Annotated in this window: 54 protein-coding genes, 1 tRNA gene and 7 pseudogenes (1 of these 62 only partly in view); 41 read left to right on the top strand and 21 right to left on the bottom strand. The window is 67.4% G+C overall.

Translation table 11 applies throughout. The features are described 5' to 3' along the window. Positions 1 to 258: SsrA-binding protein (gene smpB / locus ASD25_RS02415; RefSeq protein ID WP_200943503.1), on the top strand; the 258-nt coding region annotated here is incomplete at its 5' end. A gap of 1 nt (position 259) precedes the next feature. Here smpB and ASD25_RS30110 read toward each other — a convergent pair. The 3 genes from ASD25_RS30110 to ASD25_RS02405 form a co-directional block, all read right to left on the bottom strand. Further along, complete coding sequence (locus ASD25_RS30110; protein ID WP_156389164.1) at positions 260 to 475, bottom strand: hypothetical protein; 216 nt, start codon at positions 473 to 475, stop codon at positions 260 to 262. Between the two features lie 128 nt (positions 476 to 603). Next, positions 604 to 1,242 (bottom strand): uracil-DNA glycosylase, encoded by a 639-nt coding sequence (locus tag ASD25_RS02410; RefSeq protein WP_056614750.1) that lies wholly within the window; start codon positions 1,240 to 1,242, stop codon positions 604 to 606. Next, positions 1,239 to 1,820: an NYN domain-containing protein gene (locus tag ASD25_RS02405; protein ID WP_056614747.1), complete on the bottom strand. Its 582-nt coding sequence runs from the start codon at positions 1,818 to 1,820 to the stop codon at positions 1,239 to 1,241. The genes ASD25_RS02410 and ASD25_RS02405 overlap by 4 nt, the downstream gene beginning before the upstream one ends. Between ASD25_RS02405 and folK the strand changes: the two genes are divergently transcribed. From folK to ASD25_RS02350, 13 genes and pseudogenes are all read left to right on the top strand, one after another. Further along, entirely contained in the window at positions 1,819 to 2,391 is a 573-nt protein-coding gene (gene folK / locus ASD25_RS02400) for a 2-amino-4-hydroxy-6-hydroxymethyldihydropteridine diphosphokinase (RefSeq protein WP_056614743.1), read from the top strand. The genes ASD25_RS02405 and folK overlap by 2 nt on opposite strands. Further along, positions 2,392 to 2,757, top strand: coding sequence for a hypothetical protein (locus tag ASD25_RS02395; RefSeq protein ID WP_056614740.1), 366 nt, complete (start codon positions 2,392 to 2,394; stop codon positions 2,755 to 2,757). It begins immediately after the preceding gene. 16 nt (positions 2,758 to 2,773) lie between these two features. Beyond that, positions 2,774 to 2,926 (top strand): annotated as a pseudogene (rpoZ, locus tag ASD25_RS33035) (DNA-directed RNA polymerase subunit omega); the annotation flags it as partial. A 16-nt stretch (positions 2,927 to 2,942) separates the two neighbouring features. Further along, a pseudogene (rpoZ, locus tag ASD25_RS02390) lies at positions 2,943 to 3,301 on the top strand (DNA-directed RNA polymerase subunit omega); the annotation flags it as partial. A 1-nt stretch (position 3,302) separates the two neighbouring features. Further along, a pseudogene (locus ASD25_RS31540) lies at positions 3,303 to 3,521 on the top strand (hypothetical protein); the annotation flags it as partial. Between the two features lie 101 nt (positions 3,522 to 3,622). Continuing rightward, positions 3,623 to 5,809 (top strand): bifunctional (p)ppGpp synthetase/guanosine-3',5'-bis(diphosphate) 3'-pyrophosphohydrolase, encoded by a 2,187-nt coding sequence (locus tag ASD25_RS02385; RefSeq protein WP_056614736.1) that lies wholly within the window; start codon positions 3,623 to 3,625, stop codon positions 5,807 to 5,809. Between the two features lie 39 nt (positions 5,810 to 5,848). Next, entirely contained in the window at positions 5,849 to 6,433 is a 585-nt protein-coding gene (gene pyrE, locus ASD25_RS02380; protein WP_056614733.1) for an orotate phosphoribosyltransferase, read from the top strand. A gap of 9 nt (positions 6,434 to 6,442) precedes the next feature. Then, positions 6,443 to 7,180: a pyridoxine 5'-phosphate synthase gene (locus ASD25_RS02375; RefSeq protein ID WP_056614730.1), complete on the top strand. Its 738-nt coding sequence runs from the start codon at positions 6,443 to 6,445 to the stop codon at positions 7,178 to 7,180. Further along, entirely contained in the window at positions 7,177 to 7,578 is a 402-nt protein-coding gene (gene acpS / locus ASD25_RS02370) for a holo-ACP synthase (protein ID WP_056614728.1), read from the top strand. The genes ASD25_RS02375 and acpS overlap by 4 nt, the downstream gene beginning before the upstream one ends. Positions 7,579 to 8,084: 506 nt before the next feature. After that, positions 8,085 to 8,816: pseudogene (gene lepB, locus ASD25_RS32785) on the top strand (signal peptidase I); the annotation flags it as partial. Then, positions 8,816 to 9,532 (top strand): ribonuclease III, encoded by a 717-nt coding sequence (rnc, locus tag ASD25_RS02360; RefSeq protein WP_056614725.1) that lies wholly within the window; start codon positions 8,816 to 8,818, stop codon positions 9,530 to 9,532. The pseudogene lepB and the gene rnc, both read left to right, overlap by 1 nt. A gap of 4 nt (positions 9,533 to 9,536) precedes the next feature. Continuing rightward, positions 9,537 to 10,388 (top strand): annotated as a pseudogene (era, locus tag ASD25_RS02355) (GTPase Era); the annotation flags it as partial. 6 nt (positions 10,389 to 10,394) lie between these two features. Beyond that, positions 10,395 to 11,624, top strand: a complete 1,230-nt coding sequence (locus tag ASD25_RS02350; RefSeq protein ID WP_056614721.1) for a serine hydrolase — start codon at positions 10,395 to 10,397, stop codon at positions 11,622 to 11,624. A 3-nt stretch (positions 11,625 to 11,627) separates the two neighbouring features. Here ASD25_RS02350 and ASD25_RS33030 read toward each other — a convergent pair whose 3' ends face one another. From ASD25_RS33030 to ASD25_RS02310, 9 genes and pseudogenes are all read right to left on the bottom strand, one after another. Beyond that, entirely contained in the window at positions 11,628 to 11,696 is a 69-nt protein-coding gene (locus ASD25_RS33030) for a hypothetical protein (RefSeq protein WP_369816538.1), read from the bottom strand. A 1-nt stretch (position 11,697) separates the two neighbouring features. Next, a pseudogene (locus ASD25_RS02345) lies at positions 11,698 to 12,024 on the bottom strand (nuclear transport factor 2 family protein); the annotation flags it as partial. Next, positions 12,021 to 12,704 (bottom strand): dihydrofolate reductase family protein, encoded by a 684-nt coding sequence (locus ASD25_RS02340; RefSeq protein WP_056614719.1) that lies wholly within the window; start codon positions 12,702 to 12,704, stop codon positions 12,021 to 12,023. The pseudogene ASD25_RS02345 and the gene ASD25_RS02340, both read right to left, overlap by 4 nt. Further along, the gene (locus tag ASD25_RS02335; protein WP_056614717.1) at positions 12,704 to 13,195 is read right to left on the bottom strand and encodes an SRPBCC domain-containing protein; all 492 of its coding nucleotides are present in this window, start codon (positions 13,193 to 13,195) and stop codon (positions 12,704 to 12,706) included. The genes ASD25_RS02340 and ASD25_RS02335 overlap by 1 nt, the downstream gene beginning before the upstream one ends. Continuing rightward, positions 13,192 to 13,590, bottom strand: a complete 399-nt coding sequence (locus ASD25_RS02330) for a DoxX family protein (protein ID WP_056614715.1) — start codon at positions 13,588 to 13,590, stop codon at positions 13,192 to 13,194. The genes ASD25_RS02335 and ASD25_RS02330 overlap by 4 nt, the downstream gene beginning before the upstream one ends. Continuing rightward, the gene (locus ASD25_RS02325; protein ID WP_056614712.1) at positions 13,587 to 14,030 is read right to left on the bottom strand and encodes a VOC family protein; all 444 of its coding nucleotides are present in this window, start codon (positions 14,028 to 14,030) and stop codon (positions 13,587 to 13,589) included. The genes ASD25_RS02330 and ASD25_RS02325 overlap by 4 nt, the downstream gene beginning before the upstream one ends. 50 nt (positions 14,031 to 14,080) lie before the next feature. Beyond that, positions 14,081 to 14,560: an SRPBCC domain-containing protein gene (locus ASD25_RS02320; RefSeq protein ID WP_056614709.1), complete on the bottom strand. Its 480-nt coding sequence runs from the start codon at positions 14,558 to 14,560 to the stop codon at positions 14,081 to 14,083. A 41-nt stretch (positions 14,561 to 14,601) separates the two neighbouring features. After that, positions 14,602 to 15,105: an SRPBCC family protein gene (locus ASD25_RS02315; protein ID WP_056614706.1), complete on the bottom strand. Its 504-nt coding sequence runs from the start codon at positions 15,103 to 15,105 to the stop codon at positions 14,602 to 14,604. Continuing rightward, positions 15,089 to 15,436 (bottom strand): helix-turn-helix transcriptional regulator, encoded by a 348-nt coding sequence (locus tag ASD25_RS02310; RefSeq protein WP_056614703.1) that lies wholly within the window; start codon positions 15,434 to 15,436, stop codon positions 15,089 to 15,091. The genes ASD25_RS02315 and ASD25_RS02310 overlap by 17 nt, the downstream gene beginning before the upstream one ends. A 131-nt stretch (positions 15,437 to 15,567) precedes the next feature. Here ASD25_RS02310 and ASD25_RS02305 point away from each other — a divergent pair, with 131 nt between their 5' ends. The 5 genes and pseudogenes from ASD25_RS02305 to parC form a co-directional block, all read left to right on the top strand. Beyond that, the gene (locus ASD25_RS02305) at positions 15,568 to 16,182 is read left to right on the top strand and encodes a flavodoxin family protein (protein WP_056614701.1); all 615 of its coding nucleotides are present in this window, start codon (positions 15,568 to 15,570) and stop codon (positions 16,180 to 16,182) included. A 52-nt stretch (positions 16,183 to 16,234) separates the two neighbouring features. After that, positions 16,235 to 17,152, top strand: a complete 918-nt coding sequence (locus ASD25_RS02300; protein ID WP_056614698.1) for a nuclear transport factor 2 family protein — start codon at positions 16,235 to 16,237, stop codon at positions 17,150 to 17,152. 51 nt (positions 17,153 to 17,203) lie between these two features. Continuing rightward, positions 17,204 to 17,935: a DNA repair protein RecO gene (recO, locus tag ASD25_RS02295; protein WP_056614695.1), complete on the top strand. Its 732-nt coding sequence runs from the start codon at positions 17,204 to 17,206 to the stop codon at positions 17,933 to 17,935. 150 nt (positions 17,936 to 18,085) lie between these two features. Next, a pseudogene (locus ASD25_RS02290) lies at positions 18,086 to 18,431 on the top strand (DNA gyrase subunit A); the annotation flags it as partial. A 1-nt stretch (position 18,432) separates the two neighbouring features. Beyond that, a partial coding sequence (gene parC, locus ASD25_RS02285; protein ID WP_056614936.1) for a DNA topoisomerase IV subunit A occupies positions 18,433 to 20,451 on the top strand: 2,019 nt, incomplete at its 5' end. Here parC and ASD25_RS02280 read toward each other — a convergent pair. Further along, entirely contained in the window at positions 20,426 to 20,839 is a 414-nt protein-coding gene (locus ASD25_RS02280; protein WP_056614690.1) for a hypothetical protein, read from the bottom strand. The two genes, parC and ASD25_RS02280, sit on opposite strands and share 26 nt — an antisense overlap. Positions 20,840 to 21,000: 161 nt before the next feature. Here ASD25_RS02280 and ASD25_RS02275 point away from each other — a divergent pair, with 161 nt between their 5' ends. The 3 genes from ASD25_RS02275 to ASD25_RS02265 are packed head-to-tail and all read left to right on the top strand — an operon-like array spanning position 21,001 to position 22,939. Further along, a complete protein-coding gene (locus tag ASD25_RS02275) occupies positions 21,001 to 21,579 on the top strand; it encodes a LemA family protein (protein WP_056614687.1) in 579 nt (192 codons plus the stop codon). 12 nt (positions 21,580 to 21,591) lie between these two features. Next, the gene (locus ASD25_RS02270; RefSeq protein WP_056614684.1) at positions 21,592 to 22,629 is read left to right on the top strand and encodes a M48 family metallopeptidase; all 1,038 of its coding nucleotides are present in this window, start codon (positions 21,592 to 21,594) and stop codon (positions 22,627 to 22,629) included. A gap of 16 nt (positions 22,630 to 22,645) precedes the next feature. Continuing rightward, the gene (locus tag ASD25_RS02265) at positions 22,646 to 22,939 is read left to right on the top strand and encodes a hypothetical protein (protein WP_056614679.1); all 294 of its coding nucleotides are present in this window, start codon (positions 22,646 to 22,648) and stop codon (positions 22,937 to 22,939) included. Here ASD25_RS02265 and ASD25_RS02260 read toward each other — a convergent pair. Together ASD25_RS02260 and ASD25_RS02255 are read right to left on the bottom strand one after the other, a co-directional pair. Beyond that, a complete protein-coding gene (locus tag ASD25_RS02260) occupies positions 22,926 to 23,669 on the bottom strand; it encodes an arginyltransferase (RefSeq protein WP_255356128.1) in 744 nt (247 codons plus the stop codon). The genes ASD25_RS02265 and ASD25_RS02260 overlap by 14 nt on opposite strands. A gap of 123 nt (positions 23,670 to 23,792) precedes the next feature. Continuing rightward, a complete protein-coding gene (locus tag ASD25_RS02255; RefSeq protein ID WP_056614676.1) occupies positions 23,793 to 24,695 on the bottom strand; it encodes a flagellar motor protein MotB in 903 nt (300 codons plus the stop codon). Between the two features lie 128 nt (positions 24,696 to 24,823). On the opposite strand from ASD25_RS02255, the gene ASD25_RS02250 reads away from it, so the two are divergent. Genes ASD25_RS02250 through ASD25_RS02240 form a run of 3 tightly spaced genes read left to right on the top strand, consistent with a single transcriptional unit; the run spans position 24,824 to position 26,675 of the window. Further along, positions 24,824 to 25,321, top strand: a complete 498-nt coding sequence (locus ASD25_RS02250; RefSeq protein ID WP_056614673.1) for a flavin reductase family protein — start codon at positions 24,824 to 24,826, stop codon at positions 25,319 to 25,321. After that, a complete protein-coding gene (locus ASD25_RS02245) occupies positions 25,318 to 26,175 on the top strand; it encodes an NAD(P)-dependent oxidoreductase (protein ID WP_056614670.1) in 858 nt (285 codons plus the stop codon). The genes ASD25_RS02250 and ASD25_RS02245 overlap by 4 nt, the downstream gene beginning before the upstream one ends. Continuing rightward, positions 26,133 to 26,675, top strand: a complete 543-nt coding sequence (locus ASD25_RS02240) for a hypothetical protein (RefSeq protein WP_056614668.1) — start codon at positions 26,133 to 26,135, stop codon at positions 26,673 to 26,675. The genes ASD25_RS02245 and ASD25_RS02240 overlap by 43 nt, the downstream gene beginning before the upstream one ends. A 73-nt stretch (positions 26,676 to 26,748) precedes the next feature. Here the strand turns inward: ASD25_RS02240 and ASD25_RS02235 are convergent, their stop codons facing one another. Next, entirely contained in the window at positions 26,749 to 27,579 is an 831-nt protein-coding gene (locus tag ASD25_RS02235) for a serine protease (protein ID WP_056614666.1), read from the bottom strand. A gap of 86 nt (positions 27,580 to 27,665) precedes the next feature. Between ASD25_RS02235 and ASD25_RS02230 the strand changes: the two genes are divergently transcribed. From ASD25_RS02230 to ASD25_RS32780, 3 genes are read left to right on the top strand one after another with little or no spacing between them, the layout of a single operon-like run. Continuing rightward, positions 27,666 to 29,843 (top strand): S9 family peptidase, encoded by a 2,178-nt coding sequence (locus tag ASD25_RS02230; protein WP_056614663.1) that lies wholly within the window; start codon positions 27,666 to 27,668, stop codon positions 29,841 to 29,843. 16 nt (positions 29,844 to 29,859) lie between these two features. Next, positions 29,860 to 30,417, top strand: coding sequence for a GNAT family N-acetyltransferase (locus ASD25_RS02225; RefSeq protein WP_056614660.1), 558 nt, complete (start codon positions 29,860 to 29,862; stop codon positions 30,415 to 30,417). A 25-nt stretch (positions 30,418 to 30,442) separates the two neighbouring features. After that, the gene (locus ASD25_RS32780; RefSeq protein WP_255356127.1) at positions 30,443 to 30,571 is read left to right on the top strand and encodes a hypothetical protein; all 129 of its coding nucleotides are present in this window, start codon (positions 30,443 to 30,445) and stop codon (positions 30,569 to 30,571) included. A 28-nt stretch (positions 30,572 to 30,599) separates the two neighbouring features. Here ASD25_RS32780 and ASD25_RS02220 read toward each other — a convergent pair whose 3' ends face one another. Continuing rightward, positions 30,600 to 31,028, bottom strand: a complete 429-nt coding sequence (locus tag ASD25_RS02220; RefSeq protein ID WP_162252051.1) for a response regulator — start codon at positions 31,026 to 31,028, stop codon at positions 30,600 to 30,602. Between the two features lie 254 nt (positions 31,029 to 31,282). On the opposite strand from ASD25_RS02220, the gene ASD25_RS02215 reads away from it, so the two are divergent. Together ASD25_RS02215 and ASD25_RS02210 are read left to right on the top strand one after the other, a co-directional pair. Further along, positions 31,283 to 31,942, top strand: a complete 660-nt coding sequence (locus ASD25_RS02215) for a VIT1/CCC1 transporter family protein (protein ID WP_056614657.1) — start codon at positions 31,283 to 31,285, stop codon at positions 31,940 to 31,942. 67 nt (positions 31,943 to 32,009) lie between these two features. Next, a complete protein-coding gene (locus ASD25_RS02210) occupies positions 32,010 to 32,612 on the top strand; it encodes a sensor histidine kinase (RefSeq protein WP_056614655.1) in 603 nt (200 codons plus the stop codon). 151 nt (positions 32,613 to 32,763) lie between these two features. On the opposite strand, the gene ASD25_RS02205 is transcribed toward ASD25_RS02210, so the two are convergent. Next, positions 32,764 to 32,837 (bottom strand) — tRNA-Gln (locus ASD25_RS02205). A 112-nt stretch (positions 32,838 to 32,949) separates the two neighbouring features. Continuing rightward, positions 32,950 to 33,942 (bottom strand): ketol-acid reductoisomerase, encoded by a 993-nt coding sequence (gene ilvC, locus ASD25_RS02200; RefSeq protein ID WP_369816537.1) that lies wholly within the window; start codon positions 33,940 to 33,942, stop codon positions 32,950 to 32,952. Positions 33,943 to 33,964: 22 nt separating this feature from the next. On the opposite strand from ilvC, the gene ASD25_RS02195 reads away from it, so the two are divergent. The 8 genes from ASD25_RS02195 to ASD25_RS02160 all read left to right on the top strand — a co-directional run bounded on the left by ASD25_RS02195 (position 33,965) and on the right by ASD25_RS02160 (position 37,873). Then, the gene (locus ASD25_RS02195; RefSeq protein WP_056614648.1) at positions 33,965 to 34,513 is read left to right on the top strand and encodes a DUF924 family protein; all 549 of its coding nucleotides are present in this window, start codon (positions 33,965 to 33,967) and stop codon (positions 34,511 to 34,513) included. 33 nt (positions 34,514 to 34,546) lie between these two features. After that, complete coding sequence (locus ASD25_RS02190; RefSeq protein ID WP_156389162.1) at positions 34,547 to 34,780, top strand: hypothetical protein; 234 nt, start codon at positions 34,547 to 34,549, stop codon at positions 34,778 to 34,780. An 81-nt stretch (positions 34,781 to 34,861) separates the two neighbouring features. Next, the gene (locus ASD25_RS02185) at positions 34,862 to 35,653 is read left to right on the top strand and encodes a thymidylate synthase (RefSeq protein WP_082572148.1); all 792 of its coding nucleotides are present in this window, start codon (positions 34,862 to 34,864) and stop codon (positions 35,651 to 35,653) included. Beyond that, positions 35,653 to 35,946 (top strand): hypothetical protein, encoded by a 294-nt coding sequence (locus ASD25_RS02180; protein WP_056614642.1) that lies wholly within the window; start codon positions 35,653 to 35,655, stop codon positions 35,944 to 35,946. The genes ASD25_RS02185 and ASD25_RS02180 overlap by 1 nt, the downstream gene beginning before the upstream one ends. Continuing rightward, positions 35,931 to 36,209 (top strand): hypothetical protein, encoded by a 279-nt coding sequence (locus ASD25_RS02175; RefSeq protein ID WP_156389161.1) that lies wholly within the window; start codon positions 35,931 to 35,933, stop codon positions 36,207 to 36,209. Before ASD25_RS02180 ends, ASD25_RS02175 begins: the two co-directional genes overlap by 16 nt. A 95-nt stretch (positions 36,210 to 36,304) precedes the next feature. Further along, positions 36,305 to 36,976 (top strand): aquaporin, encoded by a 672-nt coding sequence (locus ASD25_RS02170; RefSeq protein ID WP_200943499.1) that lies wholly within the window; start codon positions 36,305 to 36,307, stop codon positions 36,974 to 36,976. Between the two features lie 56 nt (positions 36,977 to 37,032). Next, positions 37,033 to 37,548 carry a dihydrofolate reductase gene (locus tag ASD25_RS02165; protein WP_056614639.1) on the top strand — a complete coding sequence of 172 codons (516 nt, stop codon included), beginning with the start codon at positions 37,033 to 37,035 and terminating at the stop codon, positions 37,546 to 37,548. A gap of 1 nt (position 37,549) precedes the next feature. Then, positions 37,550 to 37,873, top strand: a complete 324-nt coding sequence (locus tag ASD25_RS02160) for a YbjQ family protein (protein WP_056614636.1) — start codon at positions 37,550 to 37,552, stop codon at positions 37,871 to 37,873. A gap of 3 nt (positions 37,874 to 37,876) precedes the next feature. On the opposite strand, the gene ASD25_RS02155 is transcribed toward ASD25_RS02160, so the two are convergent. Together ASD25_RS02155 and ASD25_RS02150 are read right to left on the bottom strand one after the other, a co-directional pair. Then, positions 37,877 to 38,974, bottom strand: coding sequence for an NADH:flavin oxidoreductase (locus ASD25_RS02155; protein WP_056614632.1), 1,098 nt, complete (start codon positions 38,972 to 38,974; stop codon positions 37,877 to 37,879). Positions 38,975 to 39,036: 62 nt separating this feature from the next. Then, complete coding sequence (locus tag ASD25_RS02150; RefSeq protein WP_056614629.1) at positions 39,037 to 40,098, bottom strand: Mrp/NBP35 family ATP-binding protein; 1,062 nt, start codon at positions 40,096 to 40,098, stop codon at positions 39,037 to 39,039. Positions 40,099 to 40,170: 72 nt separating this feature from the next. Here ASD25_RS02150 and miaA point away from each other — a divergent pair, with 72 nt between their 5' ends. The 3 genes from miaA to ASD25_RS30085 form a co-directional block, all read left to right on the top strand. Further along, positions 40,171 to 41,040, top strand: coding sequence for a tRNA (adenosine(37)-N6)-dimethylallyltransferase MiaA (gene miaA / locus ASD25_RS02145; protein ID WP_056614626.1), 870 nt, complete (start codon positions 40,171 to 40,173; stop codon positions 41,038 to 41,040). 53 nt (positions 41,041 to 41,093) lie between these two features. Then, complete coding sequence (locus ASD25_RS02140; protein ID WP_056614623.1) at positions 41,094 to 42,464, top strand: M20/M25/M40 family metallo-hydrolase; 1,371 nt, start codon at positions 41,094 to 41,096, stop codon at positions 42,462 to 42,464. A 78-nt stretch (positions 42,465 to 42,542) separates the two neighbouring features. Next, on the top strand, positions 42,543 to 42,742 hold the 5' portion of the coding sequence (locus ASD25_RS30085; RefSeq protein ID WP_156389160.1) for a hypothetical protein. Its footprint extends 52 nt past the window's final position; 200 of the gene's 252 nt are visible here — the first part of the coding sequence; it begins with the start codon at positions 42,543 to 42,545; its stop codon lies off the right edge, out of view.

Here is a 42,742-nt window from a genome sequence, read left to right as displayed (position 1 = left end):
CAGGCCAACCGCTTCAACCACGAGCCGCGCCGGCACCGGAAGCTGCTGCTGCACCGCAAGCAGATCGACAAGCTGATCGGCGCCGTCCAGCGCGACGGCCAGACCATCATCCCGGTCAAGCTGTACCTGAACGAGGCGGGCAAGGCGAAGATCGAGATCGCCCTGGCCAAGGGCAAGAAGCTGCACGACAAGCGCGAGGCCACGGCCCAGCGCGACTGGCAGCGCGACAAGGCCCGGCTGATGAAGGACCGGGGCTAGCTCAGACGATGGGCGCGGGCGCGTCCATCACCGGCTGGGCGTCCAGCACCCCCGGCGTCGAGGCCGTCATATAGGCGTCGATCCCGCCGGGGCCGACCGACGGCTGACTATATTGCTGGATCATCAGCCCCATCGCCGCGAGCAGGGCCGCCATCAGCAGGGCCCACATCGCCGTCTTACGTTCCTGGGGCGTGAACGCCCCGTTCGACCTACGCATCACAGCCTCCAAAGCTGTTCGATCAACGCAAGCTACGCGGCACTGTTCCTGGAGATTGAGGCTACACCCGACAGTCGATGATTCGCGTTACCCGGACGCCACAGTCCCTGCAGCAGAGCAAGGTTCGATCAGGCTTCGATGAGCTCGCGCGCGCGCCGGAACACCGCCTCGAACATCGCCGGCGTCAGCCGCCCTGTGTTCGTGTTCAGCCGGGAGCAGTGGTAGCTGTTCAGGATCACATAGCCGCCCAAGTCCGCCTCAACGCCGTGCCCGGGCGGCGCCGCCGTTCCCTTCAGGCCCATCGCCTTAAGCACATTGCGGCGCGATACGTCGCCGAGCGTGACGATGACCTTGAGCCGGGGCAGGGCGGCCAGACGCGCGGTCAGGAAGGGGCGGCAGGTCGCCTCCTCCACGGGCAGGGGCTTGTTGCCGGGCGGAGCGCAGCGCACCGCATTGGTGACCATGCAGTCGACCAGCTGCAGCGTGTCGTCGGGCCGGGCCTCGTACACGCCGGTGGCGAAACCGGTCCTGATCAGCGTCTCATAAAGGATCCAGCCCGCGCCATCCCCGGTGAACGGCCGGCCTGTCCGGTTCGCTCCGGTGCGCCCCGGAGCCAGCCCGGCTACCAGCAGACGCGCATTCGGGTCGCCGAACGACGGCGCGGGTCCGTTGAACCAGTCGGGGTTCTGGCGCTGGTTCTCGCGCCGGTATTCGACCAGTCGCGGGCACAGGGGACAGTCGCGGGGCGGCTCGGGGTTCAGGCTCATTCGCGGTGATCCGTCTCGAACACCCGGCTGGTCGGCTGCGACGCCGCCGTGCGCGGCCGGCCGATCTCGGGCAGCAGCTCCTGCAACTCCACGAAGGCGTCCGCCTGTCGCCTCAGCTCGTCGGCGATCTGCGGCGGCTGGCTCTTCGTCGTCGAGACCACGGTGACCCGCACCCCCTTCGCCTGCACCGCCTGCACCAGCCGACGGAAGTCACCGTCGCCCGAGAACAGCACCGCATGGTCGATGTGCGGCGCGAACTCCAGCATGTCGACGGCGATCTCGATGTCCATATTCCCCTTGGTCCGGGTGTGGCCCTGTGCGTCCGTGAACCGCTTCACCGGCTTGGTCACCACGGTGAAACCGTTGTAGTCCAGCCAGTCCACGAGCGGCTTGATGGGCGAGAACTCTTCGCCCTCGATCACCGCCGTGTAATAGTAGGCCCGAACCAGAACGGCCTGGCTGCGATACATCTCGACCAGCTTCCTGAAATCGAGATCGGCGTTCAGCGCCTTGGCCGCGGAATAAAGATTGGCACCGTCGATAAACAGGGCGATGCGCTCGGTCGGATAAGGCGTCATGGAAAAGGACTCCGGCGAAATAGACGTCCACGCCTCCGTCGAAATAGACGGCGCGCCTGATCTGGACTCGGCTGTCATCGTCGCCCTCGGCTGCAATGACAAGGGGGCCTGGACCGACTGCCGCGAGGCGCTGGAGGCCGCCCTGGCCCGGTTCCGGTCCGAGGGGATCGACATCGTCGCCCGCTCGTCATGGTGGACCTCGGCGGCCTGGCCCGACCCGGCCGATCCGCCCTTCCTCAACGGCGTGGTCATCGTCCGCACCGAGCACGAGCCCCACGAACTCATGGCGGCGCTTGGGCGGATCGAGGAGGCGTTCGGTCGGCAGCGGGGCGCCGTCAATGCCCCGAGGACGCTCGATCTTGACCTGATCGCCTATGGCCGTTTGACGGGCGAACTTTCAGGCCTGATCCTTCCCCATCCACGCGCGCACGCCCGGCGTTTCGTAATGGGCCCATTGGCGGAGATCGCGCCGACCTGGCGGCACCCGATCACCCAGCAAACCGCGACACACAGCGCTATCCGTGCCGGGATTGGCGTTGACGCCAATCCCGTCGCAAGTGGAAGAGCATAGATGTTTGCAATACTCGCCGGCCTTACGCTGATCGCGGCTCAAAACGCACCGGAGGCCACGCCGCGCGACTGGCTGGACAAGGATCCTTTGGTAAAATTTGCGCCCGACAGTCGGATGGAAACACCGACTCCCATGGGTTCATGGACTGGCCGGGCGTTCATGACCATCACCTGCGTTGTCGGTGAGTCCGGCGCGCTCGACGACTGCAGGATGCTTCGGGAGACGCCGACCGGCCGGATCAACGCCCGCACGGCAATCCGGGCGTTTCGGCATGCGCGTCTCGACCTGAGCGACCCCGCGGGACCGCGCCCGGGCGATACGGTCACGACCGAGCTGATTTTGAACCGGGCGTGGCTCCGGCGCTGACGCCTCATTCTCGCCCATGCGGCGTTGCACAATTGAGGCTGACCCTATAGTTTGTGCGGTTCTCCCCCCGCGCCCGAGGATATTCATGGCTCGCGTCACTGTCGAAGACTGCATCGAGAAGGTGCCGAACCGGTTCGGCCTGGTTCTGCTCGCGGGCAACCGCGCCCGGNCGCCCGAGGATATTCATGGCTCGCGTCACTGTCGAAGACTGCATCGAGAAGGTGCCGAACCGGTTCGGCCTGGTTCTGCTCGCGGGCAACCGCGCCCGGGCCATCGCCAACGGGGCGCCCCTGACTCTCGACCGCGACAACGACAAGAACCCGGTCGTGGCCCTGCGCGAACTGGCCGACTCGACCGTCGTGCCGGACGAGCTGCGCGAGACCGTCATCGTTGCGCTGCAACGCGTTGACGAGCGCACCGAAGCCGAGGACGAGGCTGAAATCGTCGGCCTGCTGGCTGAACCCCAGCACATGAACATGGCCGAGGCCGAGCTGATCCGTGCGCTGCAAAGCGACCGCGACGGTGGCCAGGAGGAGCGGTACTGNGCGCGGATCTACCTGGCGGCAAGGGCCGGCGAGGCGCCGGTCGACCTGGGCACGGGCTCGGGCCGGATGCTGACCCTGCTGGGCAAGTCGGCGAAGATGTCGGTCGGGCTTGAAATCGTCGGCCTGCTGGCTGAACCCCAGCACATGAACATGGCCGAGGCCGAGCTGATCCGTGCGCTGCAAAGCGACCGCGACGGTGGCCAGGAGGAGCGGTACTGACGGCGGAACCCGCCAACGGTATCACCATCCTGCCGGCGCGGCAGCCCGCGCCGACGCCCGAACCCGCCAATATCAATGATCCCGGCGGTCCGCGTCCTCACGTGGACCCGACGGATCACCCGCGTTCCAAGGTCCTGCGCCAGTTCGAACTGGTCGAGGCCGTCCGCGCCTATGATCCGACCGCGGACGAGGCGCTGCTGAACCGCGCCTATGTCTATGCGATGAAGATGCACGGCTCGCAGCTGCGGGCCTCGGGCGATCCGTATTTCGCCCATCCGATCCAGGTCGCCGGCATCCTGACCGACTATCGGCTGGACACCGCCACCATCGTCACCGCCCTGCTGCACGACGTGGTCGAGGACACCTCGGCCACCCGCGACGACATCGCCGAACGCTTCGGCGAGGAGGTGGCCTCCCTGGTCGAGGGCGTGACCAAGCTGTCGCGACTGGAGCTTCAGGCCGAACATACGCGGCAGGCCGAGAACCTGCGGAAATTCATTCTCGCCATCTCCAAGGACGTCCGCGTCCTGCTGGTGAAGCTGGCCGATCGTCTGCACAACATGCGGACGCTGAAGCACGTCAAACCCGAGAAGCGCGAGCGCATCAGCCGCGAGACGCTGGAAGTCTACGCCCCGCTAGGTCGTTCGATCGGCATCCATTCGATCGCCTCCGAGCTGGAAGAGCTGGCCTTCGAACATCTGAACCCGACCGCCCGCACCGCCATCGAGCGCCGGCTGGAGGCGCTGAAGCTGGAGCACGGTCGCGCCATCGACGGCGTGTCGCGCGAGGTCGAGCGGGTGCTGTCGGAAGCGGGCGTTAAGGCCCAGGTCTTCGGCCGCCAGAAGACGCCCTATTCGATCTGGCGCAAACTGCAGCGCAAGTCGGTCGGCTTCTCATCCCTGTCGGACATCTACGGCTTCCGCGTGCTGGTCGAGGCCGAGGACGACTGCTACCGCGCCCTGGGCGTCATTCACCGCGCCTGGCCCGTGGTGCCCGAGCGGTTCAAGGATTTCATCTCGACGCCAAAGTCGAACAATTACCGTTCCTTGCACACGACTGTGGTCGGTCCGTCCGGCCTGCGCATCGAAATGCAGATCCGCACCGAGGCCATGGACCGCGTAGCCGAGGACGGAGTGGCGGCGCACTGGGCCTACAAGAACAAGTCCTACGGCTTCGACCAGGAGGCCATGGAGAAGGACGGCGGTCGCGACCCGCTTCAGAACCTGCGCCATCTGGTTCAGGTGATCGAGCACGGCGAGGGCGGCGAGGACTGGGTCGAGCACGCCAAGCTGGAGATGTACCTTGAGCAGGTCTTCGTCTTCACGCCCAAGGGCTCGCTGATCACCTTGCCGCGCGGCGGCATGCCGCTGGACTTCGCCTACGCCGTCCACACCGAGGTCGGCGACACGGCCGTGGGCGCCAAGATCAACGGCGAACTGAAGCCGATGCGAACGCAGCTGCAGAACGGCGATGTGATCGAGATCGTGCGCGGCTCCAAGCGCGAAATTCCCGTCGACTGGCGCTCGCTCACCGTCACCGGCCGCGCCCGCTCGGCCATCCGCCGGCATATCCGCACGTCCGAGCGGGGCGAGTTCCAGAAACTGGGCCGCGCCACCCTCGAACAGACCCTGTCGCGCGCCGGCAAGGCGCTGGCCGAGGTTTCGCTGAAGGCGATGCTGGAAACCCTGTCGGTCGCATCGGAAGAGGACCTGTTCGAGGCCATCGGCCGCGGCCGTCTGTCGGCCGCCAAGGTCGGCGAGACCCTCTTCCCCGCGCTCAAGGGGCGACTGAAGGCGGGGCCCGACCGCAAACGCATCGGCGACGAACAGGCGCGTCTCTTCGTGCGCGGCGGCGGCCTGACCCCGGGCGTCAGCGTCCATTTCGGTCACTGCTGCTCGCCCGTGCCCGGCGACCGCATCGTCGGAATCCTTGAGCCCGAGGCCGGCCTTACCGTCCACACCATCGACTGCCAGAAGCTGGCTGACTTCTCGGACGACGATTCTGTCTGGCAGGACCTGCAATGGACTCCGCAGGCCGAGCAGGGGGCCGTCGCCTCCGCCCGTATCCGCGCCACGATCAAGAACGCGCCCGGCGTCCTCGGCCAGGTCGCCACCATCATCGGCGAGGCCGGCGGCAACATCCTGAACCTGGTCATGAGCCACCGGCAGCAGGATTTCTTCGATGTCGACATCGACATGGAGGTCGAGGACGCCAAACACGCCACCGCCATCATGGCGGCCCTGCGGACCAATCCTTCGGTGGATACGGTCGAACGGGCGCGGGGCTAGGGCCTTGCGGCTACGGTGGCGCTCGTTATGACAGCCGCCATGACCTCAGACGACGTACTCGACGAATTCCGCGGCGCCGGCGCCCTGCGCGAAGGCCATTTCGTGCTGTCCTCGGGACTGCACAGCCCTGTCTTCCTGCAGAAGAACCTTGTCTTCATGGACGCCGAACGCTGCGCCCGACTGTGCAAGGCGCTGGCGGAGAAGATCACGGCGGCGGTCGGCCCCGTTGATGTTGCGATCTCGCCCGCCGTCGGCGGCATCATCCCCGGCTATGAGACCGCCCGCTGGCTCAAGGTCCCGTCGATGTATGTCGAGCGCGAGGGTGGCGAGTTCAAACTGCGCCGCGGCTTCCATGTCGAGCCCGGCCAGAAGGTCGTCATGGTCGAGGACATCGTCACCACGGGCCTGAGCTCCCGCGAATGCATCGCGGCGATCAAGGCGGCCGGCGGAGACGTCGTCGCGGCGGCCTGTATCGTCGATCGCTCGGGCGGTCGCGCTGACGTCGGCGTGCCGCTGGTCGCCCTGGCCACGCTGGACGTGCCCGCCTATCCGGCCGACGCCCTGCCGCCCGAACTCGCCGCCCTGCCGGTTGAGGATCCCGGCAGCCGCCGGCTCACGAAGTAGGGGCGGACGATGGCGCATCCCGTCAGGCTGGGCGTCAATATCGACCACGTCGCTACCGTGCGGAACGCCCGCGGCGGCGTCCATCCCGATCCTGTGCGCGCCGCCCGCGAGGCCCTGGCCGCCGGCGCTGACGGCATTACGGCCCATCTGCGCGAGGATCGTCGGCACATCACCGACGCCGACATCGCCGCCCTCAGCGACCTGTGCGCCAGCGCGGGGCGGCCGTTGAACCTCGAAATGGCCGTCACACAGGAGATGCTGGCCATCGCCCTGCGCCACCGCCCCCACGCGGCCTGTCTGGTGCCGGAACGCCGCGAGGAGGTGACCACCGAGGGCGGTCTGGCCGTCGCCGGGCATGAAGCCCGCATCCAGCCCGTCGTGAAGGCCCTGGTCGACGCCGGCATCCGCGTGTCCCTGTTCATCGAACCCGGGCTGGAACAGGTCGAGGCCGCCCACGCCGTCGGCGCCCAGGTGGTCGAGTTCCATACCGGCCGCTACTGCCACCTGTCCGGGGACGACCGCGCCGTGGAGTTCGAACGGCTCCAGACCGCGGCCACGCGGGCCTTTGATCTTGGCCTCGAGGTCCATGCGGGCCACGGACTCGACTACGTCACCGCCGCCGACATGCTGGCCATCTCCGAGATCCGCGAGCTGAACATCGGCCACTTCCTGATCGGGGAGGCCGTCTTCGTGGGACTGACCCCGGCCATCCACCGCATGCGCGCCGCCATGGACGCTGCGACGTGATCGTCGGCGTCGGCGCGGACCTGTGCGACATCCGCCGCATCCAGCGCTCGCTCGACCGCTTCGGCGACCGGTTCAAACAGCGCTGCTTCACCGAGCTTGAGCAGGCCCGGTCCGACCGCAAGCCCGATGCGGCCTGGAGCTACGCCAAGCGGTTCGCGGCCAAGGAGGCCTGCGCCAAGGCCCTGGGCACCGGCATGCGGGCCGATGTCTACTGGCGCGACATGGGGGTGGTGAACCAGCGCTCGGGCCAGCCGACCCTGGCCCTGACCGGCCACGCCGCCGAACACCTGGCGAGGCTGACACCGCCCGGTCATGAACCGCGGATACATCTGACGCTCAGCGACGAGCACCCGTACGCACTCGCCTTCGTGGTGATCGAAGCCTTGCCGATGGCTTAATCACGTTATACCGATTTCGCCGCAAAGACCGCGGAACAGCGGCTGGGGAACAAACCGAGATGAGCGACGAGCACAAGCCGCACGACGACCACGGCCATGCGGGTCACGACGATCACGCTCCCGCCGCGCCGGATGCACACGGGCATGACGCGCATGGGCACGACGATCACGCCGCCCATCCGGTCGCTGATGCTCACGGGCATGGCCCTGACGACCATGCAGCGGCTGCAGACCATGGCCACGACGACCACGCGCACGCGGCGCATGGTCACGACGACCACGCGCACGGCCACGATGCGCATGCTCATGACGACCACGCCCACGGTCACAACGACCATGTCCATGACAGCCATGCCGCGCCTGTCGCCGCAGCAGCCGCCGGCGCGACCGTAGCCGCCGCGGCCGCCCACAAGCCGGTCTGGAGCAACGCGGGCGATGCGCCGTTCGAGGACGTCGACTCGACGCCGGTCTACGCCCGCGGCAAGGGCGGCAAGAAGAAGTCGGGCGGCTCCAGCGGCGAGAGCTTCGAGTTCATCAAGACGATCTTCTTCGCCCTGCTGATCGCCTTCGTCCTGCGCGTGGTCCTGTTCCAGCCGTTCACGATCCCGTCGGCCTCGATGGAGCCGAACCTTTACGAGGGCGACTACATCGTCGTGTCCAAGTGGAGCTACGGCTATTCAAAACACTCGATCCCGTTCAGCCCGCCGATCTTCGACGGCCGGATCATGGCCCAGGCCCCGAAACGCGGCGACGTCGTCGTGTTCAAACTGCCGCGCGACAACAAGACCGACTACATCAAACGCCTGATCGGCCTTCCGGGCGACCGGATCCAGATGATCAACAACGTGCTGCAGATCAACGGCCAGCCCGTGCGCGACGTCGTGGTCAGCGGCGCCGACGTGACCAACATGTACGGCATGCCCATCGTGCGGATGCGCGAGACCCTGCCCGAGGGCAAGACGATCACCATCCAGGACTTCGGCCCCGGCAATGATCTGGACGACACCCCCGTGTTCGAGGTTCCTGCCGGCCACTACTTCATGATGGGCGACAACCGCGACAACTCGATCGATAGCCGCGTCGAGCAGTCTCAGGGCGTCGGCCTCGTTCCGGCGGAAAACCTGATCGGCAAGGCCGAGATCATCCTGTTCTCCTGGTCGCCCGGCGCCTCGCTGTGGAATCCGGTCAGCTGGTTCCAGAAGATCCGTCCGAGCCGGTTCTTCACCGTTCTCGACTGATGGCGGACCGACGGGCTGAGGCTGTTCGGGCGCTTGTGCGCCGCCTCGGCCATGACTTCCGGGAGCCGGCCCTGCTGGATCTCGCCCTGACTCACGCCAGCGTGGGGGAGGGGGCCGAGCGCGACGCCCGCGGCCGCCTGTTCGCCGACAACCAGCGGCTCGAGTTCCTGGGCGACCGGGTGCTGGGCCTGCTGGTCGCCGACCACCTCATGCGGAACTACCCCGACGCCAACGAGGGCGACATGTCCTCGCGCCTGCACGCCCTTGTCGACAAGGCCGCCTGCGCCCGCGTGGCTGAGGCCATCGGGGTCGGCGACGCCATGCGTCTGTCGCCCGGCGAGGCAAAACAGGGCGGCCGCCGCCGCGAGGGTGTTCTGGGGGACGCGATGGAGGCCATCCTGGCCGCCGCCTGGTTCGACGGCGGCATCGAGGCGGCCCGCGCGGTGTTCGACAGGACGTGGGCGGATGAACTGGCGGCCCCGCCGCGCAAATCCCTGACCAATCCGAAATCAGCCCTTCAGGAGTGGGCGCTGGCCCACGCAAAGCCTTTGCCCGTCTACCGTATCGTCGAACGCAAGGGCTCGGATCACGCCCCGATATTCACCGTCGAGGTAAGCGTGGCCGGTTATCCGCCCTTGACCGCGCAGGGCCGTTCGCGTCAGGACGCGGAGAAAGCGGCCGCTGTCGGCCTGCTGCAGCGTGAAGGCGTGATTTGACCGAAAGGTCTCGATCGTCACCCAGAAGGTCCAGACCACGCGCTTTCCCGTGCGCGGCATCGCCATCGAGGGCGACGCCCAGATCGTGCTGGTCGACACCCCGGGCATCTTCACGCCGCGCCGCCGTCTGGACCGCGCCATGGTCGCCTCGGCCTGGGGCGGCGCCTCTGACGCCGACGTGGTCGTCCACCTTATCGACGCCGCCTCGCACATCGCTTCCGAGGGCAAGGAAGGCCAGGCCGCCGACCGCCGCTCGGCCGAGGACACCGAGACCATCATCGCCAACCTGAAGGCGACCAACACCCAGGTCATTCTGGCCCTGAACAAGATCGACGGCATGCGCCGCGACACCCTGCTGGCCCTGTCGCACGCCATGTTCGAAACCGGCGTCTATTCCGAGGTCTATATGATCTCGGCGCTCAGCGGAGATGGCGTCGACGACCTGAAACAGCGTCTGGCCCGCGCCATGCCCAAGGGGCCCTGGCTCTATCCGGAAGACCAGTCCGCCGACGTGCCCATGCGCGTCCTGGCGGCCGAAATCACCCGCGAGAAAGTCTATCTGCGCGTCCACGAGGAACTGCCCTATTCGGCCGCGGTCGAGACCACCTCGTTCGAGGACAAGGCCGACGGCTCGGCGCGGATCGAACAGACCATCTATGTCGAGCGCGAGAGCCAGCGGCCCATCGTTCTGGGCAAGGGCGGCCAGACCCTGAAATGGATCGGCCAGAAGTCGCGCGAGGAGCTGATCGAGCTGCTCGACCGCCCCGTCCACCTGTTCCTGACGGTCAAGGTCGACCCGAAATGGCAGGATTCCCGCGCCCTCTACGCCCAGTTCGGGCTGGATTTCGACGTTTAAGCCACTGTGTTCAACGTACCCCGAAGCGCTGGCGGTCATCCCCGGCTTGTAATTGCTTTTCTGGCAGGCCTGCTGATCGTCGGCGCCGGTCTGTTCGCCTGGACCACGGCCCAGGCCCCGGCAGCCGCGCCTGACGCCCAGCCCCTTCCGCCGCGTCCGCCCGTCGAAGTGGTCGAGACCCTGCCGGCGCTGAAGGCGCAGCTGGACCGCTGGGGCGGCTCGGGCCAGTTCACCGGCGGCGTACTTGTTGCCCGCGGCGACGAGGTCCTGTTCCGTCAGGTCCACGGCTTCGCCGACCGCAGCCAGGGCGCGCCGCTGCAGCTGAACTCGCGCTTCCGCCTGGCCTCGATCAGCAAACAGTTCACGGCCGCCGCCATCCTGAGGCTGCAGGACGAGGGCGTGCTGTCGACCTATGATCCCCTGTGCAAATGGATCCAGCCCTGCCCGCCGGCATGGGAGCCTATCCTCCTGCATCACCTGTTGTCGCACAGCTCGGGCGTGCCCGACCTGATGGCCCGTCCCGGCTGGGGCACGCGCCGCGTTACCCCTGCGACGCCTGAAGAACTCACTGAAGATTCAAGACAATACGGCCTCCAGTTCCCGCCGGGGACGAAGGTTCGATACAATAACGCCGGCTACAATCTGCTGGGCGCCGTGGTCGAGAAGGCCTCGGGCATGCCGCTGCACGACTATCTGCAGAAGGCTTTCTTCCAGCCTCTGGGCATGAACGACAGCGGCTATGACGACGGCATGTCCGACGTGGTGATGGGCTACGCCAACCTCGGGGGCGGCGGACCGACGCCCCAGCCCGATGCCAACGTCAGCATCATCTTCGCCGCCGGCGCCCTGTATTCCACGCTGGACGATCTGCTGGTCTGGGAGCGGGCCCTGCATCGCGGTCACCTGCTGACGCCGCGCAGCTACGCCATGATGATCGCCGACCACGCGCCGGAGAACACGCCGCCGGAACGCGGACGCCACCGCCGCGACTGGGGCTTCGGGGTCTTCGTCAACAGCATCGGCCAGCGCGTCTCGCCGCCGTTCCTGGACCGCCAGATTTTCCACACCGGCAGCTGGTCAGGCTTCCGCAACCTGATGACCTACCAGCCGGACGAGGACGTCACGGTGATCGTACTGTCGAACAACTACCACTCGCGCGACGCCGTCTTCCTGCTGTCCCAGCAGGGCATGGCCGAGGCGCTGGGCCGTGAGGTTCCGACCGGCATGGCGCGCTGACGCTCAGTCGACCGCCAACGGGAATGAGTGGTGTTCATGGGCGACGGTCCAGCGGCCGTCCTCCTTGCGCAAGCCGATGGTGAGCCGCAGCCGGTTGTCGGGGTCGCGGCGAAACCCTTCCTCGGTCCCGCAGCGGAAGCAGGGCGTGCGCGAAGGCGACATCGCTTCCGGCAGTCACGTCCAGCGTGACGATCTCGAACACGGCGCGCTTCTGATACTCGAAGAAGGGCGGCCAGGTATCGCGATAGGCCGCCTTGCCCCGGACCTCGTTGGGCGGAGGCACGTCGAACATCACGATGTCCCCGGCGTGGTCCGCCAGCACGCCTTCCATATCGCCCGCGTGGACCGCCTTCGCCCAGCGATCGATCAGGGCGCGGATCGCGACTTCGTCTCCGGTCATGACCATTCAGCCGGCGCTTCGTGCGCCTCGCGGGCCCAGCGCGCGCGTCGGGCAAGCTCCGCCTCGCTGGGGTCGTCACCGCCAAACGAGCCGGTCGGCACCTCCCCGCCGCGCTCATAGCGGGTGATCACCACGCCGGTTTGCGACGGGTGCGTCTTCTTCATCGTCCAGGCGTGCGGCTGCGAGCGGTCGTCAAACAACCGCTTGCCCTTGCCCAGTACGAGCGGGAAGGTCAGCACCGTCAGTTCGTCGATCAGGTCGGCGGCTAGGAGGGCGTGGACCATCTCGCTGGAGCCCTGGATCAGCAGGTCGCGGCCTTCGGTCTGCTTCAGTTTGCGAACGGCGTTGGCCACGTCGCCCTCCAGCCGGTGACTGCCCGCCCAGGTCATGGGCGTGTCCGGGCCGGCCACGACGTATTTTTCGACGGCGTTGAACTTGCGCCCGATCTCGTCGTCCATGAATGGCCAGTAGGCGGCGAAGATCTCGTAGGTCCTGCGGCCCAGCAGCAGGTCGTAATCCTCGCCCATAGCCTCGCCCATCAGGCTGCCGACGGTGTCGTCCCAGAAGGGTGCGACCCAGCCGCCGAAGCGGAAGCCGCCGGTGGGATCCTCGGTGGGTCCGCCCGGCGCCTGCATGACGCCGTCCAGGCTGATGAAGGTGGCGGCTCTGACTCTACGCATTACACATCTCCTTCCGTCACGGCGCGAACATGGGCCGCCAGCTTGTCCAGGCTCTGGCTCCAGCCTGCCTCCATGCCGCTCAACGGGCCGATAGCGTCCTCGCGGGCCTGAACGACCTCGGCCTGGAACCGCAGCCGGGTGCGGCCGTCGATGTCCTCGAACCGTGCGGTGTGCTCGACCTCGAACCAGGTCGAGCCGTCCGCCAGCTTGATCCACGTCCGCATCACCAGCCGCTCGGGCTCGTCCAGTTCGATGAAACGGCCGTCGAACGGGTGGTCGCTCCCGTCCGGCGCCCGCATCACCATGTGGATGGCCCCGCCGGGCCGCACATCCATCCGGACCTCGGGCATGGTGAAATGCTCGGGCCCGAACCAGACCGCGACATGGGCCGGGTCGGTCCACATCTTCCACACCAGCGCACGCGGCGCGTCGAACTCGCGGACAATGTCCAGGCGGGTCAGATGGTCCGGGATGGAGGCGGCGATGCTCACGCCGCGCTCCGTCGGACCGGGAACAGGCTGCGCAGCCGGTCATCCCGCAGCCACAAGCCGCCCCACATGAACAGCCCGAGATAGATACCGAACAGGACGTGGCTGAACATCGGCATCTCCACCCTCAGATTGGTGGCGATGGCCCCGCCCAGCAGACCCGTCATCAGGATGGCGCCCAGCAGGCTGGTGCGCGGAATGATGTAGAGAACGACGCAACCCAGCTCGATCGCCGCGATGAGCAGCAGGTATTTCGCCGGCCAGCCGAGCGGCTCCAGATTCTGTTCGGCGACCATGCCGGACATCAGGAATTTCGGCGCGATCGAGGCGGCGAGCATGAAAAGGACGAACAGCCCGCTCAGCACCCGTCCGGTCCAGACCATCGGCGAGGCCTTCATTGGCCCTTTGGCGTCCAGCCTTCCGAAGGAATGGTGTTGACCATCCACGGCACGCCGAATTTGTCGATCAGGCCGCCGTAGCCCGGAGACCAGAAGGTCTCGCCGAACGGCATGGTCGGCTTGCCGCCCTCGACGAGGGCGTCGTACCAGCGCCGGGCCTCCGCCGCGTCATTGGTGTGCAGTGTGACGTCGAAGCCGTTCTTGGGTTTGTCGACGTTGGGGGCCCAGTCGACGTCCATGTCGGCGCCCATGATCGACTGATCGCCGACATCCATCCAGCAGTGCATCAGCCAGTCCCTGTACTGGGGACCGATCGGCATGTCGGGCGGGCCGTCGCCATAGGGCATGGCGGCGGTGATCTTGCCGCCGAGGACGCCGGCGTAGAATTCGAAGGCGTCGCGGCACTGGCCGCGGAAGCTGAGGCTGGTCACGATCTTCATGGTCGTTCTCCGTTATCAGATAGGAAAAACGCGCGACGCCGCAGGCGCCGTTACTGGTCCCGGTCGTGGGCGAGGAAGGCCTCCAGCCTCTCGAAGGTGCTGGTCCATCCGTGTTTGTGACCGGTCAGGCTGGCTTCAGACTTCAGTCCCTCGTGGGTGAAATCCATAAGGGTGCCGCCGCCCGGCGCGTCGCTGAGCTGGACGGTCACGAGGGTGTCGACCGGCGGGCCGTCCTCGTGGGACTCGTCCCATTTGAAGGTGAAGACCAGCCGCTCGTTCGGCACGATCTCGCGATAGATCCCGCCCTGCCAAAGATCCTGGCCGGTCTCGGGCGAGCGCAGGCAGGCGCGCCACGTCCCGCCGACCCGCAGGTCCTGGGTGGCGCTGACCGCCGGCCATTCGACCGGACCCAGCCACAGCACCATGACCTCCGGGTTCGTCCAGGCTCTCCAGACCAGCGGGCGCGGCGCGTCGAAGAAGCGCTGCATCTGCAGGGTCGGGCGGGTCGCGGTCGTATCGGTGAAGGTCATCGGGCGGGCTCGTCATCGGGTCCGGGCGAAGGCCGGGGAGGTCATTGGGTCTTGAGCAGTTCGGCCAGCTGGTCGGCGCAGGTCCCCCAGCCTTCATGGAAACCCATGGCCTCGTGCTGCTTCATCGTCTCGGCGTTCCAGTGACGCGCCGTGGCGACATATTCGGTCTTGCCGTCGGGCAGGGGCGTCAGCTCGACCGTGGCCACCATGAACGGCTGGCCGGCCGGCTCCCAGTCCGGCGTCAGGGCGTCGGTCGTGATCCACCGGCGGTTCGGCTCGACGTGGAGGAAGATGCCGCTGTTGGGGAACCGTTCGCCGTCCGGGCCGTGCATGACGAAGTTGAACGCGCCGCCGGGGCGGGGATCGAGGTTCACGTCCGACAGGGTCCAGGGACGCGGCGCGAACCACTGCTGCAGCAGTTCGGGCGTCATCCACGCCTTCCAGATCCGCTCGGGCGTGGCGTCGAGCACGCGACGCAGGGTCAGGGCGTGCTGGTGGGCCACGCCGTCGGTGTCGCAGGGGTTGTTGTCAGTGTCCTGGGCCATTCGGGTCCCCTTTCTGGATTTTCTTGAGGTAGGCGTCGAGGCGGTCGAAGCTGGCGTCCCAGTAGCGGCGGTAGTGTTCCAGCCACTCGGCGATGCCCTTCATTCCCATCGGTTCGAGGCGGGCCGGCCGCCACTGGGCCTCGCGGCCGCGGCTGATCAATCCGGCCTTCTCCAGCACCTTCAGATGCTTCGACACGGCCGGAAGGCTCATGTCGAACGGCTCGGCCAGGTCGTTGACACTGGCCTCGCCCTCGCAGAGCCGCGCCAGGATCGCCCGACGGGTCGGGTCGGCCAGGGCGGCGAATTTGGCGCTGAGGGGGTCGGTCTGCATGGGTCTGCTTCGTATCTAACTGTCAGGTTAAATGAACCCGCCTGCGCTTGTTGTCAACCGTCTGGTTAAATGAAAATCCGGAACGTCAGTCGCGCACCGGGGTTGGTCAGGACCAGCCGCGAGCGAGACCCATGAAAGCCCTAATCCTCAACTGCACCCTCAAGCCCTCGCCGGAAACGTCGAGCACGGAGGCGCTGGCGAAGGTCGTCCTCGCCGAGCTGGAGAAGGGCGGCGCCGAGGTCGAGATGATCAGGCTGGTCGATCTGAACCTGAAGCCCGGGGTGAAGACGGACGAGGGCAAGGGCGACGACTGGCCCGGGGTGCACAGCAAGATCATGGCGGCGAACATCGTCGTCTTCGCCACCCCCACCTGGCTGGGCCAGATGTCGAGTGTCTGCCTGCGCGCGCTCGAGCGGATGGACGCGATGTTCGCCGAGTTCGACAAGGCCGGTCGCCCCGTCGCCTTCGGCAAGGTCGCTGGCGTGGTCATCACCGGCAACGAGGACGGCGCGCACCACATCGTCGCCACCGTTTGTCAGGGCCTGATCGACATGGGGTTCACCATCCCGGCGCAGAGCTGGACCTACTGGCACCTCGGACCGGGGCCGGGACCGGATTACGTCGACACCAAACAGGGCCACGACTATTCCGACCGCGTCGGCCGCAACGCCGCCCGCAATCTTCTGGCGCTGGCGAAGGTGCTGAAGCCCTCGACCTATCCGGTTCCGGAAAGCGGCGAGGACTGACCGCCCAACTCCGTCCGTGGCGGCGTGTGAAAAGCCGGGATAGGGTGCCTTCATGTCCCTGATCGCCCTCACACTCGCCATTGCACTCCAGACCGGTCCCGAACAGGACGCCGCCGCTGCGCTGGACGCCATGCACGCCGCCGCCGCCCGCGCCGACTCCGCCGGCTGGGCTGACCGGCTGGCGCCTGATGTGGTCTGGGTCGGCAACGAGACTTCGGAACGCTGGAATCGCGAGGCCTTCCTCGCCTTCGCAGCCCCGGTCTTCGCGCGCGGAGAAGGCTGGACCTATTCGGCGCGCGAGCGCCACGTCACCCTCGCTCCGGATCCCTGCGCCTGCGTCGCATGGTTCGACGAGGTGCTGGACAGTGCGACCTACGGCACGGCGCGGGGCGAGGGGATGCTGGTTCGCGAAGGCGATGACTGGCGCGTGCTGCGCTACGCTCTCAGCTACCCCATCCCCAACGACCTGGCTGACGGCATGACGACGGAGATCAAGGCCTTCGAGGCCGCGACCCCTGTGGTCGACGCGCCGGGCGACGCCGCCGACACGCCCGAGGAAACCGCCGCCGCCGCGACCCTCGACGCCTTGCACCGGGCCGCCTCGGCCGCCGACGGCTCCACCTATTTCGACCTGTTCACGCCCGACGCCACCTACATCGGCACCGACGTGACCGAACACTGGTCGATCGCCGAATTTCGCGCCTACGCCGAGCCGTACTTCGCGCGCGGCCGGGGCTGGACCTACGCGCCGCGTTCCCGCTCCCTGACGATGGCCCCGCTGGATTGCCGATGCGTGGTCTGGTTCGACGAGGCGCTGGACAGCCAGTCCTATGGCACGAGCCGCGGCACGGGCGTGCTCGTGCGAGGCGACGACGGCAAGTGGCGTATCGCCCTCTATGCCCTGACCTTCCCGATCCCCAACGCCTTGGCGCGAGACATGACGGCGCGGATCAGGGCCGCCGCGAAGTAGGCGAGAAACGGAACGTATGGCCAACTCCGGCCCGGACCGCTAACACCGGGCATGGATTTCACCGACGACGCCTTCGTCCTGTCTGCCCGCGCCCACGGCGACACCGGGGTGGTCGTCGAACTGCTGACCGAGGAGCACGGTCGCCGTGCCGCCTATGTCGCCGGCGGGGCCTCGCGGAAGATGAAGCCCTTCCTGCAGGCGGGTGCGCGGGTCGCCGCCGAATACCGCGCCCGCACGTCCGACCATCTTGGCTCGGCCCGGCTGGAGCCGGTGGGGGAGGGACCCAGCGCCCTGTTCGACGATCCGCTGGCCCTGACCGGCCTCGCCGCCGCCGCCGCCGTGGCGCAGGGCGCGCTGCCCGAGCGCGAACCCCATCCCGGCGCCTTCCTGGCCTTCGAGGCATTGATGAGCGCCTTCGCCCTGCCGGACGTCTGGCCGGCCATCTTCGTGCGCTTCGAGGCGGGGCTGCTGGAAGACCTCGGCTTCGGCCTCGACCTGTCGCGGTGCGCCGTCACCGGAACCATGGACGACCTGATCTGGGTCAGCCCCCGCACCGGCCGCGCCGTCAGCCGGGCGGCGGGTGAACCCTATGCCGACAAGCTGCTGAAGCTGCCGCCCTTCATGCTGGGGGCGCAGGCCGGGCTGGGCGAGGGCGATGTCGGCTCCGGCCTCGATCTGACAGGGCATTTCCTCGAACAGTTCGTCTTCCATCCCCAGAACCGGCCGATCCCGGCCGCGCGGGTGTGGATGATCGACAAGCTGCGCGAGGCCGGACGGCTTTAGGCGCTAGACTCGACCGTTCAGATTGCCGATTCGGACCCCATGACCGTTCATACCCCGCCGCCGGAAGGCGGACGCATCGTAGACGAGCCGATGAGCGAGGCGCTGTCGCGCCGCTATCTGGCCTATGCGCTGTCCACCATCACCAACCGNACCCCGCCGCCGGAAGGCGGACGCATCGTAGACGAGCCGATGAGCGAGGCGCTGTCGCGCCGCTATCTGGCCTATGCGCTGTCCACCATCACCAACCGCGCCCTGCCGGACGTGCGCGACGGCTTCAAGCCGGTGCACCGGCGCATTATGTACGCCATGCACCAGATGCGGCTGAACCCGCAGGCGGCGGCGCGCAAATGCGCCAAGGTCGTCGGCGAGGTCATGGGCGGCTATCACCCGCACGGCGACGCCTCGATCTATGACGCCCTGGTCCGCCTGGCCCAGGACTTCTCCCAGCGCTATCCGCTGGTCGACCCGCGACGACGAGGGCGATCAGCATGCCTCCNCTGAACCCGCAGGCGGCGGCGCGCAAATGCGCCAAGGTCGTCGGCGAGGTCATGGGCGGCTATCACCCGCACGGCGACGCCTCGATCTATGACGCCCTGGTCCGCCTGGCCCAGGACTTCTCCCAGCGCTATCCGCTGGTCGACGGTCAGGGAAACTTCGGCAACATCGACGGCGATAACGCCGCGGCCATGCGCTACACCGAGTGCAAGCTGACGCCCGCCGCAGTCCTGCTGATGGAGGGCATCGATCAGGACTCGGTGGACTTCAAGGCCACCTATGACGATCAGGACGAAGAGCCGATCGTCCTGCCCGCCGGCTTCCCCAACCTGCTGGCCAACGGCTCGTCGGGCATCGCCGTCGGCATGGCCACCTCGATCCCGCCACACAATGTCGGCGAGCTGATCGACGCCTGCCACGTCCTGCTGGACCGCCCGGACGCCACGACCGAAGAGCTGGCGACCATCGTCCCGGGTCCCGACTTCCCGACCGGCGGCGTCGCCGTCGAGGGTCACGCCTCCATCCTCGACGCCTATGAGACGGGCCGCGGCGGCGTTCGCCTGCGCGCCCGCTGGGAGACTGAAGACCTCGGCCGCGGCGTCTGGCGCATCATCGTTACCGAGATGCCTTACCAGGTTCAGAAGTCGAAGCTGATCGCCGACCTCGCCGACCTGATCGAGCACAAGAAGGCGCCGCTACTCGGCGACGTGCGCGACGAGTCGGCCGAGGACATCCGGCTGGTCATCGAGCCCAAGTCCCGCACCGTCGAGCCCGAAGTCCTGATGGAGAGCCTGTTCAAGCTCTCCGATCTGGAGATCCGCTTCCCGATCAACATGAACGTGCTGGACGCCACCGGCACCCCGCGCGTCATGGGTCTGAAGGCCTGTCTGCAGGCCTTCCTCGATCACCGCCGCGACGTTCTGGTTCGGCGCGCCCACTGGCGGATCGAGCGGGTCGAGAAGCGGCTGCACCTGCTGGAAGGCCTGCGGATCGTCTTCCTCAACCTCGACGAGGTCATCCGCATCGTTCGCGAGGAGGAGCAGCCCAAGGCCGTTCTGATCGCCCGTTTCGGTCTCAGTGAACTCCAGGCCGACTTCATCCTCGACACCCGTCTGCGCCAGCTGGCGCGGATTGAGGAAATGACGATCGAGAATGAATACAAGGCGCTGGCTGACGAACTTGCGGCGCTGCAGTCGCTGTCGTCCTCGCCCGCCAAACAATGGAAACAGGTCGGCAAGGATCTGGAGGCCGTGCGCAAGGCGCTGGTTTCGCCGCGCAGGACCACAATCGCCGAGGCCGTCGACAGCTCCGTCTACGCCTCGGTCGAAGCCTTCATCCCGCGCGAGGCCATCACCGTCATCCTGTCCGAGCGCGGCTGGATCCGCGCCGCCAAGGGCAAGGTCGAGGACCCGTCGGAGCTGAAGTTCAAGGAGGGCGACAGCCTGGCGTTCCTCGTCGCCGGCTGGACGACCGACAAACTGCTGGTCGCCGCCTCCGACGGCCGCATCTTCACCGTCGGCGCCGACAAACTGGCCTCGGGCCGCGGCCACGGCGAGCCGCTGCGTCTGATGATCGACCTCGACGAAAAGGCCGAGATCGTGAACCTGCTGATGCACCAGCCGGGCGGCAAACTGCTGATCGCGTCCAAGGCCGGTTACGGATTCATCGCCCCCGAGGACGAACTGCTGGCCCAGAAGCGCGGCGGCAAACAGGTGCTGAACGGCGACATGCGCGCCGCCCTGCGCGTCACGGGTGATCACGTCGCGGCCATCGGCGACAACATCAAGGCCCTGATCTTCCCCATCGCCGAACTGCCCGAAATGGGCCGCGGCAAGGGGGTGAAGCTGCAGAACTACAAACAGGGCGGCCTCGCCGACGTCACCGTCTTCGACAGCGCCCACGGCCCCGAATGGGTCGATGGCGGCGCCCGTCGCCGCAACTGGCCCGACTGGAAGGACTGGCTGGGCAAGCGCGCCGGGGCCGGGCGTCAGGGCCCTAGGGGGCTGAGGAAGTTCCGCTAGCCTCGGCTACCCAGCTTCGCGCCAGCAGGATGCAGGCGTCATGTTCCGCGTTCAGTTGGGCCACGGCGGCGTCGGTCTCCGGCTGGGCGCGGCTCCGGGTAATGGGACCAAGGGCTCGCTCGGTGCTGGCGGTGAAGGCCGCGGCCAGCTGTTCCCGGGTCAGGCCGAGCGGCTGGGCGAGACGGGTGGCTACGGTGACGAAGCCGCGCCCGTTCCGGTCCACCCGGGCCTTGGCCTCCTCCTCGCGGTTGAAGGCGAACAGGGCCGACTTCGCCCCCATCACGCCCGCGCAGCGCATGGCGCTCTCATAGCTTTCCAGAGTGTCCGCGGGCGGAGCGGGCGCGGCCTGGACGGCGGCGAGGGCGAAGGCCAGAAGCGGAGCAAACATAGGTATTCCCTTGATCGTCTCCAGATTACCGCGGGCGCCCGGCCGCATCAATTGGTTCCGGCCGGACGGGCGGGTCCAGATCCCTCTGCGGGTTGCGGCGATTTCACTATCCGGGCGACGGGACCCGCGCGATACTCGACCCAGAGGCCGGAGAACCCCCAATGCTGACCACCCTGATCGTCATTGCCGTCATCGTCGCCGTGGTGCTGTTCGTCATCGTCGGCGCCTACAACAAGCTGGTCGCCCTCGACCAGCGCGCCGACCAGTCGTTCGCCGACATTGATGTCCAACTGAAGCAGCGTCAGGACCTGATTCCCAATCTGGTCGAGACCGTGAAGGGCTACGCCACGCATGAGCGCGGCACCTTGGACGCGGTCACCGCCGCCCGCGCCGCCGCCGCCGGCGCCACCTCGATCAACGACAAGGTCCAGGCCGAGAACATGCTGACAGCCTCGCTGGGTCGCCTGTTCGCCGTCGCCGAGGCCTATCCGGACCTCAAGGCCAACACCAACTATCTCGAGCTGCAGCGCGAGCTGTCTGACATCGAGAACAAGCTGGCCGCTGCCCGCCGCTTCTTCAACAATGCCGTCGGCGAGTTCAACGCGGTCCGCCGTCAGTTCCCGACCGTCCTGTTCGCCGGCATGGTCGGCTTCGGCTCCGACAAGCCCTTCTTCGACGTGGGCGAGGGCGAGCGCGCCACGATGACCGCGGCCCCGCCCAAGGTCAGCTTCACGGCGTAAGGGACCGCATTGATGGGCGCCGTCGGGCTCCAGACCCACATCTGGGCGAACAATACCCGTTCGCTCCTGCTGCTGGCCGGCTTCCCCGTCCTGATGGTCTGCATCATCTACGGGGTGCAGCTGATCCTGATGGGCATCGGCTTCCTGCCGGGAACGGGCCGGGGTCTGGGCGACGACATGGCGCTGGCCGCGTCCTGGCTGGGCGGCACCATCCCCATGGCCCTCGGCATCGCCGCCGTCTGGTTCGCCATCTCCTACTTCGGCAGCCAGACCATGATCGACCTGATGACGGGCGCCCGAAAGGTTGAGAGGAAGTTCGAGCCTGATCTCTACAACCTGCTGGAAAACCTCGCCATCTCGCGCGGCCTGCGCACGCCGACCCTGCGCGTGATCGACAACGACAGCCTCAACGCCTTCGCCACCGGGCTGCACGAGGGCCAGTACAGCGTCACCGTCACCCGCGGCCTTGTGAACACCCTGACTCGCGACGAGCTGGAGGCCGTGCTGGCCCACGAGCTAACCCACGTCATCAACAAGGACGTGCGCACCATGGTGATCGCGTCGATCTTCGCGGGGATCATCAGCGTCATCGCAGAACTGGTCTTCCGGGGCCTGATGTATTCGAGCGGCGGCAGCCGGCGCGACGACAACAAGAACGCCGCCCCGCTGGTGCTGATCGGCATCGCCTTCGCCGTCGTCGGCTACGCCCTGGCCATCGTCATCCGGATGATGCTGTCGCGGACCCGGGAGTATGTCGCCGATGCGGGCGCGGTCGAGCTGACCAAGAACCCCGATGCGATGATCTCGGCCCTGCGCAAGGTCGAGGGGCGATCGTCGGTCAAGGGCCCGGACGAACTGCAGCAGTTGTTCCTCGACAACCAGCCTGACGGCGTCGGCCTCGAAGGCCTGTTCGCCAGCCACCCGCCTATCCAGAAACGGATCGACGCCCTTGTGAAGTTCGGGGGAGGGCGAGACCCCGGGCCGTGGAACGGCGAGATCTACCCTGCGGAGCCGTCGCCCTGGACCGGTGTCTCGGTTCCCAGCACCTGACCGCAGGAGGCAGCCCGTGTCCAAGCGAACCATGATGGTGGAGAACGCGGTCAGCCCCGGCCGCCAGACGCCGGTGAACGCTGACAAATACGAGGCGATGCGCGACGCCTATCTGCAGGTTCTGCCTTCCGCCGAGCCCGGCGCGACGCCGGCCGAGATCAGGGCGAGGTTGACGCCGCTCCTGCCTCAGGACCTGTTCCCGGGCGGCAGCACGGCGGGCTGGTGGGCGAAATGCGTGCAGCTGGATCTGGAGGCCAAGGGCGTGATCGTCCGTTCGCCGAAAGCGCCGGTGCGTCTCAGGAAGTCGTAGGGACCATCCGCTCCCAGCCCAGCCGGGTCAGCTGTTCCATCGGCTGGAACTCGGCCTTGTAGTCCATTTTCCGCGAGCCCCGGACCCAGTAGCCCAGATAGACGAAGGGCAGGCTTACCGCCGCCGCCTGCCGGACATGGTCCAGAATGGCGAACCGGCCGAGGCTGCGGGTCTCCATCTCCGGTTCGAAGAAGCTGTAGACCATCGACAGCCCGTCCCCGAGCAGGTCGGTCAGGCAGACCCCCACGAGGTCGCCGGGGCCTCCGTCAGACGAAGGCAGGCGGTATTCGATCAGATGGGTGCGGACGGCCGTGTCCTCGACCATGGCGACATAGTCGAGCCAACTCATGGCGCTCATCCCGCCGCCCGGATGACGGCCGTTCAGGTAGCGGCGTAGCAGGTCAAACTGTTCGGTCGTTGCCTCGGCCTCGACCAGATCGCGCGACAGGTCGGCATTCCGCTTCAGCACCCGCCGCTGCGACTTCGAGAAGCTGAATTCCGGCACCGGCAGCCGCACCGAGACGCAGGCGTCGCAGGCCTCGCAGGCGGGGCGGTAGGCGATGTTCTGGCTACGGCGGAAACCGGCCTGGGTCAGCTCGTCATTGACGTGCGCACCCTCGCTGAACGGCAGATTCGCGAACACCTTCCGCTCGGTCTGCCCAGGCAAATAGGGGCAGGGGGCCACCGAGGTCATGTAGAATCGAAGCTGGCGCTGGGGAACGAAGGTCACGGCGTTACATCCGCACCTGAATTTGCCGAGAGTGGGGCAGCCCGGGTTTCATGCCCTGATTTGCGCCCGCGTCGCGGTCAGGGGCAAGCCCGTTTACCCCACACGCCTGTGCGGGGCGCGCGGTCACAGGCTGGTGTCCGTGGGCAGAACCGGGGCCTCGCGCAGCAGCACGATGGCGATCCGGCGGTTGCCGGCCAGGGTCGGATCGTCCGGGTACAGCGGATCGGAGCCCGCCTTGCCCGAGACCTGATAGACCCGATCCGGATCGACGCCGGCCGCCTGCAGGATCAGCCGCGAGGCATTGGCGCGCGCCGAGGAGAGGGTCCAGTCGTTCGGGCCCGTCGCACGGCTCGATCCCGGCGCGGCCGAAGTATGGCCGGTGACGGAAATCCGGTTCGGAAGCTGGGTGATGACCCGGGAGATCGTCCGCAGCAGCAACTGGGCCCGGGGATTGGGGCGGGCCGAGTTCTGATCGAACATCGATCGCCCTTCCTGATCGACCAGCTGGATCCGCAGCCCTTCGGGCGTCTGGTCGATGATCAGCTGTTTCGACAGTTCGGACAGCTCAGGCATCGACTGCATGGCCTGACGCAACGATTCGGCGGCGGACGAGAATTCGGCGGCCTCGCGCCGGGCAATCTCCTCGCGGAGGGCTTCCTCGCTGGCGGCGGCCAGGTTCTGGCTCTGCCCGGCCTCGGGCGGCGCATCCTGCGGCGCTTCCGGCGCCAGTTCACTGATGACCGATTGCGACCCGGCGCCCTTGGCTCCGTCGTCGCCCAACGACGTCCCGCCCAGAATGCCGCCCGAGCCTGAGGTGGTCTGCGAGACGCTGGCCGGTGCGAAATATTCGGCGATGCCGCGCTTCTGCTCCGGGTCGGTCGTGTTGATCAGCCACATGAGCAGGAAGAAGGCCATCATCGCCGTAACGAAGTCGGCATAGGCCACCTTCCACGCGCCGCCGTGATGGCCGCCGCCGACGACCTTCTTGACCTTCTTGATGAGGATCGGACGATCGCTCATGGACATGGGACGCGGCCTCGACAGTCGAATTCGGCCCCACGATGGGGGCGGCAAGGTTAAGACCGCGTTTCCCATACCGCCCGGACCCGCACCCGGGCTTGCTCCGGCGCGGGCCGTCGCCTAGTCGTCGAGGTGTGAGCAAGTCCTCCGATCCCGCATCCGACATTCCCGCCTACCGGCGCGCACTCGGCGGTTTCGCGACCGGCGTCTGCGTGGTGACCGCGCATACGGAGGAGGGGCCTTTCGGAATCACCGTGAACTCCTTCACCTCGGTGTCCCTCGATCCGCCGCTGATCCTCTGGTGCCTCGATCGGGCCTCTGACCGGCATGACGCCTTCGCCTCAGCCGATCGTTTCGCCATTCACATGCTGCCGGCCGAGGATCGCGAGATGTCGGACCGTTTCGCCTGGGGCGTCTGCCGTCTGTCGTCGGACGAGTTCGACAGCACCAGCGCCGAGCCGCCACGCCTGAAGAACGCCCTGACCCGACTGGACTGCGTCGCCACCGACCGGATCGTGATGGGCGACCATCTGACCATCGTGGGTTCGGTACGGAGTTTCGAAACAGCCCCCGGCGCGGCGCTCGTCTACTATCGCGGCCGATACGGCATCGCTCCGGAGCCTGAGAAATGAAGATCGGTTTCGTCGGCCTCGGCGTCATGGGCGGGCCGATGGCGCGCCATCTGGTTCAGGCGGGACATGAGGTCGCCGGCTTCAACCGCACGGCTGACAAGGCGAAGGCATGGGCGCAGGCGAACGGGGGCCGGTTCGCCGCAACCGTCGCCGAAGCCGCGGACAAGGCGGATCTTCTGGTCCTTTGCGTCGGCAACGACGACGATGTGCGTCAGGTTGTGAGCGAGGCGCTGCCGCATCTGAACGCCGGCGCGATCATAGTTGACCACACCACGACGTCGGCAATGGTCGCGCGCGAGATGTCGGAACTGGCGGCGGGGCAGGGCCGCGCCTTCATCGACGCACCGGTCTCGGGCGGTCAGGCCGGGGCCGAGAACGGTCAGCTCAGCGTCATGGCCGGAGGCGACGCACTGGCGCTGGAGACGGTACAGGCGGTGCTCATGGCCTATTCGAAGGCCGTCAAACATATGGGGCCGTCCGGCGCGGGCCAGTTGACCAAGATGGTCAATCAGATCGCCATCGCCGGCGTCGTTCAGGGCTTGGCTGAGGCTGTTCATTTCGCCGAGGTCGCCGGGCTCGACACCGACGCGGTCTACGACGCCGTCTCCAAGGGCGCGGCCCAGTCTTGGCAGATGGACAACCGCTGGAAGACGATGGCCGAGGGCCGGTTCGACTTCGGTTTCGCCGTCGACTGGATGCGCAAGGATCTGGGCCTCGTGCTGGACGAGGCGCGGAGCAACGGCGCCCGGCTTGAGCTGACGGCGCTGGTCGATCATTTTTATTCTGAAGTGCAATCCTTGGGGGGATCGCGATGGGACACATCGAGTCTGGCGGCGCGGCTGAAGGCCAGGTGACGTCCGGGGTCTGGCCGCTCTGGAAGCGTCTGAAGACCTATTTCCCGACCTGGAGCCTGCTGCCTTCGTCCTTCGTCACGCCCGGCGCCTGGGGCTATATGGGCAACGATTTCGTCACCGGGTTCCGTCAGAATCGCTCGACTCATCAGGCGTTCGAACTCCTGGACGGCGTGACCGACCGCGATTTCGACGCGTTGTCCGCTTTGGCCAGCCTGAATGCGCGGCGGCAGGACCAGATGCTGCGGGCCGTCGTCATTGCGTATCTGACCGTGCCGCTGTCCATCGTCGCGATCGTGGCCGAGGTGGCGGGCGGGTCGCTGATCACCCTTGTGCGCGATCACTCCGACTGGGCGATCCAGACCGCGGTGGCGATAACTACGGGACCTGTGTTTTTCTTCATGAGCCACTGGCGCTCGCGCCAGATTGTCGCCGTGCTGGATCTGATCCGCATAGAGCGCGGCCAGTCTCCGTACACGGCGCTGGAGCTGCGGGAAGACTAGGCTCCGTTTGAGCTGGCATCTTATTTCGCATAATATATCTTATGCGCATTACGCCCACGGCGACGAAGCTGGCCTACGGCCCCTCCGCGACCCGTTCTGTCGCATCCAGCAACGCTATGGCCTCACGCACGTAGTTGGCGTGCGCGACCAGGCCGATCCCGAGCGGTTCATTGCCCGGGCGGACCTCGGACGTCAGGACGCCGGCGATGAATGGATGGTCGGGCTGGGCTGTTCCCGGCAGCTTGCGAGCCGCCGGCGTCCAGAAAACCGGCCCACCGGAATTTCCGGGAAATACCGGGAAATCAAGCAGGAAGACCGGAAAGCTATCGATTGGTGTCAATGGCCAAGATCCGACCCGGCCCACTCTCAGGATCGGAAAGCCCGCCGTGTTCGACGCATAGCCCCGCGGGAAACCCAGGGTGAACAGTTCATCGCCCGGCCCGACCTGCCACGCGTCCAGCGTGTTCTGGTCGGSGAGCCACGCCATTGGGATAGCCGCGCGGGCAAACACGGGCGGCGCCGACACCTCCATCACAGCTATGTCCCGATCTGGATGTTTGACCCAGATGGGCTCGCCCGCCTCGTCGCGGATGCGCAAGGGTTCCGGGGCGAAGCGCCAGCCCCCGCCTGGGACCTCGACGCGCCAGCCGATCCGGGCCTCCGGCGCGCTCATGCCCGAGACAACATGATGGGCCGTCACCATCACGGTGCGCGGCTCGCCGTTCGCGCGCGGCGCGTCGATCAGGAAGGCGGTTCCGACACGCCGGGTGCCGTCGCCGTTCATCTGGTCGATCTGAATGGTGGCGCTGATCAGTCCGACCGTCAGATCCCAGGATGGAAGCGAAAGCCCTGCCGCGGGCGGCGGCTCCTGAACGGGTTCTGGCGGCGTCTGAAGATCGAACATCGTCCCTATCGGGCCAGCGGCATTTGTTCATTTGACGGCGGGTCGCCCGCGCGCACAAGGTCCGCGTTCAAATCAGGGGGCTATCCATGAACCGCCGCGATCTGCTCGCCACGTCCGCCGCCGCACTGGCCGCGAGCGCCCTTCCCGTTTCAGCCCGCACGCCCGGAGCCCCGATGCCGCAGAACCGTCTCGTCCCGCCCGTCGCGAAGAAAATTCCCGTGACGATCGAACAGCTGGGGCGGGTCCGCACCGACGACTATCAGTGGATGAAGGACGACAACTGGCAGGCGGTTCTGCGCGACCCGACCCTGATCAAGGCGGACGTAAAGGAACATCTGCTGGCCGAGAACGGCTATCGTGAGGCAATGATGGCTTCGACCCTGCCGCTGCAGGCGGCGATGTTCGAGGAGATGAAGGGGCGGATCAAGGAGGCCGACAGCTCGGTCCCCTCGCCTGACGGCGCCTGGGAATATTTCATCGAATATCGCACAGGCGACCAGCACCCCCGCTACATGCGCAAGCCCCGGTCGGGCGGCGATGCGCAGATGCTGCTCGACGCCAATGCTCTCGCCGCGGGCAAGGCCTATTCCGAGGTCTCGGCCGCCGATCACAGCCCCGACCACGCCCTGTTCGCCTATGCGGAGGACGCGCAAGGGTCGGAGGTGCATCAAATCTACATCAAGGATCTGGCGAGCGGCGAGGTTCTGCCCGATCTCATCGGCTCGGCGACCGGCGACTTCACCTTCTCGCCCGACAGCCAGTGGATTTTCTGGACCAACCGCGACGACAACGGCCGGCCGGACAAGATCTTCCGCCGGCCCGTCCGCGGCGGCGACGCCAGCCTCGTCTATGAGGAAACGGACGACGGCATGTTCATCAGCGTCGGCCGCACAGCCGACGACGCCTTCATCCTGATCTCCATCGCCAATCAGGAGACCTCGGAGGCTCGCGTGATCCCGGCCGCGACGCCGACCGCGACGCCGGTCGTTCTGGAGCCGCGCCACGTCGGCCGGCTGTACGAGCCCGACCACTGGGGCGACCGCTGGGTCATCCGCACAAACGCCGACGACTCGATCGACTTCAAGATCGTCGAGGCGCCGACCGCGTCGCCCGGCAGGAGCAGTTGGACGGATCTGGTCGCCCACACGCCGGGCCGCTTCATCGAGGGCGTGGCGCTGGTGAAGGACTATATCGGCCGTCAGGAGCGGGCCGACGCCAACACGAAGATCGTCATCCGCGACCGTGCGGGCGCGGAACACGAGATCGCGGTGGACGAGCCCGCCTACTCCCTGTCGCTGGCCGGGGCGTCGGAGTTCGACACCACCACCATGCGCTATGGCTACAACTCACCGTCCACGCCGACCTCGACCTACGACTATGATCTGGCGACCCGCGAGCGGACCCTGCGCAAGGTTCAGGAGGTGCCGTCGGGCCATGATCCGGCTGACTATGTGGTCGAGCGGCTGAACGCCCCTGCCCCAGATGGCGAACTGGTTCCGGTGACGGTGTTGCGCCGCAAGTCGACGCCGGTGGACGGCTCTGCGCCGCTGCTGCTGTACGGCTATGGGTCCTACGGCAATCCGATCCCGGCGAGTTTCTCGACCAACCGGCTGTCGCTGGTCGACCGGGGCTGGATCTACGCCATCGCCCATATCCGGGGCGGTTCCGACAAGGGCTGGAACTGGTTCCTGACCGCCCGGCGGATGACCAAGAAGAACACGTTCACCGACTTCATCGCCGCCGCCGAGCACCTGATCTCGCGCAACTACGCCAGGGCGGGTCACATCGTCGCCGAAGGCCGCTCGGCCGGCGGCATGCTGATGGGCGCGATCAACAACATGCGGCCCGACCTGTGGGCGGGCGTCATCGGCGGCGTGCCTTTCGTCGACGTGATCAACACCATGAGCGACACCAGCCTGCCGCTGACGCCGCCCGAATGGCCCGAATGGGGCAATCCGATCGAGGACCCCGAGGCCTACGACTACATGATGAGCTACAGCCCCTACGACCAGGTCGGGCCGCTCCCCTACCCCGCCGTTCTGGCCACCGGCGGCCTGTCGGACCCGCGCGTGACCTACTGGGAGCCCGAAAAGTGGGTGGCGAAGCTGCGGCCGGCGACGACGTCGGGCAGACCGATCCTGCTCAAGATCAACATGGAGGCCGGTCACGCCGGTTCGTCGGGCCGATTCGACTATCTGAAGGAGGTTGCCCACGACTACGCCTTCGCGGTCTGGGCCATCGAAAAGGGATGGGAGCGGGCCTGATCCCGCTCGACCGGCCATGGCTCCCCTCCTCCGCGACGCTGACGAAAGCGATCTGCCGGCCATCACCGCGCTGTACGGTCGCGAGGTGCAGGGCGGCACGGCGACGTTCGAGATCAGCCCGCCCACGCTTGAAGAGATGACGGGCCGTTTCGCGGCCGTGAAACGCCATGGCCTCCCTTGGCTGGTTGCCGAGATCGACGGCGGGTTCGCCGGATACGCCTACGCCTCCCCTTTCAGGCCAAGGCCCGCCTATCGCTACGGGGTCGAGGGTTCGATCTATGTCGAGGAGGCCGCGCGCGGACATGGCGTGGGCCGGGCGCTGCTGATGGCGTTGGTGGAGCGGGCGCGGGCCATGGGACTGCGGCACGTGATCGGCGCGATCAGCGACAGCGACACCAGCGCCGCGTCGATCGCCCTGCACCGGTCACTGGGGTTCCGCGAGGCGGGCGTCTACCGCCAGATCGGGTGGAAGTTCGAGCGCTGGCTGGACGTCACCCTGATGCAGCTAGACATGGCCCCCGAGGGCGATCCGCCGCAGACACCGGGACTGGATCTGTCCGGCGGCCTCGCTTGAGACGGCAGCGGTGCGAGACTGGCAGGTGGCGGAACACGTCCGCTTCGGCCTGGGCGCCCTGTACAGCCTCAACAGCGTCCCGGACGGGCTGGAGCCATCATACGGCGGCGATCCCGACGGGGGCATGATCTTCGCCCGACTCAACATCGACTGAGAACGGCCGCACCGCACAGGCTTCCGGGTCAGTGCGGCGCGATGTCCGCGGGCGGCGTGGTCAGCCATGGCGCGAGCCGGAACCGGCGCGGCGCCTCTCCGAGGGTGCGCTGCTGGATGAACTGGCGAGCGAACACGATCACCGCCTGGATGGTCGCTTCGTCGAACGGCTTGGAAACCGCCCCGAGAGCGCCTGCGAAACCTTCGGGGATCTGTTCAGGATTGGCGGTCAGGAAGACGACGGCGCAGCCGAACTCGCTGACCACGCGCTGGGCGATCTGGGGCCCCGTCAGGCCATCCAGCAGGTTGACGTCGATCAGGGCCAGGTCCGGACGCTCGCGTTCGGCGATCGCGAAGGCCCCGGCCTTGTCCATGGCGCAGCCGACGACGTCACAGCCGGATTCGGCCAGCACAAGCTCCAGCTCCATCGCGAGCAGGGCCTGGTCTTCTACAATCATGACCCGAAGGTCCGGCGGATTCGACACGCAACACCCCCACGCGAACCGACCCCAGTACACCATTGTGTCGGTTAGCGGACAATCGAACGCGCCATTGGCTAATTGGTTCGCATTCGCAGTGAAAATCCTGCGTTTTTTCAAAGGTTGCCAGCACAGGCAGACGGGAATGGCCGACGGACTTGCCCTCGGGCGAGGGCCCGATAGCCCGGCTCAACGCCGCAAGGCACAGTGGCGCGGCTTGCAGGAGGTTGCGGATGTCTGTCCTTACCCTTCAGTCCCGCCGGGTGCTTGAGCCGATCGACCGGGTGTCGGAGGTCCTGTTCGGGCTGATCATGGTGCTGACGTTCACCGGGTCGCTCAGCGTGGTCGACGCAGGGCGGGACGATGTGCGGGCGATGCTGATCGGCGCGCTGGGCTGCAACCTGGCCTGGGCGATCATCGACGCGGTTCTCTATCTGATGTTCAGCGGCGCCGCGAACAACCGAGGCCTGTCGACCTTCCGGGCCGTGCGCAGGGCGACTGACCCCATGCAAGCCCGGCGGCTCATCGCGGAGGCCCTGCCCCCGGTGCTGGCGGACAGTCTCGAACCGACTGACCTCGAATCGATCCGCATAAGGCTGGCCGCCCTGCCGGAACCGCCCGCACGCCTGCCCCTCACCCTCGACGATCTGAGAGGCGCCGCCGGCGTATTTCTGCTGGTCTTTCTCTCGACCTTCCCGGTCACAATTCCCTTCATGGTCATGGAGAGGGTCGAGCCGGCGATGCGGGTTTCCAATCTCATCGCCATGGGTCTGCTGTTCCTGACGGGCTACGCCTTCGGGCGGATCACCAGCCGCGAGCCTCTGTGGACGGGGCTCTCGATGGTGCTGCTGGGCGGCGCCATGGTCGGCTTGACCATCGCGCTCGGTGGCTAGGCGCCCATTGGCTAACTGTTTCAGTTCAGCTAGAAAAACGCCTGTGTTTTTAACGCCCGGGGGCGAAATGGCCGCGACAGCCGAGAACCGCCTCGTCGAGCTTCAGCGACGACTACTGGGCGGCTACCAACTGCTGCAGACGATCGTCGGCATCCGCCTGCGCAGCGTCGTTGATCCGGAAAGCGTGCGCCACCTCGCCTGGCTTAGCGATGTCACGGCGGCGATGGAGCTGATCAGCCGGCGGATGACGGCCGAGGGCCCGCTGGATTTCGCCGGCTACCTGGACGACGTCGCGACCTTCTGGAGCCGGGCCTGCGAGGGCCGGCCCGTGCGGATCGACGTGCGCGGGCAGGCGGCCTTGCTGCCCGACAGCCATCTGTTGCCGCTGGCCATCATCACCCATGAGCTGATTTCCAACGCCTGCCGCCACGCCTTTCCCGGCGAACGCCGCGGCTCCATCGCCGTTGCCTTCTCGCGCGCTGTGGGCGGAGTCAGCCTGGTCGTCCGCGATTCGGGCGTCGGCGCCGAGGTGCTGATCCCGGGCGAAGGTCTGTCGCTGGTTCAGGGTCTGGTGGAACACCTCGGTGGATCGATGAACATCGAAACCGCGCCCGAGGCCGGCGTGGGCGTGCGCATCCGCCTGCCGCTCGAGGCCGCCGCCGGACACTAGCGGCCTCTCAAAAAAAACAGTCTCATGAGTCTCATGAGTCTCATTTGATCCACCGTTCACCGTGATCCCCGCCCCGCCAATGTAGGGAAGCGTGGCACGCGCCTGCGTCAGTTTTGGACGTAGGCGTCCCGCGATGTCAGGAAGGGGCGGATGGCTGGGGAACTAGGACTCGAACCTAGAATGACGGTACCAAAAACCGGAGTGTTACCATTACACCATTCCCCAGCAGGTCCGGCGCATCCGCGGGACGCAGGGGTCGGAGGTTCGAATCCTCTCACTCCGACCATCTTTCCCCGGAAAGAAGAGACAGCCCTTCGGGGCCCCGAGGTTCCCCGCCTCAATCCTCCGCCTCAGCCGCCACCGCGTTCAGATGCGCCCCCACGGCCTCGATCGTGCGTTCGCCCAAGGCCTTGCGGCGGGCCAGCAGGTCGGGCGAGCCGGCGTCGTAGTCGGCCATCAACCGTTTCACGAACGAACCCGAGCGGACTTCCGACAGAACCTCGTCCATGGCGGCCCGCGACGGCTCGCCGATGATGCGGGGGCCGGTCAGATAGGCGCCGTACTCGGCTGTGTTGGAGATCTTGCCGAACGCACCGGCGATGCCGCGTTCGAACATCAGGTCCGTGACCAGCTTGACCTCGTAGAAGCATTCGAACCACGCGACCTCGGGCGGATAGCCGGCGTTGACCAGCTTCATGAACGCCGCGTCGATCAGTTCGCCGACCCCGCCGCACAGGACCACCTGTTCGCCGAACAGATCGCTCTCGCATTCGGCGGCGAAGGTGGTTTCGAGAATGCCCTTGCGGCCGCACCCGAGCGCGGCGGCGTAGGACAGGCCGAGGGCGTGGGCGCCGCCGGTGGCGTCCTGGTGCACGCCGAACAGGGCGAAGACCCCCCGCCCTTCGACATAGAGATCGCGGATGCGCGGCCCGATGCCCTTGGGCGAAGCGAGGATGACGTCGAGATCGGCGCGCGGCTGCACCAGTCCGAACCGCACCGACAGGCCGTGGGCGAAGATCAGGGCGGCGCCCGGCTTCATCGCCGGAGCCAATTCGTTCGCCCACAGATCGCGGTGGGCCTCGTCCGAAACCATGACGGCGACCACGTCGGCGTTCGCTGCGGCTTCTGCGGCGGTCATGACCGGGAAACCGTCGGCCTCGGCCTTCGCGCGGGTGGGCGAGCCGGCTTTCAGCCCCACGACGATATCCGCGACGCCGGAATCGCGCAGGTTCATCGCATGGGTGCGGCCCTGGCTGCCATAGCCGATGATGGCGACCCGCTTGCCGCGGACGATCGAGAGATCGCAGTCGCGGTCATGGAACACGGGCAGCGGCGTCGCTATTTGATCGGTCATGAGCACACAGATAGCGCCATCGGACGTCGTCGGCTTCTGGAAAGAGGCGGGGCCAAAAAAGTGGTTCGCCAAGGACGACGCCTTCGACGCCCTGTTCCGGCAGCGGTTCGAGACGGCGCATTTCATGGCGGCCCGGCGCGAGTTGGATCACTGGGCTGAAACGCCGGAAGGTTCGCTGGCCCTGCTGATCCTGCTGGACCAGTTTCCGAGGAATGTGTTCCGGGGCACGGGGCACGCCTTCGCCACAGATCCGCTGGCGCGGCATTTCGCCGTGATGGCGCTCGATGAGGGGCAGGATCGGCTGGTAGAGAACGACCTGCGCCGCTTCTTCTACCTGCCGCTGCAGCACGCCGAGGACCTGGCCTTGCAGGACCGTCAGGTGGCGCTGTTCCAGGGCATGGAGCGTCCCGCCGACGACCGTTGGGCCGAGCACCATCACAAGGTCATCGCCACCTTCGGCCGGTTTCCGCACAGGAACCGGGCGCTGGGCCGGGAGACGACGCCGGTCGAGCAGGCGTTTCTGGATCAGGACGGATTCCGGGGCTGACGGCCAATGCATCGCTGCCGGGAATGCGAGACCGTGCTCCAGGAGGGCCGCAACTGGCACGCGTCGTATGCGGCGCGCACCTATCGCCACTGCATGGATTGCGCCCGGGCCTATTCGCGGCGGCGGTACGGGCTGATCCAGCCCGGGGTGAAACGACGCAAGCCCGTCGGCGTCGGCTCCGGCAAGCCGATCACGGTCAAGCGCGACTGGGCCGTGAAGAACCGCGCGCAGCTGGCGCAGGCGCGGCGGGACCGGATGCGGGACTGATCGGCCCACAGGCGGCACGTTTCTGTGAGCAAGCCCACGTCACGCCTGCCATGACGACCGAATCAGCGCCACTCTGGACGGATGAACGCCCAGGTCCTTCTCGCAGACGTCCACGCCCGCTCCGGCGCCGTCGCGTCCGACCATCCCGAGTGGCAATACCTGAACCTGCTGCGCGACATCCTCGACAACGGGGCGCAGCGCGACGACCGGACGGGCACGGGCACGCTGGGCGTGTTCGGGCGGCAGATGCGGTTCGATCTGAGCAAGGGTTTCCCGGTCCTGACGACCAAGAAGCTGCACCTGCGGTCGATCATCGTCGAGCTTCTGTGGTTCCTGCGCGGCGAGACCAATATCGGCTGGCTGAAGGACAACGGCGTCAGCATCTGGAACGAATGGGCCGACGCCGAGGGTGAGCTGGGCCCCGTCTACGGCAAGCAGTGGCGGTCATGGGCCGCGCCGGACGGGCGGGTGATCGACCAGATCACCAAGCTGGTCGAAGGTTTGAAGACCAATCCCAACAGCCGCCGCCACATCGTCTCGGCCTGGAACCCGGCCGATGTCGACGACATGGCGCTGCCGCCCTGCCACTGCCTGTTCCAGTTCTTCGTCGCCGACGGCAAGCTGAGCTGCCAGCTTTACCAGCGCAGCGCCGACGTCTTCCTGGGCGTGCCGTTCAACATCGCCTCCTACGCCCTGCTGACCATGATGGTAGCGCAGGTGTGCGGCCTGAAGCCCGGCGAGTTCGTGCACACCTTCGGCGACGCCCACCTGTATCTGAACCACGTCGAACAGGCCGAGCTGCAGCTGAGCCGCGAGCCCCTGCCCGCCCCGACCGAGCCGTGGCCGCATATCAAGGCGCCGGTCGCGGTCTGATGCACCTGAAGACCCTGCAGGCCGACGTCCTGCGCATCTCGGACATCTACGCCGCCGAACACGGGATCGAGCGCTCCGCCGACTGGGCGCTGCTGAAGGTGCAGGAGGAGCTGGGCGAGCTGACCGCCGAGCATCTGCGCATGAGCGGCCGGGCGCGCGGAACTGCCGACGCCGGCAAGCTGGGCGATGAGGCGGCGGATGTGCTGGGCATGCTGCTGATCTATTGCGACCGGGCGGGGATCGATCTGGAGACCGCGATGGAGAGGAAGTGGCTGAAATGGCTTCGCGACTGATGTCTTTCGTGTCGGAGCGGCCGACCGCGCTCCTATGGTCCGTCGCGGCCGCGCTTTTCTGCCTGGCCCTGTATTGGCAATGGCAGAGCTTTGAAGCCGACCAGGCGGTGTTTCTCGTCTTCTATCTCAGGGCTGCGCCGAATTTCCCCGCCGGAGAACTGGACAGTCTGGCGCCCTCCTCCGCCTCCCTTGTCATGTTCGCGGTCATGACCGGGTTCATGGTCGCGTTCGCCTTGATCCAATGGCGCCTTCCCCCGCGCTGAATCGGTAATTACCCGTCCTGTTCATCTCATCGGACTCGGCGCACCGTCCCCCCTGACTCCGCGACAAGCGGGGCCGTAGCAACGGGGAGGTTGCCATGGTGAAGAGGTTCGCGGCCGAGTTTGTGGGCACATTGGTGCTGGTTCTGTTCGGGTGCGGCGCGGCCGTGCTGGGCGGGTTCGACCATGTGGGCCAGCTGGGCATCGCCCTGGCCTTCGGTTTCGCCATCGTGGCCATGGCCTATGGCATCGGTCCGATATCCGGCTGCCACGTCAATCCGGCGGTCAGTCTGGGCGCCTTCGTCGCGGGACGGATGTCGCTGAAGGATATGGGGCTGTACTGGGTCGCCCAGTTCCTCGGAGCCATCGCCGGCGCCTTCGTCATTGCCCTGATCGCCAAGACCGGTTTCGCCAACCTCGGCGCCAACGGTTTCGGCGCGCTGTCGCCCGGCGGCTATGGGCTGCACGCCGCGCTGATCTTCGAGGTGGTGATGACGGCCATCTTCGTGGTCGTGATCCTCGGCGTCAGCGGCGATCAGAAGCACGGCGGCTTCGCGGGACTGGCGATCGGCATCACCCTGGCGGTGATCCATATCGTCGGCATCCAGGTGGACGGCGTGTCAGTCAATCCGGCGCGCAGTTTCGGCCCTGCGGTCCTTCAGGGGGGCGAGGCCCTGAGCCAGGTCTGGGTCTTCTTCGTCGCACCGGCCGTCGGCGCGGTGCTGGGCGCGCTGCTGTTCCGCTTCAAGGTGCTGGAACCGGTCGTCTGATCGCGTAAGAACGGGCGGCGGCCGCGCGCGGCCGTCGCTTTCTTTCGAGGTCCCGCTTGCCCCTGCCCCAACTCGTTCTCGTCGTCGCCCGGGCCCGCAACGGTGTGATCGGCCGAGACGGCGACCTGCCCTGGCGGCTGCGCAGCGACCTGCAGCGGTTCAAGGCGATCACCGTCGGCAAGCCCTGCATCATGGGCCGGCGGACGTGGGAGAGCCTGCCGCTGAAGCCCCTCCCCGGCCGGCTGAACATCATCCTGTCCCGCGACGAGTCCTTCGGCGCGCGCGGCGCCCTGGTCTGCACGACGCTGGACGAGGCGATCGAGATCGCACGCGAGACGGCGGAAGAAGACGGCGCCGACGAGATCTGCGTCATCGGCGGCACGGCCCTGTTCGAAAAGGCCCTGCCGCGGGCGAAGCGGCTGTATCTCACCGAGGTCGAGGCCGAGCCTGAAGGCGACGCCGTCTTCCCGGCGTTCGACGAGGCGGCGTGGGTCGAGGTATCCTCGGAAGCGCATCCGGCGGGCGAGAAGGACGATCACGCGTTCCGCTTCCGGGTTCTGGAGAGGAAATGACATGCTGACCGTGACCACCAACGACATTCCCGGCCACCGGGTCGTGAAGACACTGGGCGTGGTGCGCGGCATCACCGTGCGGTCGCGCAACGCCATCAGCGACATGGTCGGCGGGGTCCAGTCGATCCTCGGCGGACGCGTCGGCGTCTATGTGAAGCTGGCGGAGACCGCGCGTCAGGAGGCCTATGAGGAACTGGTCGCCCACGCGCGCGACATGGGCGCCAACGCCGTCCTGGCCATGCGCTACGACGCCAACGAGATCATGCCCGGGATTACGGAGGTGCTGGCCTATGGCACGGCCGTGGTGATCGAGCCCGAGACGTAGGGCTCAGCTCAGCGTCGCCATCGCGCTGCGCTCGAAATCCTTCAGTTCGTCGAGACGGCCGTCGCGGATCTTTTCCACCCAGTGAGGGTCGGCCAGCAGGGCGCGGCCGACGGCGACCAAGTCGAACTCGTCGCGCTCCAGCCGTTCGATCAGGCCGTCCAGCGAGGAGGGTTTCGATCCGGCGCCGCCGAAGGCCGCGATGAATTCGCCGTCGAGACCGACCGAGCCCACGGTGATGGTCGGCAGGCCGGTGACCTTCTTCGTCCAGCCGGCGAAGTTGAGATCGGAGCCTTCGAATTCCGGCTCCCAGAACCGGCGCTGCGAGCAGTGGAAGACATCGACGCCCGCCTCGGCGAGCGGTGACAGCCATTGCTCCAGCTCCGCGGGGTCGTGAGCGTTCTTCGCGGCGAAATCGTGCGACTTCCACTGCGACAGGCGCAGGATCAGGGCCATGTCAGGACCGACGCCCTCGCGCACCGCCTTGACCACCTCGGCCCCGAAACGGGCGCGGTCGGCGATGGTCCCGCCGCCCCACCGGTCGGCGCGGTCGTTCAGGCCGGACCAGAAGAACTGATCGATAAGATAGCCGTGGGCGCCGTGAATCTCGACGGCGTCGAAGCCCAGTTCGCGCGTCGCCCGCGCCGACCGACCAAAGGCGGCGATGGTGTCGGCGATGTCCTCGTCGGTCATCGGCTCAAGCTTGCGGTTGCCCGGGGTGGTGAAGCCGGATGGGCTGTCGACCCTGCCCAGCGGGGTCCAGTCCTCGCCCTGCCCGCGGGCGGAGCCGACGTGCCAGAGCTGGGGCGCGATCAGGCCGCCGGCGGCGTGGACCTGCTCGACGACCTTCTTCCATTCCGGCAGGGCCTCGCCGTGGAAGACCGGCACGCTGGCGTCGTTGCGGGCGGCCGGACGTTCGACGACCGTGCCCTCGGTGACGATCAGCCCAACCCCGCCCTCGGCGCGGCGACGGTAATAGCCGGCGACGTCGCTGGTCGGAATTCCGCCCGGCGAGAATGAGCGGGTCATCGGCGCCATGACGATGCGGTTGGGCATCTTCAGGGACTTGACCTGGAACGGGCGGAACAGGGTCTCGACGCTCATGGACTCTCTCAGGGAGTGACTGGAACCGACAAGGTGGCGATTACAGTTTCGTTTGGAAACCCTCAGAGGCCGAGTTTTTGCGCGACGGCGGCCGCGATGACCGAGAAACGCGTAGCGAGATCACTGTCGGGCGACGCAACAACCGCCGGCACGCCCGCGTCGCCGCCTTCGCGGAAGGCCGCGTCCAGCGGCAGGTCGCCGAGGAAAGGAATGGACAGACGGTCCGCCTCGGCCTTGGCCCCGCCCTGACCGAACACCGGGCCGGTCATGTTCTCGATCAGGCCGAGGGTCGGCACGCCGACCTTCTCGAACAGGCGGTGGCCGCGGCGGGCGTCGGCGAGGGCGACCTCCTGCGGCGTGGAGACGATGACGGCGCCGTCCAGCGGCGTCTTCTGGATCAGGGTCAGCTGGACGTCGCCGGTGCCCGGCGGCAGGTCGACGACGAGAATGTCCAGCGGCGCCGCTTCCGTGCCCCATGCCGTCTGGGTCAGCATCTGGGTGAGAGCCTGCGACGCCATGGGGCCGCGCCAGATCATGGCGTCATCCGCCTTGGTCAGCAGACCGACCGACATGGCCTTCAGGCCGTGGGCGACGTGGGGCTGGATCTTGCCATCGCGGTATTCGGGCTGGCCGGAGATGCCCAGCATGGTGGGCAGGGACGGGCCATGGACGTCGGCGTCCAGCAGGCCGACCGACAGGCCGCGCGCCGCGAGTGCGGCGGCCAGATTGACCGCGACGGTGGATTTTCCGACCCCGCCCTTGCCGCTGGCGATGGCGAGGACGCGGCGAACGTGGGCGGGACGGTCTGTGGCGACGGGCGCCTTGGGGCGGGTCTGGTCGACGGCCTGGGGCGACAGGGAAGCGCGCCGGGCGGGGGCGACCGCCTCGGCGGACAGGACGACGGAGACCCGCGTCATGCCGGGCAAGGCTTTCAACGCAGCCTCGGCGGCGTCGCGGACCGGGGCGTAGAGGGCGGCCTCGGCGGTCGGGACCTCCATGACGAAGCCGGCGCGGTCCTCCGCAACGGTCAGGCCCTGCACCAGACCGGCGGCGACCAGCCCCTGCCCTGTCTTCGGGTCGAGGATCGCATCCAGGGCGGCGACGACGTCGGTACGATCGGGCAAGGCGGGTCCGTCCGGGTTGCGGGGGCGAGGCCTGCGTTCTATCGCCGGAGACACCCGCCCGCGAGCCCGCATTTGTCACAGCCCCTCATCACCCTGATCGCCGGCCCGACCGCCTCGGGCAAGTCGCGGCTGGCGCTGGAGATGGCGCAACGCACCGGGGCCCTGATCGTCAATGCGGACAGCCAGCAACTCTATGCCGACCTGCGTGTGCTGAGCGCCCGCCCGTCGGTCGAGGAGGAGGCGCAGGCGGACCACGCCCTGTATGGCGTTGTCGATGCGGCGGACGCCTGGTCTGTCGGCCGCTGGTGTCGGGCGGTCATGCCGATCCTGACCGAACAGGCCGCAGAAGATCGCCCGGTGCTGATGGTCGGTGGGACAGGCCTGTATTTTGCATCCCTGACCAAGGGGTTGGCGGATATTCCGGATATTCCGGTTGAGGCGCGCGACGCCGCCGGCGCGCTGTTCGACGCCGAGGGCGAGGTCGCCTTCCGTCGTCAACTGGCCGGCGTGGACGCCTCGGCCGAGGCGCGGATCGAGGCGGGGGACCGGCAGCGGCTTACGCGGGCATGGGCTGTGGCGTCCCACACCGGCCGCGCGCTCAGCGACTGGACCGCGGAAACCACCCCTCTGCTGGAGGCGGGAAGCTGGACAGGGATTGTGGTGGAGCCGGCAAGGGACCTGCTCTACGCCAACTGCGACGCGCGGGTGGCGCAGATGGTCGCGCAGGGTGCGCTGGAGGAGGTTCGGGCCTTGATCGCCCGCGACCTGGATCCCGCCCTGCCCGCCATGAAGGCCGTCGGGGTGCGCGAGTTCGCGGCGCATCTGGCGGGTGAGACGACCTTGGCGGCGGCGGTCGAGGCGACACGTCAGGCGACGCGAAACTACGCCAAACGGCAGTTGACCTGGTTCCGGAACCAGACGCCGGATTGGTCGCGGATTTGACGCTCTGCATTCGAATCGTGGCAGCGCTGGGCTCAACAGCGAGGGGAATACCGATGTTCAGGCTGATGGCGAGCGGCGCGGCGGTTGCGGTCCTTTTGACCGGTTGCGCGACCATGCAGGAGCCGGCGCCGCAGGGCTGGACGGTTCAGCAGTCGTGGGTCAGCGCCCATGAGCGCTTCCTCGCCGGTCCCGAGCTTCAGGGCCGCGGCAGCGCCACGCGCGACGAAGCCATCGCCGCCGCCTATATGGCGACCCAGTTCGAAGGCTTCGGCCTGACCCCCGCGCCGGGCATGACCAGCTATCTGCAGACCGCGGGCGTGACGCGCATCACGCCGGGCGGCCATGCCGCTCTCAACGCCGGCGACGTCGCCGTGTCCGAGGGTGCGGGCCTGACCCTCTACTATTCAGGCGGCGGCGACGTCACAGGCCGGATCGGCGTCGCCGGCGCCGACCCGACGACCCTGCCCGCCTCTCCTGTCGCGCTCGTGCGCGACCTTGGCGCGACGTCGCTGGGTATCTGGCTCGGCGCGGCGCAGTCGAAAGGCGTCCGCCTGCTGGTGCTCCGCGAAACGGAGGCATTGATGCGGCGGGCCGGAGGCCGGACCCGAACCCCGGTCGCCCTGACCGAGGCCCCCGACGCCTCGCCGGCGATGGAGATCGTCATCCTGTCGCCCGAGACGTTCGACCGGCTGGCCGCCCTGGACGGGTCCGAAGCGACGCTTGACGTGGGGACTGTGACGCGGACCGAAACACACACGACCAACGCCATCGGCTTCCTGCAGGGGACAGACCCCGACGCGGGCGTGCTGTTGGTCACCGCCCACCTCGATCATCTCGGGGTTCGCCCGGACGGCGTGGTGATGCACGGAGCCAATGACGACGCCTCCGGGGTCGCCGCCGTGCTGGAACTGGCGCGCGCGATGGCCGCGGGCGACCGGCCGCGCCGCAGCATCATGTTCGTCGGCTACGGCAGCGAGGAGCTGGGCCTGCTGGGCTCACAATACTTCGCCGAGAACCCGCCGGTGCCGCTGAACCGGATCGTCGCCAATCTGGAGATCGAGATGATCGGCCAGCAGGATCCCAACATGCCGGCCGGGGTGATGATGATGACCGGCTTCGACCGCTCGAACTTCGGGTCCGAGCTCAAGGCCCGCGGCGCCCTGATCGCGCCGGATATCTACCCCGAGCAGCATTTCTTCGAACGTTCGGACAACTACCAGCTGGCCCTGCAGGGGATCGTCGCTCACACCGTCTCGGGCTGGGCGACCACGCCGAGCTACCACACGGCCGACGACACCATCGCCAACCTGAATCTGCCCTTCATGACGGCGGCGATCCAGTCTCTGGTCGCGCCGCTGCGCTGGCTCGCCGACAGCGACTTCCGGCCGCAGTGGACCGCAGAAGGCCGCCCCACGCGGGACTGAGAGGGGCGCGATCGGGGTACGCCCTGAGTTGACTGTAACCTTTGTCGCAGGTCACGCTTGGACGATCGGAGGTACGCCATGATCACTGCGATTGCTGTCGCCTTGCTGACCAGTCAGACACCGGTAGCGATGCCTCGTAACACCGACCGTGTCTCGGCTGATCGGCTCGTCTGCCGAAACGAGCCGCAGCCCGCCACCCGGATACCCAAGCGCGTCTGCATGACCGCTCTGGAATGGAGCGGTCTCCGGGAGGCCGTGGAACACAACCGCGCCCGCGT

This window comes from Brevundimonas sp. Root1423, from assembly GCF_001426805.1.
Note: the sequence above shows the minus strand (reverse complement) of the source record. Positions and strands in the feature narration are given on the sequence as shown.

Coding starts and splice junctions, on each gene's coding strand:
- ASD25_RS30110 (WP_156389164.1), bottom strand. CDS start 475: ATGCGTAGGTCGAACGGGGCGTTCACGCCCCAGGAACGTAAGACGGCG.
- ASD25_RS02410 (WP_056614750.1), bottom strand. CDS start 1,242: ATGAGCCTGAACCCCGAGCCGCCCCGCGACTGTCCCCTGTGCCCGCGA.
- folK (WP_056614743.1), top strand. CDS start 1,819: ATGGAAAAGGACTCCGGCGAAATAGACGTCCACGCCTCCGTCGAAATA.
- ASD25_RS02405 (WP_056614747.1), bottom strand. CDS start 1,820: ATGACGCCTTATCCGACCGAGCGCATCGCCCTGTTTATCGACGGTGCC.
- ASD25_RS02395 (WP_056614740.1), top strand. CDS start 2,392: ATGTTTGCAATACTCGCCGGCCTTACGCTGATCGCGGCTCAAAACGCA.
- pyrE (WP_056614733.1), top strand. CDS start 5,849: ATGACCTCAGACGACGTACTCGACGAATTCCGCGGCGCCGGCGCCCTG.
- ASD25_RS02375 (WP_056614730.1), top strand. CDS start 6,443: ATGGCGCATCCCGTCAGGCTGGGCGTCAATATCGACCACGTCGCTACC.
- rnc (WP_056614725.1), top strand. CDS start 8,816: ATGGCGGACCGACGGGCTGAGGCTGTTCGGGCGCTTGTGCGCCGCCTC.
- ASD25_RS02340 (WP_056614719.1), bottom strand. CDS start 12,704: ATGCGTAGAGTCAGAGCCGCCACCTTCATCAGCCTGGACGGCGTCATG.
- ASD25_RS02330 (WP_056614715.1), bottom strand. CDS start 13,590: ATGAAGGCCTCGCCGATGGTCTGGACCGGACGGGTGCTGAGCGGGCTG.
- ASD25_RS02325 (WP_056614712.1), bottom strand. CDS start 14,030: ATGAAGATCGTGACCAGCCTCAGCTTCCGCGGCCAGTGCCGCGACGCC.
- ASD25_RS02320 (WP_056614709.1), bottom strand. CDS start 14,560: ATGACCTTCACCGATACGACCGCGACCCGCCCGACCCTGCAGATGCAG.
- ASD25_RS02315 (WP_056614706.1), bottom strand. CDS start 15,105: ATGGCCCAGGACACTGACAACAACCCCTGCGACACCGACGGCGTGGCC.
- ASD25_RS02310 (WP_056614703.1), bottom strand. CDS start 15,436: ATGCAGACCGACCCCCTCAGCGCCAAATTCGCCGCCCTGGCCGACCCG.
- ASD25_RS02305 (WP_056614701.1), top strand. CDS start 15,568: ATGAAAGCCCTAATCCTCAACTGCACCCTCAAGCCCTCGCCGGAAACG.
- ASD25_RS02300 (WP_056614698.1), top strand. CDS start 16,235: ATGTCCCTGATCGCCCTCACACTCGCCATTGCACTCCAGACCGGTCCC.
- recO (WP_056614695.1), top strand. CDS start 17,204: ATGGATTTCACCGACGACGCCTTCGTCCTGTCTGCCCGCGCCCACGGC.
- ASD25_RS02280 (WP_056614690.1), bottom strand. CDS start 20,839: ATGTTTGCTCCGCTTCTGGCCTTCGCCCTCGCCGCCGTCCAGGCCGCG.
- ASD25_RS02275 (WP_056614687.1), top strand. CDS start 21,001: ATGCTGACCACCCTGATCGTCATTGCCGTCATCGTCGCCGTGGTGCTG.
- ASD25_RS02270 (WP_056614684.1), top strand. CDS start 21,592: ATGGGCGCCGTCGGGCTCCAGACCCACATCTGGGCGAACAATACCCGT.
- ASD25_RS02255 (WP_056614676.1), bottom strand. CDS start 24,695: ATGTCCATGAGCGATCGTCCGATCCTCATCAAGAAGGTCAAGAAGGTC.
- ASD25_RS02245 (WP_056614670.1), top strand. CDS start 25,318: ATGAAGATCGGTTTCGTCGGCCTCGGCGTCATGGGCGGGCCGATGGCG.
- ASD25_RS02240 (WP_056614668.1), top strand. CDS start 26,133: ATGGGACACATCGAGTCTGGCGGCGCGGCTGAAGGCCAGGTGACGTCC.
- ASD25_RS02230 (WP_056614663.1), top strand. CDS start 27,666: ATGAACCGCCGCGATCTGCTCGCCACGTCCGCCGCCGCACTGGCCGCG.
- ASD25_RS02225 (WP_056614660.1), top strand. CDS start 29,860: ATGGCTCCCCTCCTCCGCGACGCTGACGAAAGCGATCTGCCGGCCATC.
- ASD25_RS02220 (WP_162252051.1), bottom strand. CDS start 31,028: ATGATTGTAGAAGACCAGGCCCTGCTCGCGATGGAGCTGGAGCTTGTG.
- ASD25_RS02215 (WP_056614657.1), top strand. CDS start 31,283: ATGTCTGTCCTTACCCTTCAGTCCCGCCGGGTGCTTGAGCCGATCGAC.
- ASD25_RS02210 (WP_056614655.1), top strand. CDS start 32,010: ATGGCCGCGACAGCCGAGAACCGCCTCGTCGAGCTTCAGCGACGACTA.
- ASD25_RS02195 (WP_056614648.1), top strand. CDS start 33,965: ATGAGCACACAGATAGCGCCATCGGACGTCGTCGGCTTCTGGAAAGAG.
- ASD25_RS02185 (WP_082572148.1), top strand. CDS start 34,862: ATGAACGCCCAGGTCCTTCTCGCAGACGTCCACGCCCGCTCCGGCGCC.
- ASD25_RS02180 (WP_056614642.1), top strand. CDS start 35,653: ATGCACCTGAAGACCCTGCAGGCCGACGTCCTGCGCATCTCGGACATC.
- ASD25_RS02175 (WP_156389161.1), top strand. CDS start 35,931: ATGGCTTCGCGACTGATGTCTTTCGTGTCGGAGCGGCCGACCGCGCTC.
- ASD25_RS02170 (WP_200943499.1), top strand. CDS start 36,305: ATGGTGAAGAGGTTCGCGGCCGAGTTTGTGGGCACATTGGTGCTGGTT.
- ASD25_RS02160 (WP_056614636.1), top strand. CDS start 37,550: ATGCTGACCGTGACCACCAACGACATTCCCGGCCACCGGGTCGTGAAG.
- ASD25_RS02155 (WP_056614632.1), bottom strand. CDS start 38,974: ATGAGCGTCGAGACCCTGTTCCGCCCGTTCCAGGTCAAGTCCCTGAAG.
- ASD25_RS02140 (WP_056614623.1), top strand. CDS start 41,094: ATGTTCAGGCTGATGGCGAGCGGCGCGGCGGTTGCGGTCCTTTTGACC.